Source organism: Paenibacillus sp. XP01, assembly GCF_057364885.1.
Genome location: NZ_CP139481.1, coordinates 4,945,425 through 5,003,095 on the forward strand (window position 1 = coordinate 4,945,425; position 57,671 = coordinate 5,003,095).

45 protein-coding genes and 1 other annotated feature (1 of these 46 only partly in view) are annotated in these 57,671 nt (G+C 52.4%); of the genes, 8 read left to right on the forward strand and 37 right to left on the reverse strand.

From position 1 onward, the window contains the following. Positions 1–126: 126 nt before the first annotated feature. The 5 genes from SNR34_RS22310 to SNR34_RS22330 form a co-directional block, all read right to left on the reverse strand. Positions 127–3,543 carry an SbcC/MukB-like Walker B domain-containing protein gene (locus tag SNR34_RS22310; RefSeq protein WP_486180186.1) on the reverse strand — a complete coding sequence of 1,139 codons (3,417 nt, stop codon included), beginning with the start codon at positions 3,541–3,543 and terminating at the stop codon, positions 127–129. Next, complete coding sequence (locus SNR34_RS22315; protein ID WP_343261733.1) at positions 3,540–4,724, reverse strand: exonuclease SbcCD subunit D; 1,185 nt, start codon at positions 4,722–4,724, stop codon at positions 3,540–3,542. The genes SNR34_RS22310 and SNR34_RS22315 overlap by 4 nt, the downstream gene beginning before the upstream one ends. A 224-nt stretch (positions 4,725–4,948) precedes the next feature. Then, positions 4,949–9,451 (reverse strand): helicase-exonuclease AddAB subunit AddA, encoded by a 4,503-nt coding sequence (gene addA / locus SNR34_RS22320; protein ID WP_486180187.1) that lies wholly within the window; start codon positions 9,449–9,451, stop codon positions 4,949–4,951. Then, positions 9,448–12,951: a helicase-exonuclease AddAB subunit AddB gene (gene addB / locus SNR34_RS22325; RefSeq protein ID WP_486180188.1), complete on the reverse strand. Its 3,504-nt coding sequence runs from the start codon at positions 12,949–12,951 to the stop codon at positions 9,448–9,450. The genes addA and addB overlap by 4 nt, the downstream gene beginning before the upstream one ends. 205 nt (positions 12,952–13,156) lie before the next feature. Continuing rightward, positions 13,157–14,536 carry a class I SAM-dependent rRNA methyltransferase gene (locus SNR34_RS22330; protein WP_486180189.1) on the reverse strand — a complete coding sequence of 460 codons (1,380 nt, stop codon included), beginning with the start codon at positions 14,534–14,536 and terminating at the stop codon, positions 13,157–13,159. A gap of 179 nt (positions 14,537–14,715) precedes the next feature. Between SNR34_RS22330 and SNR34_RS22335 the strand changes: the two genes are divergently transcribed. Next, entirely contained in the window at positions 14,716–15,717 is a 1,002-nt protein-coding gene (locus tag SNR34_RS22335; protein WP_236416702.1) for a Na/Pi cotransporter family protein, read from the forward strand. Positions 15,718–15,774: 57 nt separating this feature from the next. Here SNR34_RS22335 and SNR34_RS22340 read toward each other — a convergent pair whose 3' ends face one another. The 18 genes from SNR34_RS22340 to gpr form a co-directional block, all read right to left on the reverse strand. Then, positions 15,775–16,209, reverse strand: coding sequence for an NUDIX hydrolase (locus SNR34_RS22340; protein WP_236416703.1), 435 nt, complete (start codon positions 16,207–16,209; stop codon positions 15,775–15,777). 116 nt (positions 16,210–16,325) lie between these two features. After that, complete coding sequence (mtaB, locus tag SNR34_RS22345) at positions 16,326–17,672, reverse strand: tRNA (N(6)-L-threonylcarbamoyladenosine(37)-C(2))-methylthiotransferase MtaB (RefSeq protein ID WP_236416704.1); 1,347 nt, start codon at positions 17,670–17,672, stop codon at positions 16,326–16,328. 2 nt (positions 17,673–17,674) lie between these two features. After that, positions 17,675–18,439, reverse strand: a complete 765-nt coding sequence (locus tag SNR34_RS22350; RefSeq protein ID WP_486180190.1) for a 16S rRNA (uracil(1498)-N(3))-methyltransferase — start codon at positions 18,437–18,439, stop codon at positions 17,675–17,677. Positions 18,440–18,584: 145 nt separating this feature from the next. Further along, positions 18,585–19,262 carry a site-2 protease family protein gene (locus SNR34_RS22355; RefSeq protein WP_236416707.1) on the reverse strand — a complete coding sequence of 226 codons (678 nt, stop codon included), beginning with the start codon at positions 19,260–19,262 and terminating at the stop codon, positions 18,585–18,587. A 3-nt stretch (positions 19,263–19,265) separates the two neighbouring features. Then, a complete protein-coding gene (gene prmA / locus SNR34_RS22360; protein WP_339273872.1) occupies positions 19,266–20,231 on the reverse strand; it encodes a 50S ribosomal protein L11 methyltransferase in 966 nt (321 codons plus the stop codon). Between the two features lie 174 nt (positions 20,232–20,405). Beyond that, positions 20,406–20,798, reverse strand: a complete 393-nt coding sequence (locus tag SNR34_RS22365; protein ID WP_236416710.1) for a hypothetical protein — start codon at positions 20,796–20,798, stop codon at positions 20,406–20,408. Then, entirely contained in the window at positions 20,791–20,970 is a 180-nt protein-coding gene (locus SNR34_RS22370; protein WP_236416712.1) for a YfhD family protein, read from the reverse strand. The genes SNR34_RS22365 and SNR34_RS22370 overlap by 8 nt, the downstream gene beginning before the upstream one ends. A 41-nt stretch (positions 20,971–21,011) precedes the next feature. Next, on the reverse strand, positions 21,012–21,380 hold the full coding sequence (locus SNR34_RS22375; protein WP_236416714.1) for a hypothetical protein: 369 nt from the start codon (positions 21,378–21,380) through the stop codon (positions 21,012–21,014). Positions 21,381–21,569: 189 nt separating this feature from the next. Next, the gene (gene dnaJ / locus SNR34_RS22380; protein ID WP_236416716.1) at positions 21,570–22,685 is read right to left on the reverse strand and encodes a molecular chaperone DnaJ; all 1,116 of its coding nucleotides are present in this window, start codon (positions 22,683–22,685) and stop codon (positions 21,570–21,572) included. Between the two features lie 139 nt (positions 22,686–22,824). Next, entirely contained in the window at positions 22,825–24,663 is a 1,839-nt protein-coding gene (gene dnaK / locus SNR34_RS22385) for a molecular chaperone DnaK (RefSeq protein WP_486180191.1), read from the reverse strand. Between the two features lie 152 nt (positions 24,664–24,815). Continuing rightward, the gene (gene grpE / locus SNR34_RS22390; RefSeq protein WP_236416720.1) at positions 24,816–25,394 is read right to left on the reverse strand and encodes a nucleotide exchange factor GrpE; all 579 of its coding nucleotides are present in this window, start codon (positions 25,392–25,394) and stop codon (positions 24,816–24,818) included. A gap of 51 nt (positions 25,395–25,445) precedes the next feature. Further along, on the reverse strand, positions 25,446–26,477 hold the full coding sequence (hrcA, locus tag SNR34_RS22395; RefSeq protein WP_236416722.1) for a heat-inducible transcriptional repressor HrcA: 1,032 nt from the start codon (positions 26,475–26,477) through the stop codon (positions 25,446–25,448). 629 nt (positions 26,478–27,106) lie between these two features. Further along, a complete protein-coding gene (locus tag SNR34_RS22400) occupies positions 27,107–27,580 on the reverse strand; it encodes an N-acetyltransferase (protein ID WP_236416724.1) in 474 nt (157 codons plus the stop codon). Between the two features lie 124 nt (positions 27,581–27,704). Further along, a complete protein-coding gene (gene hemW, locus SNR34_RS22405; protein WP_236416726.1) occupies positions 27,705–28,889 on the reverse strand; it encodes a radical SAM family heme chaperone HemW in 1,185 nt (394 codons plus the stop codon). A gap of 266 nt (positions 28,890–29,155) precedes the next feature. Then, on the reverse strand, positions 29,156–30,970 hold the full coding sequence (gene lepA / locus SNR34_RS22410) for a translation elongation factor 4 (protein ID WP_236416727.1): 1,815 nt from the start codon (positions 30,968–30,970) through the stop codon (positions 29,156–29,158). Positions 30,971–31,122: 152 nt separating this feature from the next. Beyond that, complete coding sequence (locus SNR34_RS22415) at positions 31,123–31,494, reverse strand: hypothetical protein (RefSeq protein WP_486180192.1); 372 nt, start codon at positions 31,492–31,494, stop codon at positions 31,123–31,125. 34 nt (positions 31,495–31,528) lie between these two features. Continuing rightward, positions 31,529–32,836 (reverse strand): stage II sporulation protein P, encoded by a 1,308-nt coding sequence (locus tag SNR34_RS22420; protein WP_236416730.1) that lies wholly within the window; start codon positions 32,834–32,836, stop codon positions 31,529–31,531. A 226-nt stretch (positions 32,837–33,062) separates the two neighbouring features. Next, a complete protein-coding gene (gene gpr / locus SNR34_RS22425) occupies positions 33,063–34,067 on the reverse strand; it encodes a GPR endopeptidase (RefSeq protein ID WP_236416731.1) in 1,005 nt (334 codons plus the stop codon). A 176-nt stretch (positions 34,068–34,243) separates the two neighbouring features. On the opposite strand from gpr, the gene rpsT reads away from it, so the two are divergent. Then, positions 34,244–34,516, forward strand: a complete 273-nt coding sequence (gene rpsT / locus SNR34_RS22430; protein WP_236416732.1) for a 30S ribosomal protein S20 — start codon at positions 34,244–34,246, stop codon at positions 34,514–34,516. An 88-nt stretch (positions 34,517–34,604) separates the two neighbouring features. On the opposite strand, the gene holA is transcribed toward rpsT, so the two are convergent. The 3 genes from holA to SNR34_RS22445 all read right to left on the reverse strand — a co-directional run bounded on the left by holA (position 34,605) and on the right by SNR34_RS22445 (position 37,704). Continuing rightward, a complete protein-coding gene (gene holA, locus SNR34_RS22435; protein ID WP_339273877.1) occupies positions 34,605–35,621 on the reverse strand; it encodes a DNA polymerase III subunit delta in 1,017 nt (338 codons plus the stop codon). 263 nt (positions 35,622–35,884) lie between these two features. Then, on the reverse strand, positions 35,885–37,159 hold the full coding sequence (locus tag SNR34_RS22440; protein ID WP_486180193.1) for an anti-sigma factor family protein: 1,275 nt from the start codon (positions 37,157–37,159) through the stop codon (positions 35,885–35,887). Then, a complete protein-coding gene (locus SNR34_RS22445) occupies positions 37,156–37,704 on the reverse strand; it encodes an RNA polymerase sigma factor (RefSeq protein WP_236421296.1) in 549 nt (182 codons plus the stop codon). Before SNR34_RS22445 ends, SNR34_RS22440 begins: the two co-directional genes overlap by 4 nt. Before the next feature lie 471 nt (positions 37,705–38,175). Between SNR34_RS22445 and SNR34_RS22450 the strand changes: the two genes are divergently transcribed. After that, entirely contained in the window at positions 38,176–38,478 is a 303-nt protein-coding gene (locus SNR34_RS22450; protein ID WP_236421295.1) for a hypothetical protein, read from the forward strand. A gap of 113 nt (positions 38,479–38,591) precedes the next feature. Here SNR34_RS22450 and SNR34_RS22455 read toward each other — a convergent pair whose 3' ends face one another. Both SNR34_RS22455 and SNR34_RS22460 read right to left on the reverse strand, forming a co-directional pair. Further along, a complete protein-coding gene (locus tag SNR34_RS22455; protein WP_486180194.1) occupies positions 38,592–40,562 on the reverse strand; it encodes a stalk domain-containing protein in 1,971 nt (656 codons plus the stop codon). A gap of 157 nt (positions 40,563–40,719) precedes the next feature. Further along, positions 40,720–41,334: a stalk domain-containing protein gene (locus tag SNR34_RS22460; protein ID WP_486180195.1), complete on the reverse strand. Its 615-nt coding sequence runs from the start codon at positions 41,332–41,334 to the stop codon at positions 40,720–40,722. Between the two features lie 331 nt (positions 41,335–41,665). Between SNR34_RS22460 and SNR34_RS22465 the strand changes: the two genes are divergently transcribed. Beyond that, positions 41,666–42,454 carry a DeoR/GlpR family DNA-binding transcription regulator gene (locus SNR34_RS22465; RefSeq protein ID WP_339273881.1) on the forward strand — a complete coding sequence of 263 codons (789 nt, stop codon included), beginning with the start codon at positions 41,666–41,668 and terminating at the stop codon, positions 42,452–42,454. 200 nt (positions 42,455–42,654) lie between these two features. Here the strand turns inward: SNR34_RS22465 and SNR34_RS22470 are convergent, their stop codons facing one another. Both SNR34_RS22470 and SNR34_RS22475 read right to left on the reverse strand, forming a co-directional pair. After that, the gene (locus SNR34_RS22470; RefSeq protein WP_486180196.1) at positions 42,655–43,032 is read right to left on the reverse strand and encodes a VOC family protein; all 378 of its coding nucleotides are present in this window, start codon (positions 43,030–43,032) and stop codon (positions 42,655–42,657) included. Between the two features lie 64 nt (positions 43,033–43,096). Further along, complete coding sequence (locus tag SNR34_RS22475) at positions 43,097–43,939, reverse strand: DUF6597 domain-containing transcriptional factor (RefSeq protein ID WP_486180197.1); 843 nt, start codon at positions 43,937–43,939, stop codon at positions 43,097–43,099. Positions 43,940–44,414: 475 nt separating this feature from the next. Here SNR34_RS22475 and SNR34_RS22480 point away from each other — a divergent pair, with 475 nt between their 5' ends. Further along, positions 44,415–44,777, forward strand: a complete 363-nt coding sequence (locus SNR34_RS22480) for a DUF3221 domain-containing protein (RefSeq protein WP_339273884.1) — start codon at positions 44,415–44,417, stop codon at positions 44,775–44,777. Positions 44,778–44,977: 200 nt separating this feature from the next. On the opposite strand, the gene SNR34_RS22485 is transcribed toward SNR34_RS22480, so the two are convergent. The 3 genes from SNR34_RS22485 to SNR34_RS22495 form a co-directional block, all read right to left on the reverse strand. Next, on the reverse strand, positions 44,978–47,902 hold the full coding sequence (locus tag SNR34_RS22485) for a ComEC/Rec2 family competence protein (protein WP_486180198.1): 2,925 nt from the start codon (positions 47,900–47,902) through the stop codon (positions 44,978–44,980). Positions 47,903–48,027: 125 nt separating this feature from the next. Beyond that, on the reverse strand, positions 48,028–48,549 hold the full coding sequence (locus tag SNR34_RS22490; RefSeq protein WP_236421287.1) for a deoxycytidylate deaminase: 522 nt from the start codon (positions 48,547–48,549) through the stop codon (positions 48,028–48,030). A 41-nt stretch (positions 48,550–48,590) separates the two neighbouring features. Further along, the gene (locus SNR34_RS22495) at positions 48,591–49,178 is read right to left on the reverse strand and encodes a ComEA family DNA-binding protein (protein WP_486180199.1); all 588 of its coding nucleotides are present in this window, start codon (positions 49,176–49,178) and stop codon (positions 48,591–48,593) included. Positions 49,179–49,359: 181 nt separating this feature from the next. Here SNR34_RS22495 and comER point away from each other — a divergent pair, with 181 nt between their 5' ends. Next, positions 49,360–50,205, forward strand: coding sequence for a late competence protein ComER (gene comER, locus SNR34_RS22500; protein WP_486180200.1), 846 nt, complete (start codon positions 49,360–49,362; stop codon positions 50,203–50,205). On the opposite strand, the gene leuS is transcribed toward comER, so the two are convergent. The 4 genes from leuS to SNR34_RS22520 all read right to left on the reverse strand — a co-directional run bounded on the left by leuS (position 50,186) and on the right by SNR34_RS22520 (position 56,266). After that, positions 50,186–52,630 carry a leucine--tRNA ligase gene (leuS, locus tag SNR34_RS22505; protein ID WP_339273888.1) on the reverse strand — a complete coding sequence of 815 codons (2,445 nt, stop codon included), beginning with the start codon at positions 52,628–52,630 and terminating at the stop codon, positions 50,186–50,188. The two genes, comER and leuS, sit on opposite strands and share 20 nt — an antisense overlap. Before the next feature lie 70 nt (positions 52,631–52,700). Then, positions 52,701–52,967 (reverse strand) — a binding site (T-box leader). Positions 52,968–53,083: 116 nt separating this feature from the next. Continuing rightward, positions 53,084–54,040, reverse strand: coding sequence for a phosphotransferase family protein (locus tag SNR34_RS22510; RefSeq protein ID WP_486180201.1), 957 nt, complete (start codon positions 54,038–54,040; stop codon positions 53,084–53,086). Between the two features lie 100 nt (positions 54,041–54,140). Further along, positions 54,141–55,451 (reverse strand): HAMP domain-containing sensor histidine kinase, encoded by a 1,311-nt coding sequence (locus SNR34_RS22515; RefSeq protein ID WP_486180202.1) that lies wholly within the window; start codon positions 55,449–55,451, stop codon positions 54,141–54,143. A gap of 122 nt (positions 55,452–55,573) precedes the next feature. Next, positions 55,574–56,266 (reverse strand): response regulator transcription factor, encoded by a 693-nt coding sequence (locus SNR34_RS22520; protein WP_486180203.1) that lies wholly within the window; start codon positions 56,264–56,266, stop codon positions 55,574–55,576. Positions 56,267–56,471: 205 nt separating this feature from the next. On the opposite strand from SNR34_RS22520, the gene SNR34_RS22525 reads away from it, so the two are divergent. After that, positions 56,472–57,221 carry an ABC transporter ATP-binding protein gene (locus SNR34_RS22525; protein WP_236421280.1) on the forward strand — a complete coding sequence of 250 codons (750 nt, stop codon included), beginning with the start codon at positions 56,472–56,474 and terminating at the stop codon, positions 57,219–57,221. Between the two features lie 68 nt (positions 57,222–57,289). Then, positions 57,290–57,671 carry the 5' portion of an ABC transporter permease gene (locus SNR34_RS22530; RefSeq protein WP_486180204.1) on the forward strand. It continues 2,099 nt past the right edge of the window, so only the first 382 of its 2,481 coding nucleotides appear in the window; it begins with the start codon at positions 57,290–57,292; the stop codon falls past the right edge of the window.

Consider the following 57,671-nt stretch of genomic DNA (forward strand, 5'->3'; position numbering starts at 1 on the left):
TCAAACGTCTGCCAGGGTACTTGTAAATAAGAATTGTCGGCTTGACTGTAGTATAACAGCAGGCTGAACCTGTATCTGTGAGAAAGCTCACGTTCATCGGCAGCCTGCTTTCCTCGTAATCCGGGGTTATAGCGTTTCCAGCATAACTCTGGAACCGCCACCCGCCTCGTTCGCCGGGACGACGATCAATTTGCGGGCAAGACGAGCCCGCAGTTCCGGCACATGGCTGATCACGCCGACGGCCAATCTGTCGTCATGCAGTTTTTCCAGGGAAGTGATCACCGTATCGAGCAGATCGGGATCGAGCGTGCCAAAGCCTTCGTCCAGGAAAAAGAATTGCAGCGGATATTGCCCCCGCAGCTGAATCTGCGCCGACAACGCCAGCGCCAGAGACAAGGAGGTCAGGAAGGTTTCTCCGCCAGACAGGGTGGATACCGGCCGTTTGACACCGCCGTTGGCATCGTCGCAGATGACAAAGCCGCCACCGGAATCAACCTCCAGGGAGTAACGCTGCTTGGTCAGGAAACGCAAGCGCTGCGAGGCTGCCTGGCTCACCTGCATTAACTGCTCTTCCGCAATGTATTCCACGAAGGCATTGCCCCGGAACGCCGCTTGCAGCTTGCTCAGCAGCTCTCCCTCTTCGCTGACCTCAAGCCGTTTGTTTTCCAGCTCGGTCCAGCGTACATGCCGCTGCTGCACATCCTCCAAATCCCGCTCTGCTCTGGCTTTCGCTGCAAGTGCAGCTTCATCCTCCGCCCGTCTGGTTTGAAGGAGAGTCATGCAATGCTGCCACTGTTCCTCGGTTACTTCCGCACCGTTCAACTTCTGCTCCAGCTCGCGCAGCAGGGATGCCAGCTCGCGTTCCCGTTCGCGGTGAAGACGGATTTTTTCCGTCAGCCGCAGAACCTCGGTTTCTTCCACCTTGGCGAGTTCCACTTCATGATCGGTTTCAAACGGGGAATGCGCCAGCGATTGCCGCCAATGCTCCATGGCCTGCTCCAGCTGCTGGGCCGCGGACTCGGCAGCTTGACGAGCCAAGGCGTCGTTTTTGACAGACTCTTGCTTCAAGGCATCCGCTTCCTTATAACGCCGGGAAGCCTCTTCGGCAGCCTGTCGCAGCTCGCTTAGCCGCGCCTGGGCCGCCGCGATCAGTTCCTCGACGCGCTGCTCACCGACCCATTTGCGCAAACGTTCTTCTTTCTCGGCGAGCTGTTTGGTGTTGCCTTGCCATTCCGTCCGCCACTGGATCAACCGTTTGTCCAGCTCGACCAGCTGCTGATGGAGCGTCTGGATCAGCCGCTCCTTCTCTTCAAGGAACGTGACGCTTTTGCTAAGTCGTTCCTTGATGTCTTCGGAGCGTGCATCGCGCTCCTGCATCGCCTGCACCATGGCTTCAGCCTGCTCCGGGGCGATGCCCGGCAGTTCCGAGGCCCAGCGGGCTTGCAGCGCAGCCGCAGCGGCCTCGCTTTCGGCCAGCCGGCGCTCCGCCTGCGAGAGCGCGGCACGGCCGGCCTCTTGCGCAGCAGCGGCCTCCGCGCGCCGCTGCTGCGCCTCTGCCGCCGCCTGCGCAAGCGCGGCGGCTTCGCCCTGCAGCGGCGCTGCGGCGTCAGCCAGCGCCTGCGCGGCCTGGCGCAGCGCGGCGGCACGCGCCGCGAGCTCCGCCGGAGAGCCTGCGTGCGCGGGCTCCCCGGCGGGCTCTTGCGCCGCTGCCGCAGGCGCGGCTTCGGCGGCGGCTGGGCCGGCCGCCGCGCCGAGCTGCGTCAGCAGGCTGCGACGCTCGTGCAGCTGCTGGCGCAGCCCAAAGCGCAGCTCCTGCAGCTCCGCCTGCAGGCTGCGCAGCAGTTCGAGGTCCGCATCGCCTGCGTGCGGACCTTCTTCCGGCGGCGGCGCCGGGAGCGGGTGGTGCGCGGACCCGCACACCGGGCAAGGCTCGCCGTCGCGCAGCTCTGCCCGCAGGGCAGCGGAAAGGCGGTGCAGCTCCTGCTCACGCAACGCGCCCTGCAATTGTTCCTCCGCCCGGGCCAGCAAGCGCTGCTCAAGGTCGATATCCTGCTCGCAGGCGGCCAAGGCTTCTACGTTTGCAATGGTTTGTGCAACCAGCAGCTCTTTTTGCCTAGCCTGGCGTTCTTCCTGCAAGCTCACCGTTTTCTGCTTGGCATCCGCTTGCTCCAAGGCAAGCTTGCCCGCATCCGCCTCGGCTTGATGGCTACGACGCTGTTCGTTGATCGCCTCCAGGCGATGGCGCAGCTCCAGCGCAATCTGCAGCTGCCTGCGTTCGTCAGCTTTCACCTCGCTGACCTTCAAGTCCTCCTGCAGCTCTTCCCGCCGCTTGCGCCCGCGCTGCTGCAGTTCCCGTTCCTTGTCCAACTGCTGGGAAAGGGCAGATTGTTCCGCTTCCCCTTGCTCCAAAAGCCGGGACAAGCGCTGCGTGTCGCTTTGCAAGCCGTCCCGCTCTTTTTGCAGTTCTTTGGCCTGTTCCAATTGTTCCAGACGCAATACGAGCCGCGGTTCTTCCTCAGCCAGTAGGGCACGGGTCTGATCCGCACGGCTCGCCGCCTGCGCGGACAACTGCTCATGCATCGCCGCCTGTTTGCTCGCCGTCTCGGCCGCCTGCTGCCGCAGCTTGCTTGCGCTGTCGGCATCCCGCATCGCCTGCAATGCAGGCAGGATGGCCTCTGCTGCAGTCGCCAGTTTCAGCCGTTGTTCCTCCGCCTCGATCAACGGTTCCTGTGCCTTCAAGTTTTGCTGCTCTGCCTGACGTGCCTGGCGTTCAAGGCCAAGTTCACGCACTTTGCCAAGCCGCTCCGCGGCCTGCATCGATTCTTCCAACGCTTTGCGGGAAGCCTCCGCTTGCTTCGTCGCGGCCTGAACGGCTTGCCCGGCTTCCTCCAACGTCTCGCGGCTTGCATTCCCCAGCCCCTGCTGCTCAGCGGCAATGGCTCGATGCTGCACGTCGTTGTCCTTCACTCTGCGGCTAAGCTTGATGGCAAGCTGATCCCCGTATTTCTCCAGATGGAACAGCCGCTGCAGCATTTGGCGCCGCTCGCTGCCTTTCAGGGACAGAAATTCGGCGAATTTGCCCTGCGGCAGCACGACGGCGCGAGTGAAATCATCCATCTTCAGCCCGATGACATCCTCTACGCAACGATTTACGTCGGACACCTTGTCGGCAATCACGTCCGGCTCGGCATCTTCGAGCACTTCTATAAAACGGCTCTTCGTATTGCTCACGGTGACTTCGCCCGTCCGTTTAAACGTACGGTCCACGCGGAACCTGCGCGGTCCGTGGGCCGCAGCCAGCTCGAACTCGAACGAAACCGACAACGAATCTTCCGCATGGTTCATAATGCCCTGGGTGCCGCCTACGGCGCGTTCCACCTTGCCGTACATGGCCAGAGTAATCGCATCCAGCAAGGAGGACTTGCCGCTTCCGGTCGGTCCGAATATGCCGAACAGTCCCGTCTCCGTCAGCACCGTGAAATCGATCTCCTGCGGCTCTCGGTAGCTCTGCAGACCCGCCACTTTCAACCAAATCGGTTTCATCTTGCTTCGACCTCCTCACGAACGCCGGGCTCGTCCTCGTCCACGAGCTCCAAAAACAGCTGGACCAGCCGGTCCTCAGGCTGCGCCCCTCCGGTCTGCCGCTGGTAAAACTTGCGGAACAGCTCATGCACAGGCAATTCCGCGCGCTGCTCCAGCAAGCCCGCCGCCTCCATCTCCGGATATACCGGACGAATGTGAATGATGCCGTCATGCGCCCGCCGCAGCGTCTGGATCTCTTTGAGCGACATCGCGTCGTCCAGCCATACTTCCAGATCCACGAAAGCCTGCGCATCCCTGCCCTCGTCCAGCCAGCGCTGAATTTCGGCCAACCCGCCGCGCGCTTTCCAGCGCACCAGCGGCCGTCCGCAGGACAGCAGCACTTCTTCAACTTGAGCAGGTTGTCCTGGTACGACGTCCACCATAGTGACCGACTTGCTCTGTCCCGCCTCCGAAAAGCTATATGCAAGCGGTGATCCGCTATAACGAATGATCCCGTCACCTTTCACTGCCTGGGCCCGGTGAAGATGGCCCAGCGCTGTATATTGCGCGCCAACAGCCAATGCGGACGGGTCTACGGTGTATGCACCCCCCACCTGAATCGGACGCTCCGAATCTGTCTCCACGCCGCCGAGCACGTAAATATGGCTCATCGCCAGATTGACCGTATCCGGGCGGAAAGAAGCTGCAAGCCGCTGCATCAGCATGCCGACGCGGCGGCTGTATGCCTGGCGAAGCACGCGTTCATCGCTATCCGCGCTGAGCAATTCATTCAGTCGTGATTCGGAAGGATAAGGCAGCGCCGCAATATGCGCCGTCTCTCCGGTCCGCTTGGCATGGATGGTTACCGTCTCGGCGGTCGGCGTTCCGATCAACGTAATCCCATGCCTGTTCACCAGCGGCGTGACCGACGATACCCGCTCAGGCTGATCGTGATTGCCTGCAATGACGACCAGCGGCCTGCCCTTTTCCGTCAGTCTGGCCGCAGCCTCATAGAACAGCTGTTCCGCAGCCGCCGGCGGATTGACGGAGTCGTACACGTCCCCTGCCATCAGCACCGCATCGGCCTGTTGTTCGTCGGCCAACCTGACGAGCTCGTCCACAAAATCCTCCTGCTCCCGAAGTCGGCTCCGACCCTCCAGCGTTTTTCCGAAATGCCAATCTCCCGTGTGCAACATACGCATCGCCCGTTCATCCCCTCTCCATGGAAACCCTCGCGGCCGCGAGGAGAAAAATGCTCCGTACAAACCTGCTTTCCCCCGTACGCTTACCCTCGTCCCGTCCACCCGGGTTTCCTTTGTGTTTCTGCATTCATCTATTGCTGAGCCCTCGTGATCAAGGCACTCATACAGGCAGCCCTGCCTCTTTTATCTTTCGTGGACCGCCTCCCGCACTCGGCCGTGGTGGCCTATAAGCGAACGGCATGCCCGCCATCAAAGAAATACAACCATTTCCGCGAAACCTTCCGGCCCAATATATCTTCGATGGCCTGAGCATACAGGTTCAGTTGGAAGCTGTAATTCGCTACCAGCGCATCGATGCCGCCCCGATGTTCAAGCACGCGGTCCGTCTTGTAATCGAGCAGAACCAACTCTCCGTCCACCTCATAGAGACAGTCGATGATCCCCTGAACCAGCACCGTTTCTTGTTCCAGAACCGCACTCTGTTTCGCGTCAAAGTCCACCGTTCCCTCTCCGGCGTTTGCAGTACGATCGTTCACCCACCGCGCGGGCGTAAGATTCGCCGGAAGCCCGTAAACAAACGGAATCTCCCGTTGAACACGATCGGCACGCAGCAGCTCGGAGCCGGGCTCCGTCTCGAAGAACGCCATAAGCTCCGCAGCTTCAACGACGTCCGCCTGCTGCTGGGTCAGCAATTGCCGCTGAACGAGATTGGCGACCGTTCGTTCCAGGACGGCAACGTCAATCACGGTACCATCAAACGGTACATGCTGCATCACCGTATGATACACCGTCCCTCGCTCAGCCCCTGTCAATTGCTTCTCTTCCATGAATTTCGGACGACGAAGATGAAGCTTGAACGAGGCATCTGCGGCATGGCCGCCTCCGTTATCGGCATTCCGGACCGGAACATTTCTGCGGATGTCATCGCTTTTCCTGCCATCGCGCAAATCCGGCGCCTGACCGGCGCCTTGTCGGGCGTGAACCGGTTTTCCGTCGCTGGCTTCTGCCGTCTCGTCACCCGATCCCGGGTTTTCCGTGTCCACTTGCCCTGCTTCTCCGTCAGGCTTGTATCGATTCCGCACAAACAGCTCCTCCATCACCTGCAGGGATTCGTCCCCAAGGGAGAAAAAACGGCTTTTCAGTTCGGATACGGATGTGCTCGCAGCAACTCGCGTGGCTGCCTCATGAGCATAAGACCATGACAGCCGCCGATCCACTTCCTGCATCAGATTGCTGTTTGCCTGGTCGTCGATCTGCACTAATCCGTCTCGATCATCAGTTCGCTGCTCCGGCAGTTCCAACGCTTCCTCCGTTTCGATCCGGTCATCCATGCGCAGTCCGGGCCGCAAAGATACCGGTTGTTTCGCCGCCAAGGCAGACATCCGTTCCTCACGGATCAGCGACAACCCTTCCTGGTTCTCTTGCGCCGAACCAACCATGACCTCCTTGGATATGCGGTCAGCGTTTACTACCGCAATGTTCCAGCGTGATTCATCTTCGGTCAGGCATGCAGCGTAAGCATCGCTTCCACCCGCAAGCTGCCGCAGCAGGGTCGCATCCGGATGACGGACCAGCGAAGGTCCGATCCAGTCGAGATAACTTCTGCCGGCGGCGAGCAGGTAATCCGGGAGATTCAGTTCGGGACTGTCCTTGACCTGTGCCCAGGCAGCCGCTTTTTTGGCCGCGTCTTTCACCGTGCCGACCAAAATCATTTTTTCCTTCGGCCGTGTCAGTGCCACATACAGCACGCGCATCTCCTCCGCGAGGAGTTCGAAACGGGCGCGGCGGCGTATGGCCAGATTGGCCAGCGTCGGATAGGTTACCCGATTGTCGCGATCCACGAACCGCGGGCCGAATCCAAGCTCCTTGTGCATCAGAAACGGTGCGTTCAGATCCTGCTGGTTGAACATTTTGGATATGCCTGCCACGAACACGACCGGAAATTCCAACCCTTTACTTCGATGAATGGTCATGATGCGCACCGCGTTATCCTGCTCCCCGGACGCGCTCATCGCCCCCAAATCCCCGCCATTTTCCCGAAGTCTGGACACGTATGTCAGGAAACGGAACAATCCGCGGTTCGCGGTCGCTTCTTCATATTGCCGTGCACGATCGTACAATGCCTTAAGATTGCTCTGTCTCTGCATGCCTCCGGGAAGGCCGCGCACCCAATCCAAATATCCCGTTTCGCGGTATATACGCCAGATCAATTCGCTCAAGCTTCCTTGACGCGCTTCCCGTCTCCACTGCTGCAGCTGGCGCAAAAAACGCGCCAGTTTTTGCCGCAACAAATCCGCTTCATCACTTTCATGCTGAACGAAATGCTCCTGATGTCCGTTGGATAGACCGGCATAGAACTGACCATCTGCATGACCCTCTGCTCCAACGAAGCTTTGATCGGGATCGTCGTTTTCCAAAACCGGTTCAGGCAGTTCAAGCTCCGCCGTCGCCGCGGTTTCCCCCAGCGCCTGTTCCAGCTCGCTCCATGCCTCGGACCATTCCACCTGAGTGGCGTCGTCTTTCCCTTTCCCCATCGAATCTGCCAAACAAATCGAAGGTTCCTCAAGACTACCAGCAGCCATTATCACTGCATCATAGAAGGATTGTCTCTGATCGCCAAGGCGTATGAGCGCAAGTTCCTCTTCATCCAGTCCCACGATCGGGGAACGAAGCACCGAAGCAAGCGGGATGTCCTGACGCGGATTGTCCACGATCTGCAGCAAGGATAACATCACTTCGACCTCGGTCGCCTGAAAATAACCCTTGCTCTGTTCCCCGCCAGCCGGAATGCCCTGCTGCCTGAATTCCTCGATCATGAGCGGAGCCCACATCGCCGCGGAACGAAGCAGAATGACGATATCGCCGTAACGCGCCGGGCGCATTGTTTTGAGCGCTTTGTCGTATACCTGCAGCGCAGGTTTGTCCCCGTCACCCAAAAGCTCGCGAATCCGTCCTGCGATCGCCCGTGCTTCCAATTGGGCCGTCTCCAGCTCTGCGCTCTCCAATTCCGCGAGCGGTTGGCCTTCTCCCGTCTCGCTTTCGGCATCCGCCCAATCCGCGCCGTCGCCCTGGCGGTCGATCAGCAGCAGTTCAGGCGTGTAGGACGCCGTGCCCAGCGATTCTTCCGGAAAAGTCGCGCCATAGGCAAGCTGTGCTCGCTCGTCATACGCGATTTCGGCAACACTTTCGTTCATGATTTGGCGAAACAGCATGTTCACGGCATGCACGACTTCGGAACGGCTGCGGAAATTGCGCGCAAGGTCGATCCGTTTCCCTGCCCGAAGCGGCAGCGCTTGATCTTCCCTGTCGCCCGCGTCCGTCCGATACTGTCGGTATTTGCTCAAGAACAATCCAGGCTCCGCAAGACGGAAACGATAGATGCTTTGCTTCACGTCCCCGACCATGAAGCGGTTCCCCGGGGCTTCCCTCGAAATCAACCGCACGATGTCTTCCTGCACCGTATTGGTATCCTGGTATTCGTCCAGCAGCACTTCATCAAAGCGCTCCCGGTATTCCATCGCAGCATCGGAAGGCAACGCCTGGTCCGGCGTGGAATCCTCATGCCGCAAAATCTGCAAGCAGTAATGCTCCAAGTCGTTAAAATCAACCTGTCCGCGCTCCTGCTTTGCGCTGCGGTACAGCTCGGCGAACTCGCTGACCAGACGGGACAGCTCTTGCATGAGCGGAGCAGCCTGCTGCAGCTCCTGCCAAAAGGAAAATGCGCTTCTGCCGAACAGCGAAGCTTTCAGATCCGAGACCGCTTTTTTCGCAGCCTCGCGCAATTCCTTGACCTGCTCCTGCAAATCGGGATCGGTCTGGTCCTTCTTGCACGGTTTCAGCTTGCCGAAAGCCACCGTTTGAAAAGCCTCCGGCTGGCGCTCCCATGGCACGACCTGCACCGCGGACAACAACTCTTCGACCATGGCAAGGTCTGCTTTCAATGTATCGGCGTATGGGGCCGGTCCTCCGGGCTGCAGCGCAATCGCGATCCCCTGGCGCAGCAATCCGGCTGCCCCGCTCAATGTCAGTGCCGCATCTTGCAAAATGCTTCGCACCCAAGGCGATTGTCCCAAAGCTTCCACGCTTTCGACCTGAAATGCGTCTGCCATCTGGGCAAGCCAATGCTCCGGCCAGGAATGGCTGCGCGAAAAATCGTACAGCCGCTGGACCAGCCTGTGCATCGCATCATCGCTGCGTTCGCCGCTGAACCAGTCGACCAGTTCGCGGAACGTGCTGCCTTCCCCCTCTTGGCCATACTTTTCTTCGAACAGCTGCTCGAGCAGCTCCTGACGCATCAGTTCCGCTTCGTTTTCGTTCAGGATGCGGAACGCTGGATTCAGCGGAATAAGCTGATAATAACGGCGAATGACTTCCATGCAGAAGGAATGCAGCGTCGTGATCGACGCCCGCCCGAGCAGCGAAAGCTGCGTGCGCAGATGCTCTTCCTCCGGATTCTGTTCCAGCGCCTGTTCCAGCGCTTCCCGAATCCGCTGCTTCATTTCGGAAGCTGCCGCCTTCGTAAACGTGGCCACGAGCAGGCGATCCACGCTGAACCCCAGGGAAGGATCGGCAATTTTGCGAATGATGCGTTCCACCAGCACCGCCGTTTTCCCGGACCCGGCCGCAGCCGCCACCAGAATGTCTTCCCCGCTTTGCGAGATGGCGCTCCACTGATCGTCGCTCCAGAAACTTCCCTCCGGTTTGGGTATGCTATGCAACCTCGTCATGTCGTCTCCCCTCCCTTGTGATGGGATAACAGGTCCCACATTTGCTGTTTGCCTGGTTTGGGCAGCAGCTTGTATTCGTTGCCTTCGATATTTTCGTCAAACTGGCAGACCGGCTTGTACGGGCAAAACGTGCAGGCCACCTCCTGCTGGATGCGGTAAGGCTCGATGGCCACATCGCCCTCGGTAATGCGCGTTCCAATCTCGCGAATGTTATGGCGCACGGATGACAGCAGCGTATCCCATTGCTCCGGCGTCGCCACAGCCGCACTGCTGTAGAAGCTTCCATCCGCCTTGAGCGCAACCGGAATTATGGCCGAATGACCCTTATCGAGGGTGTGGTCCATCTGAGCAATCGCATCCCGATCCGCAAGCAGCAGCCCTTTCATCTTGAATTTCTTCAACAGCTCCTGCCCCGCCTGCTCGGGAGTCATGCCGTTGGAGGATTGCAACAACGGGTTATGCACGTGGAAATACAATGTTCCGCCAGGCAATGCAGGTTCTCCAAGCCACTCTTCGGCAGCGCTCAGCAGTACTTCAAGGTAAGTGAGCATCTGCAAAGAAAGGCCATAATACACTTCATGCAGCTTGAGATCCGTCTGGCTTGATTTGTAGTCGATGACGCGCAGCAGCAATCCGTTCTCGCCTTCTGCAACGTCAACGCGGTCGATCCGGCCCACGATTTCCAGCACGCAGCCGTTCTCCAGCTCGAAACGCAGCGGCGGCAGCGGTTTGTCGGGGCCAAAGTCCAGCTCCAGCCCGATCGGCTCGAAGCTCCCCCGCCGCGATTGCTCGCCGAGAATGACCGAGGCACGGCCGACGACTTCTTTCAACTTGCGGAAAATGTATCCGTACCGCTTCGTGCTGAGCAAAATTTCGCCCTGAAGCTGCGGAGCGATCTGCTCTACCGTATGCTCGGCTTCCTGCCTGCACTCGTCGGGCGAAAGGCTTCCCCAGCTTCGGTTTTGCTCGCGCAGCCGAATCGCAAGCTGGCTGAGCGCAGCGTGGAACAATTGTCCGATGTCAGGCGCCTGCAAGCGATACGTCTGACGTTCTTTCAGGCGCAGCCCATGGGAGGCAAAATGCGAGAAAGGACATGCCACAAAGCGTTCCATGCGCGAGACGCTGGTCCTGACTTGCGTTCCGTACAATTTGCGGCTTGTCGACGTACGCAGGGGCAGTGCGCGATTCTGATAAAACACCGACCCGAGCAGGCGTTCCAGCGGAAGCCTTGTCTCCATGCGGGACAGGTGCCAATTGTATACCGCCCACCACAGTTCAGGTATTTCTTCTCCCCGCCGCCATCTGCGCAGCTGCGCGATCAGGCTGGACAGGCTTTGTCCGGAATGAAGCACATGGGCCCAATGGCTCTGCTCGTCGTCCACGTTTTGCGGCTCCGCGAGCAGCGGCGAAATTTCAAGACCGAACATTTTGCGCACATGCCTTACGATTTCCGAGGGCAGCAGCGTTTTGCCTTCTTCATCAGCAACCGGATAACTGAGCCATAACCGGTGACTCGCCGAGGTGAGCGCAGTATAGATCAGGAAGCGTTCATCCAACATTTTTCGGGTGGCATTCGGTCCGAGGGAGAGACCGCGATCCGTCAGCCAGAGCCGCTCCTGCTCCGTCAATACGCCGTCGTCCTGAGGAACGGCAGGCAGTTCTCCATCCACGGCGCCCAGCACGAACACGTAACGGATATCCCTTAGACGGGTCCGGTCCATGGAGCCGAAGAGGACTTGATCCAGCGCCGGGGGAATCAGGCCGAGCTGCAGCTCGGCCAGTCCGGTCTCGACCATGCCTGCAAACAGGTCGAGCTCCAACCGTTCGCTGCCGAGCATGTCCACCGTCTGGTCCAGCAAATCCAGCACGGCGCCCCAGATCTGGCGATGCTCGCGCGATCGTTCCGGATCGCCTTCAGCCTCCGCACGGGCCGACATGGCATCCAGCTTCCACGGAACTTCCGCGTCCTCCAATAGCTGGTACAGAGCAACGCAGCGTTCCTTGGCGGTCTTGGCTTTGTTCATTCGTTTCTCGAATGCGCCCAGCGGGCCTGTAATCGTCGACCTGCACGTCTCCATCAGGGCCAACATCTGCTCACGCCCCAGGTTGCGGCGCTCCTGGCCCGGATCTTCCAGCGACAGGCTTGGCGCAGCCCGCCATGGCTTGCCGTCCGTCCAACGATATCCGTGAATGCCGCTGGCAAGCACGTAATTTTCAAGCTGATCCATGTCTTCGCGCGTAACGGAGCCGTCCCGGGGAAGCAGCAAATCCGTTTTGACGCAGCGAAATACGTCCTCGTACCTCCACCGACGGCGAACGATGTCCAAGGCGGAACGAACGAATTCCGCAAGCGGGTGATGCAATTCGTTTCTTCTTCGGTCAAGGAACACAGGCACGTCGTAATCCCGGAAAAGCGGTTCGGCCATATCGGCATAGGCATCGAGATTGCGGACGAGCACGGCCATGTCCCGATAGCGCACGCCTTCTTCCTGTGCCAGGCGGCGCATTTCCCGGAGCGCGCCTTCCAATTCGGTACGGCGGTTCTCCGCCGCGTACAGCCGAATGCCCGGATCTCGGCCATCGCTTCTCCAGCGGACGCGCCGATCGAATCCCGCTTCCAGATGAGCCAGCCCCGGACTGTTCACGAAGCGAGGCAAGACGTCCGCATGAAGCACCTGCGTTTCGGTTGCCACGCCTCTCTCGTCGGCCATGCCTTTTAACTTGGCATACGCTCCCGCCGTAGGGAAGAACAGATCCAGTTCCCCAGGCAGTGCGCCTTGATCGTAAGGACGGTCAAGCGTCAGTCCGATGGTGACGGACTCCGCCCGAGACATCAATCCTCCGATCACGCCAAGCTCCAGCGGTGTAAAACTTTGAAAACCGTCGATCCAGACCTGCGCGCCATTCAGCAGCTCGCTCTCCGGCATGCGTTCCGAAAGCTCGGACAGCGTGTCTTCATCGTCAATGTACAAACCGCTCAATTCCTGTTCGAAATCGCGGTATACGAGAAGCAGGTCATGCAGCTTGTCGCCCAGAATCGGAGCCGACGAAGAAGCATCCCATGCGGCTATGCCCTCCTCCAACGAAGCCGGAGCCAGCTCATGGCGCTTGAACTCGCCGTACAGGTCATTCAAGTGGCCGATGAATCCCAACTGGCTGCCTGACGCGCCGAACAGCTTCAACTCTTCATGCCGACGCTGCAGCACTTTGTAGAGCAGCATTTTTTTGCCTTCGCTGCCGATGGGCGTGCGCGCGGAACCGCCGACTTCCTGCATGACCCGGTGGGCCAAACGACGGAAGCCGTACACTTCTGCGCGCATCGCGCCTTTGACGGCCCCGTACGCAAACAACGCCTGTCCGGCACGGAACGAGCTTTGTTCGGGAACCAGCATGATCAGCGGCTTGCCTTGCGGGTCCTGCTGAAGCAGGGAAACCATCTCCCGGGTGAACAGCGTACTTTTGCCGCTGCCTGCCCGGCCTATCACAAAACGTACGGACATGTTCCTTCCTCCAAACATCACGATCAAGATTTTAATTTCCAGTATACCATACCGGGAGTGCTTCGGAACATACGTTTGCCACAATCCGGCAAAGTGCCGCTTCCATATCCATACATGGCAAAAAGCCCGCAGCTTTCCCAGCATTGGGCTTTTTGCAAATACGTTTCGTTATATCCATCATCACCCGGCGATTCACAATTCCGAATTACTTCGTTTTGCTGCGCACCTCAAAGATCGCAAATTTCAAATAGTGCCCTTCATCCACGCCAAGAATTTGCGGGTGGTCCTTGCCTGCCGCCTTCCACTCGATCAAACGCAGCACTTTGCCTGCATCTTTGGCGGCATCGGCAATCGTTTCGAGGAACAGGTCGGGACGCATGTGGTACGAACAGCTTGCCGTTACGAGGTACCCTCCCTCGTTCACCAGCTTCATGCCGTGCAGGTTGATGTCCTTGTAGCCGCGGCAGGCCCCTTTGACGGCCGACTTTGTTTTGGCGAACGCCGGAGGGTCCAAAATGACGACGTCAAATGTTTTTCCGCCTCCGGCGGCCAGTGCCTTGGACGTATCCACTTTTTCTTCCCCGGCACGGGAGCGGGCCGCGCGTTCATCCAATCCTTTGACCTGCTCGCGCAAATATTGGAAAGCATCTGCAACGACAAACTCCACCCGGTCCGTGAAACCGTTCAGTTCCACATTGGTGCGCGCGCTTTCGATCGCATGCTCGGAAATGTCCAGGCAAGTTACCTTTTTCGCGCCGTATTTGCATGCATTCAGCGTAAAGCTGCCGGTGTGGGAGAAGCATTCGAGCACGGTTGCTCCGTCCCAATACGGGAATGTGACCACCTTGCCGCTTTTGTTGACCGGAAGCATTTGCTTCTCGCCATCCTGATCAACCTCTTCCAGCCTAATGCCGCTTTTGTAACCCCAGCCCTTCATAAGCGGCGCAATGGCGGCACGATTCTCGCGCTGATCGAAGAAATAACCGGTTTTCTGCCCTTCCACGATGTCCACTTTGATCAACAGACCGTTCTCGGTCACCGTCACATGTCTTGGACAATCGCCGTAAAGCGGCCCTTTGGTTTGCTCCAGGCCTTCGAGCTCTCGAATCGGCACGTCGCTGCGTTCGTAGATGCCCTCAGGCTGCAGCACTTCGATCAATGCCTGCACGATCGCCTCGCGGCAGCGGTCCATGCCGAGCGTCAGCAACTGCACCACCAGGATGCTGCCGAAGCGGTCCACGATCAGTCCGGGCAGGAAATCGGCTTCACCGTAGACGAGTCGGTACGCCTCGCCATCCTGGATGAACCGCTCCCGATGACGCAAACAGTCACGGAACCGGTCTGCGAAAAAGGCGATATCCATTTGGTTGTATTCCAGTGGTTCGTAAGATACGACCCTTACCGTAATTTGCGAAGCCGGGTTATAATACCCGGTCGCCAAATACCGGCCTTGATGATTCAGCACCTGAACCAGGTCGCCTGGCTCGGGATTGCCGTCCACCGAAGCAATTTCATTGTTGTAAATCCACGGGTGGGATTGTTCGAGCCGCTTTTTGCGGCTGCGTTCCAGTGTAACCGATGGCAAGTCAATGCACTTCCTTTTTTGGTATTTTATATTTCGCTTGTCCATACAAACATGCTGTGCCCCGTTCCGTTCCTGTCGCCACGACGTTTTTCATGCTCTATCTCTTGTGCTTGTCATGGTTGTCCGCCGTCGTTCATAAGATGAATGAAGGAAAGGTACGGAAGGAATGATGCAGAACGATGTTTAGGGATGTTCTATTTCCGCTCCTGTATGGATTGCTTATTTTTTTGGCCGGCATGAAATGGATGGAGACGGCATTGCAGCGCATGGCCGGTCCATCGCTCGCCACTTGGCTGGGGCGAGCCACGTCTGCTCCCTGGAAAGGCATGGCTTTTAGTGCAGGAGCAACGGCATTGCTCCAAAGCAGCACTGCCGTCACCGTCCTCACGATCGGCCTTGCCAATGCGCGCCTAATCACATACGGGCGTACCCTTGGCATTATTTTGGGAACCAATATCGGGACCTGCCTGACCACCGAGCTGGTCGGATTGCAGCTTGGCCGCTTCGGCCTGCCTTTGCTTATGCTGTCATTGCTCGGCTGGGCCCTCTTCGTTGTTCTAAGCGAGCTCAATCCATTCGCACCGACGCGTACGCGAAACATATTGCTGGGTGCACAATACGGCTTTCTTGCCGTCGCCGGTTTCGCACTGATCATGATCGGCATCCAGGTCATGCAATCGATTGCCGTTCCACTGCGCAGCATGGGGGTATTCCAGTGGTTTCTGGACCGGGCGGCGGACAGCCTCTGGTGGGGGTTCCTCGCCGGCGCTTGTCTGACGGCGCTCATTCACAGCAGCGCCGCCGTGATCAGCATGGCGATCACGCTTGCGGCCACGGGGGTTCTGCCCGTGGAAATCGGCATCGCCATCGTGATCGGGTCCAACGTAGGGACCTGCATCACCGCCGTGATTGCAGCCGCGGGCGGAGCATCGGCCGGCAAGTTCGTCGCCGCCTCGCACGTTGTGCTCAACGTGGCAGGCGCGCTGCTGTTCATGCCGCTGATCAGCCTGCTTCAGGCCGCCTCGGCCTGGATATCAGCGGACCTCGGGGCACAGATTGCACATGCCCAGACCCTTTTTAACGTGATCAGTTCCCTGCTTGCCCTGCCCTTCTGTTATTTGCCCATCTGGCACAAAAGGCCACCGGCGTCCCGCCCATCGGCGAAATCACCTGCGGCCTGATATGATGTCTGCACACGGCTTTGCTGGTACATCATCCCGGGCTGACACCAATTACGGTTAAACGTCAATGCCAAGCTTGTTCAGTGCCGTACGCAAAATGCTGTCATTGTTGTCGTATCCGCTCTGCTGCTGTCTCGTCCAGGCTTCCTCCGGGGTGTACCAATCCACCCCTTTGATTTCCTCGATCTGGGGTTGCAGATCACCGCTTTCGGCTTCGACCAAATAATAATGTACCTCTTTGTCCACCGGACCAAACTCTGCATGCTGGTACGTATACGCAATAATGTCCACAGGCTCGACGATGCGGCCCACCATGCCGGTTTCCTCCAAAATTTCGCGCAGCGCGGTTTGTTCCACCGTTTCGCCCGGCTCCATTTTGCCTTTGGCCAACGTTGTTTTTCCATAGCGGTCCACGATCAGCTGAATTTGCAATTGACCGCCCTCTCCCGTGCGATAAACAACACCGCCTGCCGAAATTTCCTTTTTGTTCATCCCGATTTCCCCCAGTTCACGATAATGATCTCGCCTGTATTAGCAAAAGAAGGATTTCAATTTCCCCGGACACGGATGTGCCCAGGGTCTTGAAATCCTTGATCCCTGCCGCCCGATTACATCGCTGCGGATTTCAGATTTTCTTCCAGCACGCGGACAAGCGTCCCTTGGCTCTCGTTTACGCCGGCTTCCGTCAATTTGACGCGGCATACTTTGCCGATCATGTCCGGCGTTCCGTCAAAGACAAGCTGAATGTAGTTGTCGCTGTAGCCATGCAGCTTGCCGCTGCCTTCGCGGCCTTTCGCTTCGCCTTCAGGAATGACTTCCAGCACTTGTCCCACGAATTTTTGCGCGTACTCCAGCTGCATTTTTTCGGACAAATCGATCAGCTCGTGCACGCGGGCATTTTTCACGTCCTCGTCCACCTGGTCTTCCATGCGCGCAGCCGGCGTTCCGGTCCGTTTGGAATAAGGGAACACATGCATTTCGGAGAAGCCGATTTTTTGCATCAGCTCATAGCCGTTGCGGAACATTTCGTCCGTTTCGCCCGGGAAACCAACAATGACGTCGGTCGTAATGGCCACGTCCGGCATCGCCTCGCGAATGCGGAGCATTTTGTTGTAGAATTCTTCGGTCGTGTACTTGCGGCGCATCCGTTTGAGCACCGTGTCGTCACCGGCCTGAAGCGGAATGTGGAAATGGCGCACGAGTTTGTCCGAGCGTTTGATCACGTCCAGCATGCGGTCGTCAATCTGGCTTGCTTCGATGGAACTGATGCGGATCCGTTCCAGTCCTTCCACTTTGTCCAGATCCCACAGCAGGTCGGTCAGGTCGTAATTCTCCATGTCGTCGCCGTATCCGCCGGTATGGATGCCCGTCAGGACGATTTCCTTGTACCCGGCATGCACCAGCTGTTTCGCCTGCTGGATGATGCTGCTTGCTTCCCGGCTGCGGGACAATCCGCGCGACCACGGAATGATGCAGAACGTGCAGAAGTTGTTGCAGCCATCCTGGATTTTCAGGAAAGCGCGGGTACGGTCCGCGAAATCCGGCACGTCCATTTCTTCGAACACACGTGTTTTCATAATGTTGCGCACCGCGTTCACCGGCTGACGGGATTCCTGGATTTCCTTGACGTAAGGCAGGATTTTATCCCGGTCCTGCGTACCGATGACGAGATCGACGCCCGGAATGTCCATGATTTCGGCCGGGGATGTCTGTGCATAACATCCGGTTACTGCCACGATCGCGTCCGGGTTGCGGCGGATGGCACGGCGAATGATCTGGCGGCTTTTTTTGTCGCCCGTATTCGTCACTGTACATGTATTGATCAAATAAACGTCTGCGGTCTGTTCATCGAAGTCGACCTGGTCGTAGCCTTCGTTTTTGAACAGCTGCCAGATCGCCTCTGTATCGTAAAAGTTCACTTTACATCCCAAGGTGTAAAACGCCACGGATGGCATAATTACATTCCTCCCATTTCTCCGGATTCATATAAAATGCAGGTCAGCGCCGCCATGCCAGCGGTCTCGGCACGCAAAATGCGTTTGCCCAGACCAACGGATACGGCTCCCGCCTGCTCGGCCTCCAGCGCCTCCTTTTCGGAGAAGCCGCCTTCCGGCCCAACGACTACCAACACGTCCGCAGCCGCATCAGGGGCAAGCTGCTCCACAAACGGCTTGACTGCATCCCTTAGCTGCAAGCCGTCTTCTTTCTCATAACAATAGCATACCAGACCATAGCCCTCAAAAGAAGACAGCAGCCCTTTCCAGGAAAGCGGCTGCTCGATGGATGGAATGCGGTTGCGGTGGCTCTGCTCGGCGGCTTCCTTGGCGATTTTGCGCCACCGTTCAAGACGTTTGCCCTCTTTTTTGCCGTCGTACTGCACGATCGTGCGCTCTGACTCGAAAGGGACAAATGCCACCGCCCCGATCTCGGTGCATTTCTGAATGACTGTTTCCATCTTGTCGCCCTTCGGCAAGCTTTGGGCCACCGTTACGCGTATACGCGCCTCGTGATCCATGGCCAGGGATTCCACGATATGTGCCGTCACCTGACCGGCCTCTATGCTTTCAATTTCCACCAGAGCTTCCCTTGCTTGTCCGTCACTGACGATCACCTGATCTCCAGGCTTGCCTCGCATCACTTTGCCGATATGGCGGGCATCGTCACCCTGAATCACGACAGAATGCTCGGTAAATTGTTCCGTGGATACGAAATATCGCTGCATGGGTCCATCCACCATTCTTTCCTGTTATGATCGGCATTCATCCCGCCTGCCGGCAGGCATGAACCCAATCGCCACAGATGATCATACAACTTTTATGTCCTTCTGACCAGTATTTCAATCCAAAAAACGTGCAGTGGTATGCATTCTAGAAAAAGGACAGGATCAATTTGGCCAGATCAACGTACATGTTTTGCGCCAGCTCATAGAGCGGTTGGATCGTGACGTTCCTAAGTGCTGGAATGACCAGAATCAAAAGGAAAATAAAAATGGACCATTGCTCCACGCCCCGCAGCTTGCTGCTTACGGAAGGCGGCAGTACATCTTCCAAAATACGATACCCGTCCAATGGCGGCAGAGGAATCAAGTTAAACAGGAACAAGAAAAAGTTCGTTAGGTTAAACATAACGAAGAACATTTGCACCGCCGTCAATAACCGTTCGTTTTCGATCCCACCCAACGTTCCTGAACCGACCAGGACCGCGTATATGATCGTGCCTACGATCGCAAGCAGCAGGTTGCTGAGCGGTCCGGCAAGAGATACAATGGCGCCCATCAGCCTTGGCTTGGCGAAGTTGGCGCGATTGACAGGCACGGGACGAGCCCAGCCGAAGCCTGCAATGAGCAGCAGAAGCACGCCGAGAAAATCGAAGTGCACGACCGGATTCAACGTCACCCGGCCAAGCAGTTTGGCCGTGGGGTCGCCGAATTTGTTCGCGAAATAGGCGTGGGCAAATTCATGCACCGTGAACGCGATGATGATCGTCAGCAGAAAAAAAGGCAGCTGATCGAGCGGATAACGAAAAAACGAATTCAGAAAGTCCATGCGTTACCTCTTTCTGGCCACATACGCCAGCCAGTCCTCGTCGCGGTGCACCGCTTCAATTTCAAAACCGGCCGCCAGGAGTGCATCATGCACGACCTGCTCCTTGTTTTTCCAGATGCCCGATGCGATATATACACCATCGGCTTCTAGAGCGTTGTAGACATCATCAATGAACAGCAAAATGATCTCCGCCAAAATGTTGGCCACGATCACTTTGACCGGCAGGGCTACTCCGAGAGCCGGATCCTTGCTGCCGAGCACGGACAACAGATCGCTTTCTTTCACGGTAATGCGCTGCTCCAATCCGTTCAAACGCACGTTCTCGGTTGCACTCGATACGGCTACCGGATCGAGGTCGAGGGCCAGCACATGCTTCGCGCCGAGCCGAACGGCACCGATGGCGAGAATGCCGGACCCTGTACCCACGTCAATCACTTCCTCGCCGCCTTGAATGACGGTTTCCAGCGTGCGCAGGCAAAGTGAGGTCGTCGGGTGCGTGCCCGTGCCAAACGCCATGCCCGGATCGAGTTCAATAATTTTTTCATCTGAACTTTCCGGCGTATACTCTTCCCATGTCGGCTTGATCGTCAAACGTTCCGAAACGCGCACCGGCTTGAAGTATTGCTTCCATGCATTCGCCCAGTCATCTTCGTCGACCGTGCGCACCTCATATCGAAGCTCTCCTGCTTCGATGTCAAACTCGGAGAGCTGTTCGATTCTTGGAGCGATTTCCGATTGCAAGGCTTCCATATCCGTACCTTCCGAGAAGTATCCCTTGATCACGGCCTGGCCTTCGGGAATGTCGTTAAGCGGCAGTTCGTACCATTGGCCGTAAGAGGTGTCACGCTCTTTATTCAATGTGCCGGACTCTTCGATGGAAACCCCGCCGGCGCCCGCCTCATGCAAAAAGTTCGAAATCATCTCCACAGCTTCCTCTGTGGTATGTATCGTCAATTCATGCCATAACATACTTGATTTATCCTCCTCATATTCACACATCCCAACTATTGTACTACACATGCCGTCCCAAGCACAAAGGCAGAGGTATGAAAACAACGGCAAAAAGCAGGATACCCACGCCCTGCGTGTAAATATCCCGCTTCTTCCTGTACACCTTTTCTCGCCTTGGGTTCATACGTCTGTTCAACGTATCGTTCCGCCGTTGCGAATGATCATTTCTTCCGCTTGAGCGAGTGAAGGCTCGGATACGGAAACGGACAGCAGTACACCTTGGCGTTGCCCGGAAGTTGCGGGAACGGCAGGCGCATCGAACACTTCTCCTCCGGAGAGCATTTCCGGCTCATCGCTGATCAAGGAGAGCACGTTCAATTCACCGCTGAATCCGCCAAACCAAACCGTCGGCGCATTGCCGTTGCGATCCGCTGCCATCGATTGCGACAACGCTGTTCCTTCACTCAGGCTCTCAAGCCGGCATTGTCCGGGATTCAACAGCTCCAAAGACCTTCGGGCCGATTCGGCAGCCGTCCAGCTGCCAAATACCGCTTCAACGGTGACCGCCGAACGATCCTCAGTCATTCAGCTCGCGTCCCTGACGGCGGTCTGCCGCTTCGCTTCGGCGCAATGCCTCCACATCGTCATGATCGGCAAGCTCTGCACTGAATTCCACGTCTTCATTTTTGGCCGACTGGAGCTGTTTCATTTTTTCGGTCTTGGTTAAAACGTCGCTGGAATGTCTGTGATTTGCCATGGTTTAAATGCCTCCTTGATGTACGGATTAGAATTGGTGCGTCAAATCATTCCGCCCGCTTGTTCAATAATGGACATTGCACGGTGATGCAAATTTTCGTCCACAACGACAGTAAGCAGGATATCCCTGCCCGTCGGACCGCCCTGACCGCCATCGCTCATGCCGCTGGCCGATGGGTCGGCCGCGGCCAGAATGCCGGATGAGGAATTGGTCCCCATCGTGTCCGGCACCCAGGATGAAAAACTGCCAGTGACGCCAGGGGTATATGAAGCCCCACTGGGTCCATCGCCGGCGTAACGACTGAAGCGATCGATGGACATATCTTCCACGCGCAGCGCTTGCAGCTTTTTGGCCGCGCCTTCCGCTTGTTCGGGGCTGTGAAAATACGCCAAAATGTTTTTCTCGGTCATCCGTTTCACCTGCTTCCTGAAATCTCTACGCGAGGGATACCCCACGTCAAACTTGTCTCGTCTGCTATCCTTCCGCAACCCTCCCGTAAATATGCAGAACTTTGGCCATAAAAAAAGCACCGCGCCGATTGGGACGCGATGCCTTCTGTTGTATATCATATGTTGACGATTCAGAAACGTTCATGCAGCTCAATCGCCGCGGAACGCCCGTTTCACCCGGTCGAAGAACGATTGCTCATGCTCATGCGTCTGTTCTCCGCTCAAAGCGCCGAATTGGCGCAGCAGGTCTTTCTGTTCCTCGCTCAGCTTGCTAGGCGTAACGACGACCACCTTCACATGCTGGTCGCCCTGTCCCATGCCGCGAAGGCGCGGAACCCCTTTTCCTTTCAAGCGGAAATAGGTGCCCGTTTGTGTACCTGCGGGTATTTTGAGCTTCACTTTTTCCGTGAGCGTAGGGATTTCGATCTCGTCTCCCAGTGCTGCCTGGGCAAAAGTAAGCGGAACTTCGCAGTAAATATCATCACCTTCGCGCTCGAAGAAGTCATGCGATTTCACGCGAATGACGATATACAAGTCCCCTGCAGGACCCCCGCGTAACCCGCCTTCGCCTTCGCCTGTCATGCGCAGCTGGGCACCGTCATCCACACCCGCCGGAATGCGCACATGGATTTGGCGCTGCTTGCGGACTTTGCCGCTGCCGCTGCATGTCGAGCATTTTTCCTTGATGATTTGCCCGGTACCGCTGCAGTTGGAGCAGGCACGGCGGTTGACCATGCGCCCAAACGGCGTATTCTGCACGACTTCCTGCTGGCCGCTGCCGTGGCAGACGGAACACGTTTCCGGTCTTGTTCCAGGTTTCGCTCCGGAACCATGACAGGTATCGCAGCTTTCGGTGCGCGGAATGGTAATGTCGGTTTCCTTGCCGAACACCGCTTCCTTGAATTCGATCGTCATTGTGTATTGCAGGTCGTTCCCCCGCTGCGGCGCATTCGGATCGCGTCTGCCGCCACCGCCAAAGAACATATCAAAGATGTCACCGAAACCGCCGCCGCCGAAATCGGCTCCGCCAAATCCGCCTTGATTCGGGTCTATATGGCCAAATTGGTCATATTGGGCACGCTTCTGACTATCGCTGATGACATCGTAAGCTTCCTTGACTTCCTTGAATTTGGCTTCCGCATCCGGCGCTTTGTTTACGTCAGGGTGATACTGACGCGCCAGCTTGCGATACGCCTTTTTGATCTCGTCGTCGTTTGCGTTTTTGCTGACGCCGAGCACCTCATAATAATCACGCTTTTCAGCCACTCTTCCACCCCCATGTCATACACCATACCGTACATCGTGACAAAAGGAAAGCCAAAGCACGGGAGCCCCGGCTATGACTTTCCCTTTGATCCGAACGTCACCGATGTTTCAATGTCCAATCCTTATTCGTGAATTGGTGTTATTTTTTGTCTTCGTCCACAACTTCGTAATCGGCATCCACGACGTTGTCGCGTTTAGCGGAACCCGCTTGCTCCGCGCCGCCTTGCTCTGCCTGAGCTTGAGCTTGCGCCTGCTCATACAGTTTTACGGACAGTTGCTGCACGATTTGGGTCAATTCCTCGGTAGCCGCTTTGATATCTTCCAGGTTGTCGGAAGCAAGCACGCCCTGCAGTTTTTCTTTCGCGGCATTTGCTTTTTCGACTTCGCCTGCATCTGCTTTTTCGCCGAGATCTTTGATCGTTTTGTCCACAGAGTAGATCAGCTGATCCGCGTTGTTTTTCGCCTCAACCAGCTCTTTGCGTTTTCTGTCCTCTTCGGCATGCAGCTCGGCATCCTTCATCATTTGTTCCACTTCGGCATCGCTCAGGCCGCTGGAAGAAGTGATGGTGATTTTTTGCGTTTTGTTCGTTCCTTTGTCTGTTGCAGACACGTTGACGATCCCGTTCGCATCGATGTCAAAAGTAACTTCGATTTGCGGTACGCCGCGCGGTGCTGGAGGAATGTCTCCGAGCATGAAACGTCCCAGCGTTTTGTTGCCTGCAGCCATTTCGCGCTCACCTTGCAGGACGTGAATCTCAACGCTAGGCTGATTGTCTGCATATGTGGAGAACACTTGGGATTTGCTTGTAGGGATCGTTGTGTTGCGCTCGATCATTTTTGTGAATACGCCGCCTGCGGTCTCGATACCGAGGGACAGTGGAGTCACGTCAAGCAATACCACGTCTTTTACGTCGCCAGTCAATACGCCGGCTTGAACGGCAGCACCCAGCGCTACAACCTCATCCGGGTTAACGCCTTTGTGCGGCTCTTTGCCTGTCAGCTTTTTGATCGCTTCCTGAACGGCAGGAATACGCGTGGAACCACCAACGAGTACGATTTTGTCGATATCGTTAGCTGTCATGCCTGCATCGCTCAATGCTTGGCGAGTTGGTCCAAGCGTGCGCTCTACCAAACCTGCGGACAATTCTTCGAATTTCGCGCGGGACAGGTTGAGCTCCAAGTGCTGAGGAACGCCGTCAGCAACAGTGATGAATGGCAGGGAAATGGTTGTAGTCAATACGCCGGAAAGCTCTTTTTTCGCTTTCTCCGCAGCGTCTTTCAGACGTTGCACGGCTGCTTTATCTTTGCTCAGGTCAATACCTTGATCTTTTTTGAACTCGCTCACGAGATAGTCGATGATCACTTGGTCGAAGTCGTCGCCACCCAGTTGGTTGTCGCCGCTCGTCGCTTTAACTTCGAAGAATCCGTCGCCCAGTTCAAGGATGGATACGTCGAATGTACCGCCGCCAAGGTCATAAACGAGGATCGTTTGATCTTCGGCTTTTTCCAAGCCGTATGCCAATGCAGCAGCCGTCGGCTCGTTGACGATCCGCAGCACTTCAAGGCCGGCGATTTTACCTGCGTCTTTGGTTGCTTGACGTTGGCTGTCGTTGAAGTAAGCCGGTACGGTAATTACCGCTTGGGATACGCTTTGGCCGAGATATGCTTCTGCATCAGCTTTCAGCTTTTGCAGGATGATTGCCGAAATTTCTTGCGGCGAGTAGTCTTTGCCGTCAATGTTTTCCTTGTGGGAAGTACCCATATGACGTTTAATGGAAATGATCGTGCGGTCCGGGTTGGTGATCGCTTGGCGTTTTGCCGTTTCACCGACAACGCGCTCCCCGTCTTTTTTGAAGCCGACAACGGATGGTGTCGTGCGCGCGCCTTCCGGGTTAGGGATAACGACGGCTTCGCCGCCTTCCATTACCGCTACGCAAGAGTTGGTTGTTCCTAAGTCGATACCGATTACTTTGCTCATCGGAAAATTTCCTCCCTCAACATTGGTTATGGACTTGCCATTTGTATGGCACAATCCGGTTCGTGCCGCTGCTCTATGTGTATTATGTCATTCTATATGAAGCTTCGCCAGAGTACCTGCTCTTTCATCAGCCTGCTCGGTTCCTTCCGGAATTATGAGCTGACTTTGACCATGGCCGGACGAAGAACCTTATCTTTCAACATGTACCCTTTTTGGACTTCCTCGACAACGATTCCTTCTTCGTGCTCGTCGCTCTCCACCTGCATGATCGCTTGGTGGAATTCGGGATTGAACGGTTGTCCAACCGTTTCCATCGCAGTCAGACCTTCATTGCCCAGAACGGTTTCGAGCTGGCGGAAGATCATTTGAATGCCTTTGGCAAAAGATTCGGTTTCCGGGCCTTCAGGCACGGTCGCCATGGCACGCTCGAAGTTATCGATAACCGGTATCAGTTCCGTAACCAGCTTCATCGAAGCGTATTTGCCCAGCTCCTCTTTCTCCTTTTGCGTACGGCGACGGAAGTTGTCAAAATCAGCCTGTGCACGCAGCAAGCGTGTCTGGCTTTCTTCGGCTTCCGCTTTCAAACGGGCAAGCTCACCTTGCTCCTGTTCTGCCATCTCGTCTGCCTGCGCTTCAGCAGCGCCTGCTTCATTGACGAGCTCCTGCTCTTCTTCAACCGTTGCTGTTTGTTCCTGCTGCTCTTCTGCTGCGAATGATTGTTCCTCTTTCAAGATGTTCACCTCCTTAAAATAATGAACGCAGCCATCGCTGCCGCATCAGCCTTATTTAAACCGATGCGTCAGCATAGCCGTCAAATCCGTAGATAATGCATGCAATATATGAATGACGCGTGCATAATCCATTCGCGTCGGCCCTAATATGCCTATGGAACCCAATGCTTCTCCGTCCAAGGAATAACTTGCCGTAATCAAACTGCAATTCGCGAATGCCTCATGATCGTTTTCGGTGCCGATCCGGACCTGAATTCCCGATCCGCCCGGCACTGGCATCATCAACTTCATGAGTGTCGGCGTTTCATCAAGCAGATCAAGAATATCCTTCACTTTCTCGACATCCTTGAACTCAGGCTGAGTCAGCATATTGGTCGCTCCGCTAAGGAACAACCGATTGTCATGTTCGTTGTCGAACGCACTGTTCAGTACCTGCATCACTTCTTCGTATCTTGAAATGTGCCGTTCCAATTCCTGCCCCAGCTCCGAATACAGTCGGGATTTCAACTTGTAGATCGGTACGCCGACCAGCTTGCTGTTGAGCAGATTCACCACTTTCTCCATTTCGGACACCGAAATTTCAGGCGGGATCTGAACGGTTTTGTTCTCTACCTGTCCGGTGTTTGTCACGATAATGGCTACGGCCGTGCTGTCAGTCAGCGGCAGCAGCTGAAAATGGCGCAGCGAAGTATGGAACACCTCGGGACCGAGCATGATCGACGTATAATTCGTCATGTGAGACAAAATGACCGAAGCATGCTGGATGACCTGTTCCATGGCGTTCAGCTTTTCCGCGAAAAACGATTTGAGATCATCCAGTTCCCCCGGATTCACCTGATTCCATGGCACAAGATGATCGACGTAATATCGATAGCCTTTATGTGAAGGAATGCGGCCTGCCGATGTATGCGGCTGCTCCAAAAATCCCATTTCTTCAAGGTCTGCCATCTCATTGCGGATGGTCGCCGGACTATATCCGACGTCGCCTCTTTTGGAAATGCTGCGGGACCCTACGGGTTCAGCAGAGCGGATATAATCATCCACTATGGCGTTCAGTATCATTCGTTGACGCTCGGTTAACATGGTGAGTATTCCCTCCTTCTGACTGTACTGTCCCATGTCGTTAGCACTCCGGTTAGACGAGTGCTAAGCGGTACTACAAAAATACCAAACAGGCGTTAGCATTGTCAAGTCGGTTTATATGTCCATCCCTTATATATAGTGTAGACGATTATTGCCGAAAGATAACCATCTCGAACATGATCTCTACAAGATATGCATTTCAAACTCTGACGGCTGCAAAGGATTTCGAAATAATGCGTTCATCCTTAATATCGGCATATCCTCGTCGGAAATTCATGAAAAATGGCCTCATTTATTTCTTATGCATGTTTATACAGGCGTGCTGCCATCATTCCTTAATACAAGCTCTTCATCCAGTTCCATTCGCTCAGTGCTAAGAAAGCCCCGCCCCCCATACATAGAAACTCACTGCACCAGGTCCTATTCCCTTAATAAAGTCTCCCTTGGCAATAAGCGTTTGCCGAGAGCTGAAAGCTGCGCACATTAATGATTTACGATCATCACCGACGCAGCGCCGCAAGACGTTGCAACAAAAAGAACCGCACAGATCCGGAATGCACCGTTTCCCGCCATGCGGTTCTTTTCATTGTTGTTTAAGGCAATGTTCTTAAAAAACATAATCTTTCTATTTATGCGGACATGAAATCCAGTTCTTTCACTACCGCAATCTCGTCGCAGCAGTCCTGTTTGCTGCAATGAATGCAGTCCGTCCACACCTTTTCGGGAAAAATCTCTTTATCCACGATAACAAACCCATTCTTCTCGAAAAACGACACTTCGTACGTCAATGCCATGACTTTCGGAATGCGTTGTCTGCGAGCCTCTTCGACCAGTCTGTCCAGCAGCAGGGAACCGATCCCCATCCCTTTATGGCCTTCGGATATACCAAGCGACCTGACCTCTACCAAATCTTCGCCCAATTTGCAAAGGGAACCACAACCAACAACCTCGCCATGCACTTCGGCAACGACGAAATGTTCCAGTTGTCTATGCAGCACTTCGCGCGAGCGCGGCAGCATAATGCCGCGCTCGGCATATCCCTTTATCATTTGATATAATGGCTCAACGTCTTCCGGTACGGCCTTTCTGCACACTGCCGACATCCTGCTCTCTCCTCCTATTGCAGCCTTCCGAATGAAAGCTAACTCCGTAGTTGTCAATGACGAAAATTACACGCCCTGTAAAATCAATATGAATAAATATACAACAGAGCGTATACAATTTCAACTACGAATTCAGAGAAATCGAGCCTATAAATTCGGCAAAAACATCGTTGCCGAACAAAATTCCCTGCTCGCTCAGACGGAAGCCGTCTTCCGTCCGTTCAAGCAGCCCGGCATTCAGCAATTTGGTTAACTGTTTGGCAAACACTTCTTCCATTGGTATGCCGAATTGCTCTTGAAAACGTGATGCAGACGCCCCTTCCAGCATTCTCAGCCCCACCATCAGGAAATCCTCCATCGCTTCCTCGCGGCTGATCTCTGCATGATCCAGACGGGGCAAGCCTGTTTTGGCAGCCTCCACATACGGGTTGATGCCTTTGATATTCATATGACGCTGACGGCCAACGTAACCATGCGCCCCCGCTCCGAGGCCATAATAATCTTCGTTGCGCCAGTATGTTTTGTTATGCCGGCTTTCGAAGCCGGGTTTCGCAAAGTTGCTGATTTCGTATTGCACGTAGCCGGCTTCCTTCATCCGTTTCATCAACAACAGATACATTTGCAATTCATCATCTTCATGCGGCAGCGGCAGCTGGTTTTTTTGATACAGCGTGTGGAACAACGTATTCTCTTCCACTTTCAGGCTGTAGATCGAGTAGTGCGGCAAATGGAGTTCCAGCGCCCGGTCAATGCTCTCGTTCAGCATTTCCACCGTCTGGTTCGGGAGACCGAACATCAGGTCGATGGACAGATTGTGCAGCCCTGCGGCGCGCGCGTTTTCGAGACTGCGGTACACGTCATCCGTGTTGTGAATCCGGCCGATGCCTGTCAACAAATCGTTCTGGAACGCTTGAACGCCAAAGCTGACGCGATTCACGCCGCCTTCTTTCATCACGGCCAGCTTCTCGGCATCCGTTGTTCCCGGGTTGGCCTCCATGGAAAATTCGATGTCCTCCGCCCAATTCGGGAAATACGTTTTGACAGACTTCAGGAAAAAGGCCATTTCGTCCGGCTTGAGCACGGTTGGCGTCCCCCCGCCTACAAAGATCGTTTTGATCTCTCCGGGCGGCGTGGCTTTGACAGTATATTCCATCTCCCGCTCGAGTGCATGCAAATAATCCATGACGGGCTGGTCCTTCAGGACGTAGGAATTGAAATCACAGTAAAAACATTTGTTGGTGCAAAACGGAATATGCAGGTATACCGCTTGAGGCGCGCCTGCGTTCCGTGTATGTGCTGCCAAGGTCATGGCGAGTCCTCCTCTATTTGAAAAAGGAAAGCCTTTCGGCTTCCCCTTCAGCTCAGTCATATTCATACTGAATGTTGGTCGTACGGATACACACAGCCGTGTTGTACCCTGAATTCTTTAATTCAATTTGGATACACACAGCCGTGTTGTACCCAAAATTGAATTGTTACTAATCTAATTCGGATACGCCATCAGGGTTGTACCCCGAATTAAAGTGTTACTCTAACTCGGATACGCACACCCGTGCTGTACCCCGAATTAGAGTGTTACTCATCGATTTTCAGCACCGCCATAAACGCTTCCTGCGGCACCTCCACGTTACCCACCTGCTTCATCCGCTTCTTACCTTCCTTCTGCTTCTCAAGCAGTTTCCGTTTCCGCGAGATGTCGCCGCCGTAACATTTGGCAAGCACGTTTTTGCGCATCGCCTTCACCGTTTCGCGGGCAACGACCTTCGTTCCGACCGATGCCTGGATCGGCACCTCGAACATCTGGCGCGGAATCAGCTCGCGCAGCTTCTCGCATATAATGCGTCCGCGGTTGTATGCACGATCGCGGTGAACGATGAAGGACAATGCATCGACTTGCTCTCCGTTGAGCAGAATGTCCATTTTGACCAGGTTGGACTGGCGGTAGCCGGACAGCTCATAATCGAAGGATGCATATCCTTTGGTGCTGGATTTCAATTGATCAAAGAAATCGTATACGATTTCGGACAACGGAATGTCATACGTAATCGTTACGCGGTTGCTGTCAAGGTATTCCATGTTAATGTACTCGCCGCGTTTGTTTTGACACAGTTCCATAATTGTACCTACATAATCGTTGGGCACAATAATGGATGCTTTCACGTAAGGCTCCTCAACATAATCGATTCTTCCCACCTCTGGATAGTTGGACGGGTTATCGATTTTGAGAACTTCGCCATTCGTTAGTGTCACGTGATAGATAACGCTTGGCGCGGTTGTGATCAAAGGAATGTTGAATTCCCGTTCAATCCGCTCCTGAATAACGTCCATATGCAGCAATCCAAGGAATCCGCAACGGAACCCGAATCCAAGCGCGCTTGAAGTTTCCGGTTCGAAGCTGAGCGAAGCATCGTTCAGCTGCAATTTTTCCAGCGCTTCGCGCAGATCGGTGTAATCCGACGTTTCGATCGGGTACAGACCGCAGTATACCATCGGATTAATTTTGCGGTAACCCGGCAGCGGTTCGGCCGTAGGATTTTTGGCATCCGTCACCGTGTCACCGACGCGTGTATCGCCGACATGGCGAATACCTGCCACGATGAAGCCAACGTCGCCCACGTTCAGCTCGTCGACGATCGTCATGCGTGGTTTGAAGGCTCCAACCTCGATGACCTCAAAGGATTTGCCCGTAGCCATCATTTTGATTTTGGAACCGGATTTGATTTTGCCGTCGATGACGCGCACATATACGATAACGCCTTTGTACGGATCATAGTGAGAGTCGAAAATCAATGCTTTCAAAGGCTCGTCCGGATCGCCTGACGGCGCGGGAACCTTCTGCACGACCTGTTCCAGAATCTCTTTGATGCCGATGCCCGCTTTGGCCGAGGCCAGTACGGCTTCGCTCGCATCAAGGCCGATCACGTCCTCGACTTCCTGCTTCACCCGGTCGGGATCGGCGCTCGGAAGGTCGATTTTGTTGATCACCGGCAAAATCTCCAGATTGTTGTCGAGGGCCAAGTACACGTTGGCCAGCGTCTGCGCTTCAATCCCCTGAGCAGCGTCCACCACGAGCAATGCGCCTTCGCATGCCGCAAGGCTTCGAGAAACCTCATACGTGAAATCGACGTGTCCCGGTGTATCGATCAAGTTGAGCAGGTATTCTTCGCCGTCGTCTGCCTTGTAAGACAGCGCGACTGCCTGCAATTTAATCGTAATTCCGCGTTCACGTTCGAGATCCATCTGGTCGAGCACCTGCTCCTGCATTTCCCGCGAGGTGAGAGCACCCGTGTACTCCAAGATCCGGTCCGCCAATGTCGATTTCCCGTGATCTATATGTGCAATAATTGAAAAGTTGCGAATTTTACGTTGTCTTTCCCGAATGTCAGTCATTCCTTACCCCCAGAAACAGCCTAGTGTCAATCGCTTCATTATACCAGTAGATGAAGGGAGCATCAATCCCGCTTTGCCTCAACTTTGACATTCAGGAGATGATTAGGAGGCTCCCCCGGTTCCTTCCTAGTGTCCCATGAGGGTAAGGGTTTCTATTCGGCTACACCGCTGAACAAGGAAACGACCCACTTGATTCCGCTATGAGACAAGTTCTGCAGCAATCCCGCCGTTTTCTCGGCGAGCACGTCCACCGTAGCTTTGTCCTGTTCTGCACCCAGAACCTGACTTGGCGTCTGGACAGGCACGAACGGCCGCTCGTTCACCTCCTGTTGTTCGGGCTGGGCGGGCTGTTCAGGCTCCAGTCGAGTCGCCGGTACCGCCGGCTCTGTGCCGGCGACCGTTGATGTGTTCTGCGATGGAGTCGTATTGATCTGCAACCCTCCCCCGGCTAACTGCATGCCGAGAAGAATGCCGATCAGCATAAGCACAACGATGGACAGCAACCTTTTTCCGAATCTGGACACACCCTACGCCCCCTTATTTTAAAGACTTGCGTCATCAACTTCCTTTAGATTTGGTTCCGGCACTCGCTTTATCCACCTGTTGGTCTTCCCAATAGACCTCGGCGATCATGTCCGCGAGCACCTTGGACGTGCTCTCCAGTTCTTTGGCCGTATTGTCGATCCCGCCGATCTCGATCAGGATGCTGTGGGGAGACAGCGTCTGGTTGTATTCGCCGTTATTGGCACCGCCGCCATCCTTGCCCCATACGCCGCGGGAAACGCCGGGATACTTCGCCTCCAGTTTTTTATGGATTCTGGCCGCAAAGGCTTCGTTCTTGCGCCAATTTGGATTTTCGTGCCCGATAATGAAATACACCTTGGCATAACCGACTCCATCAATCGTCGTCGTCGTTTTGCTGTGGCGCTGCGAGTCCCGGTGGATGTCGATCAGATATGTCAAGTCATCGTTTTGGGCCAGCGCAGCTTTTACGGTCTGCCGTGAATATTTATAAGAATAATTCCAGTTGTAGTCCTTTACGACAGAAGGGTAGTCATCCTTAGCATGCTCCACGCCGACGCCCAGCTTCTCCAGACTGTCAGCCAAATAGGTTCCCACTTGAAAAACATTTCCCGTCGGCTTCGCCGAAGAAGGATTGTCGCTTTTGGTGCCAAGCAACGGATTGTAGCCCTCCCGAGGGTGAGAGTGATAAACGAGAATGGATTTTTTCTCCGGTTTCGATGCTTGGCCTCCCTGTTTGCCTCCATCATGTTTCCCTCCATCGCTGACAGGCGGGTCGTTCCCAGCCTCCCCCTTGCCCGGATCTTCCTGTGAAGGAGAAGTATTGTCCTGTTCCGGCGGCTCGTGCAAACCGGCATCGGGTTCCTCGCCATCTGCCGAAGCCGAATCGGTAACGCCCGGATCGGGTTGATAATCCTCCGGCGCCTCCGCACGTTCGTTTCCCGATCCGTGCCTCAGCAGTACAGGCTGATTGGCGCCCATGCCAGGCATTTCCCTGGCGATCAAGCTTTTAGGGTCCTGCGGATTTACGTTCGTCAACATTTGAAACACAAAGTTCGTCAAATTTTCGCCTGAAAACGCGGACTGCTGGTCATCCCCCTTTAAATGGGGCATCTCCATGCCTAACATATCAAGAAAAAAATGACTGGAAACGGCACTTGCGAACCCTTTCATCGAAGCCACCGGAGAATTATTCAATCGTTTTTCGGCCATGCCCCCAAGTCCAAGAATGACGAAGAATAACGCCGAAATGATCATCAGCAGCAGCAATGTCCGACCCATGGCCAGCACATGCAGGCATCTTTTTTTCCATTTTCCGATATTCCACGATATGATTTTGTTCATCGCTTCTGTCTCCTTCCCTGCTGGACAACTCTTATATTTCAACTCTATGAGCCTGTCCGGTTTGCTAGAACAAAAAGAAGAAGATTTCCCCCAGAATTTCTGTGAGATAAGCCGAACGGACCAAAACCTCCACGCAGCTAAAAAAAGAAAAGCCAAAAAAGAGAGACCCGATAGATTCGGATGCTCTCTTTGCGAAATTCCATATTTTTGATATGACCAATTAAGCTTAATGTGTATATGCTGCTACATTTTCGGCCTTTACCGCTTCATGAAGCGCAGCATTCAAGCCCGTCGCGACAATGTTCGCGATGTCCTCGATAAATTCATCGATTTCCTTCGGCGTCACGATCAAATCATGGCCCAGGGGCTCCAGCACCTCTTTTACCAAGCTAAGGCGATCATTCTCGCTGATTTCGTCAAGCATTCCCATGATTTGTTTCGTCTGCTCCGTTTCCTGGCGAAAATGGGAGCGCATCATCTCGATGGCGTTGTTCACGATGGTGGAGGCATAACAAACCGTGGGAACGCCGATTGCAATACACGGCACGCCCAAAATTTCACGCGTCAACCCGCGCCGTTTGTTGCCGATGCCCGAACCGGGGTGAATCCCGATATCCGCCACTTGAATCGTTGTGTTGACGCGTTCAAGGGAACGGGAAGCGAGCGAATCGATCGCGATGATGGCATCCGGCTTTGTGCGTTCCACGATACCCTGTACGATGTCGCTCGACTCGATGCCTGTTGTGCCCAGCACGCCGGGAGCGATTGCGCTAACCTCGCGATAGCCGGGAGCAACCTGATCCGGCATAAGTTCGAAATATTGGCGGGTCACCATCAGGTTCTCTACCACCAGCGGACCGAGCGCATCGGGCGTTACGTTCAGGTTGCCGAGCCCTACCACCAACACCTTGGACGTTTTGTTGATCCCGGCCTTGGTCAAGAAATCCTCCATTTCACGCGTGAATGCCGCTGCCACACGTTCCTGCAATTCGGTGTCGCCATTGCGCAGCGACGGTACCTCAAGCGTGACGTAATGCCCTTTGACCCGCCCGATTTTCTGCGATGCCGCTTCGTTCAGAACATCGATCCGCGTAATCGTGATGCCGTCCTTTTCCTCCACGTCTTCTTGCAAACCGGGAATACCCGTGTTTGGCTCGGCATGTTGAACCATCTCCCTCGATTCGATCGCAAGGTCGGTACGAACCGCGTACTTTCGCAAATCCAATGTCATGTATTCCTGCCTCCCTTACCGCATTTGAACATATTGTGTGGGAAAAAGAAGGGCTTTATGCAATGCCACGGAACGAAAAAGGAATATTTGTTGCAATTTACATGTTAGCATGCTAGAATATTTTAAGTTGTGAAACGTTTGTATTCATGCGATATGCCTTACAGGAGGTGAATGTAATGCCAAACATCAAATCCGCTGTTAAACGCGTAAAAACTAGCGACAAGCGCCGTGCACTCAACGCTTCCCAAAAGTCCGCACTCCGTACAGCTGTTAAAGCTGCCGATGCTGCTCTGGTAAGCACAGAAGTTGAAACTGCAAAAGCTGCGATTCAAGCTGCTTCCAAAAAGCTGGATAAGGCTGTAACTAAAGGTCTGATTCATAAAAATGCAGCTGCTCGCAAAAAGTCCCGCTTGGCTAAAAAACTGAACGCTCTTTCCGCACAAGCGTAATAAGCGTTACTTATACGATGCATTGGAAAATCCTGAACAGCTTATGCTTTCAGGATTTTTTAGCATTCAACCGAAAAAAGGGGCGCATCTACGCCCCAAGTCTCAGCAAAAACATTTCAAGCCCCAGCACTTTGTCAATCGCGCCCGTCTTCATCTGATAATCCAGTTCCCCGAGGTGGCTCAATATAAGCCGCAAACGCTCGGTCTGGAATTTCCGCGCCTGCTCCCCGGCAATTTTGACAGCATATGGATGCAAGCCGAGCTGGCTCGCAATCTGCTGTTGAGAGTAGCTTTGCTGCCCAAGCTCCTTGACTTGGATCATGATCCGAAATTGGCGGGCAATCAGCGCGGCGATTTTGATCGGCTCTTCCCGCTGCTTCAGCAGCTCGTAGAATAGCGCCAGCGCCTTTTCCAAACGCAGGTTGGCAAGCTCCTCTACCAAGGCAAACACGTTTTGTTCCGTGCTGCGGGCCACCAAACGTTCAATGTCTGCGCGCGTGATCGTCCCGCCTTTGCCTGCAAAAAGACAAAGCTTGTCTACTTCGGCGGATAAGGTCTGCAGGCTTGTGCCGGCATAACTTACAAGCGTATCTGCCGCTCCCTGCTCGAAAGCTACCTCGTTCTGCTTGGCCAGCTTCACAATCCAGTTCAGCAGCTCATCTCCGCTAAGCGGGGCAAAAGCAAGCACGACCGCCTGTTTTTTCGCCGCTTTCACCAGCTTTTTCCGCTCATCCAACTTGTCTGCCTGAACAAGAAACACGATGGTGCTATATTCGGCAGGATTGTCCATGTATGCCAGCAAACGATCGACGTGGTGTTCGATTTTGGAATCCTTGCCGGCCGCAAGCAAATGCGCATCCCGTACAAAAATCAATTTTCGAGGCACGAGAAAAGGTACCGTCTCCGCTTCTTCCACCACCACTTCAATCGGCGTTTCGGAAAGGTCATAGGGAACGACCGCAAAATCGCGATGCTCTTCTTCAATGATCGTTTCTTTTAGCAAATCCGCAAATTGCTGTATTTGATATTTCTCCGACCCATACAGCACGTATACAGGGGCGGTATCCCCATTGCGTATGGCTTTCGCCGCACTCTTTACATCCATTCTCACGGTGCCTCCTTATCATCCCCTTTATCCTACCAGAAAATCGACCGAACAACAAAGGGACCTCCATCCGCGCGCGAATGAAGGTCCCTGGTCCTACATCTATATAAACGCTGACGACGACCGTCCTAGAAACGGTCAGCGAAGCGGTCATACGACGTCAGTTATGTCAACTGAATTAGGACGTTATGTTACTTTCAGTATACTGCAGGCAGACTCAAAACGTTCAGCCATTTTGCTAGAAAAGGCTTGTCACCTTCCATTCATTTCGCGGAAGTTTCTCCCGATGCGGGGGATACGGCGAAATATTTCTTGACGGTCGTCCCGTTCTGTTCTGTCGAGTAATTAAATGTTGTTCCATCCGACGTCCAGCCCGCCGATGTCAGCGTGCCTTCCAACTCCCGTTGCTCCACCAGGTTCAATGCGGCCGGATCATCCGCCGACCGGGCATACAGGCTCAATTGATTGTCAGTCTGCATAACCGTGTATGCTCCATCCGGGGAACTCCATTCTTTGGGAACAGATGTGGAAGCAATCCCTTGATTCGGTCCAACCAGTCCCATCGCTCCGTCGGACGCTTTGGTTCCGTCCTGAACCTCGGGAGCCGTGATCCCTTTTTGGACGTCTCCTTCTTTCATCTCAGGCGTCTCGCTATCGGTCGCAAAGTTCTCGGGATCCACACTGTTCGCAGCCGATTCCGTTTCATCCGGAGTCGCCGGCGGCAAAGCCGAATCGGAACTTTCCGTTTTCTGCTCTACGCCGGGAGAGGCTTCGCCGACCGAGCTTTGGGGTGAATCAGCCTGGTTCGTGCTTGACGGCGCATCCTTCGAAGTTTGATCCTGGCTTGTCGTTGGTTCAGATGTCGACTCCGTTGGTCCTTCGGTCGAATCCGGTTCCGAAACAGGCAGTTTCTCCTGCTCCCCGGCACTGTCCTGGGCTTCCGGGTTTTCCGACGTTTCAGGGGCCAGCCGTGTCTCGCCGGAATTTACAGCATCGCTTTCATGCCGCTTGGCTGCAGACGTATCATTACCGTTGACGTCGGTGCTGAGCGCATTTGGATCCGAGGCCTGGCTTTCCGCTGATCCACCGCTGCTCATCATCATTACATCGGCATTTTCAAGCTTTTCAGGCTGATATCCCCAGATGGCAAAGCCCAAAACGATAACAGCCGCCGCGGCTCCCACGGACATGCGCCCTACCATGGTATTTAACCATTGCTGCTTCGGCTTGCGTTCGCCGGACCGTTGCAGACTTTCGGTTGCAGCAGGGACAGGACTCATTTCCTGTATCGTGCTGCTTTGTTCTTTCCTTGCTTCATCAATGGCATCCAGCTGTGGCATAATGGCATCCACCAAGCTGAATTTCGGGGTCACTTGCGGCAAATCCTCCAGTTCTCTGGATAGAGCTCTGAGCAAACTAAAATTTTCGGCGCAATCCGGACATGTGGCTACATGCTGCAGCAATTGCTCGGTTTCCGCCTCTCCCAGATCATGATCCAGATACCGGTGCATCCATTCCACCACCTCATCGCATTTCATCCTGTCACACCACCCTTCTGATACTCCTGTAATAGATTCTGCAATTGCTGCCTTGCACGGAACAAATAGGATTTGACCGTATTGAGCGGAAGGTCGAGGCAATCCGCAATTTCGTTATATGACAAGTCCTGCAAATATCTTAGAACGATCACGGTGCGATGATGCTCGGGAAGCTTGTTGATCGCATCCTGAATATCCTTGGCCACATAGGTCGACATGACTTCCGATTCCACGTTCTGATTGTCCTGGAACACCATCTCATGTTCCTCGATGGACACCGACGGCTTGGCCCTCCGGAACTTGTCGATGCAAATATTCGTAACGATGCGTTGTACCCATGTTTTGAATTGTGCCTTTTCCTCGTATGAGTTAATTTTGGTATAAATTCGGATTAATGCCTCCTGTGCGGCATCCATCGCATCCTGTTCATTATTTAGAATGTAGTATGCGGTTCGGTATACATGCTGTTCAATATTCCGCAATAGGGTAATTAGAGCGTCGCGATCGCCCGATTGAGCGGCTCTGATGAGTTCCGGCTCTACCACAAAGGATCCCCCTCTCCCTGCAACCTTACAGACGTGACCATCAATAAAATTGTTGCAAAGTTAAGATTTTTTTTATTTTGCAAACCGCACGCTGCATGATTCGATCCCGAATGGATACGGGTACAAGATGACGAGATGGATCTCGCGCCTTTCTACCCCAGCCGGGAGCAGCCGTTTCGTATGCATGCAGACATGCTTCCACAACAAAATAACGGCGTATGTATCGTAAAGCCGCAGAAACTTATCTTAGAATAACAGAAATTGCATAATGCGTCACCAAGCGCTTTCAAAAGTCATATCCAGTACTTACACGACTTAATTCGAATGCAATAACATAAATTATAATTGCGATGCTTTCCGTGCTCAAAAAAAATAAAAGTCAAAAATTGTACAAATTTTCAGCCGTTTTTAATGTAATTTTCATGAAAATAGTGTATTGTAAATTTACATTCATAACGCGAGGTGATGAGCATGCCTGCTCAAGCAAAAATCCAATTATTAAAAGAACAGCTCCCTAAGGAGTATCAAAGCATCACCCATTTTGTGGAACATGCGATGCAATCCTTGGACACATTGGTCGAAGAACATCGTAAATATACGGCTGCACAGGCATTATACGGCGAAAAAATCGTCGGGTCGGAAGAACGCCTGTATCATGACACCGTGATCGATGTCCGGGAACAGCTGCTGAAGACGCTGGAAAAAACCGTGGAAGACATTCTCCACAAAGGTGATAAACATTGGACCAAACATTTCAAGGACGGCGTTGAATAATGATTTGGTTCCCCTTTGATTGCTAAAAAAAACCGCTTGAGGAGCTTCCTTACGGAAAAGCCATCAGGCGGTTCTTTTATGTTCAACTATTTTAGATGATTTAGTGGATGGTATTAATAGTAAGTAAAGAGCTTGCCTCCAACAAACGTAAGGGCTCGGATATTCTCAAGCGAGTCGATGTACATCCAAACTTCGATCTTGCCTTGTTTACTCATCTCTTGCGAGATGCTTCGCGGCTCTCCCCAAGCCAGGCGGGCTTGCGTTGTATTCATGCCGATTGCAACTTTACCAGCAATTATGTTGTTCCACATGGCTTGGGACCATTTGTATTTTTGATATGGATCATAAGACAAGAAAAGATCCTCTTCGTTCAGCCAATCCGTTACATCTGAGCTTTTGTTCCCCCCATACACGGATAACATTTTGCCTTTAGCATTTTTAAAGATGATTGTGTAATTCTTGATCCCCGAGGGATCCGTCTCCATCCGAATATCCGAAATCGTTACTTTACTGAATCGTTGGCCAAGTTCTGGATAGTAATTAATCCAATATGATTTACCAAGCAAACGGGCAAGACCGCCCAGCTCTTTTTGTTTGACCAATTTGGCTGTCTCCGCAGAATCCACGCTAATCACGGAGGCTCCCACGATCAACTTGGCACGCTTGAATTCTGTTTCCCATTGAACCTTCACACCGGAAATCTGAGAAAGGAGCGCTGCAGGAAAGACCGTTTGTCCATTTATGGTTTGCAGTTTCCCTTTTAGTTTGAGGGTCTTGCCGTTCCATTTTGCATCCTGGCTTCCTTTTTGAAGCAACAGTTCATCATCACCCCATTGAATCATGAAGTTTGTTCCCTTTACTTGCACCGTTGCGCCAAGTGCCTTGAACACGGACTGAACCGGTAGATAGATACTTCCATTGACCATGGTAGAGCCTATCAAGTTTTGTTGAATGCCCGCATTCAATTGAACGCTGGAGTCCAGCTCACCTTTTTTAAATGTAATCCGGGTACTTCCAGCCCCCTTGACTTGCAACTGTCCTTCACCTTTGTAGACAGCGACTTGCGGTTTTTCTACCGTAATCTCCCCGCTATTGGGTTGACGCTTCGTTTTGTACCCGTTTGAATATAATTCCTCCACCGAAAGGGCAAGGATATCCCCAACGCTCGCCTCTTTGGCCGAAGCTGCCAACGTCACTTTTTTCAGTGTCGGTCCGTTCAAGGGCTGCAGTGTTCCGTCTTTATAAATCCCCCATGAACCGTCAGTATGCTGTACATAAAGTTCTTCCAGATCAACGGAATACTCCAGTTTCTCGACCCCACTCAATCCCTGGAGCTGTTTACCCTCGTAAGTAACAGGTCGACGATGCCCCCGCTCATAGCTCCATACGCTTCCGTCGTCTTTGACTGCCAAAAACATACCGGAATTCAACCAGATCACAGATTTCACATGATCCGTCACTTCAATCGGCTGTTCCTGGACCATCATGTCGACCACAACGACCGAATTATCTTCCCTAAGTACGGCCGCATATGCACTACTTGTCGCAATCTGCTTTCCTCCGGGTACATTCCCCATCTTTCTGGAGATATTCCGTTGGTCAGCAATGTAATACACATCACCATTGGATGTTAAAGCGCCGTAAGAATGGTAGCTGGATCCCAGATATGTACCTACATCAATGACGGATTCCAGCCCTTTAATGGTCTCCCCCTTATAATCGCGAAGTGTCCCATCCTTCAACAAAGCCACACCATTGCCGTATACCTTAACTAGTCCGTTATACTGAGTGATTACCGGTTTTTCATCCCTGTTTCCTTCCCAATAATAAACGCGTCCGTCTGTCGTCCATCCGAAAAGACTGCCTTGCGCAGCAGACACACCTGCCACATCCGTCGTTTGGGTCCATATGCCTTCCGTTGAATCCTTGGACCACACCGTCCCGTCATTCATGAGATAGGTATTCCGGTCAACAAGAGAGACAATAGAATTCGTTCCGTTTCCCGAAGCCGCATCTACTTTCATGGGTACTACGACGATGCTTGCCATCAGAATAACCATGAACCATAACGGAAGATATCGCATTATTTCTCCAATCTTGAACCCATTGGGCCCTTCCCATCTCCTACTCTCTTTGTCTTGAACGTTATCCATTGTTCGTATCCCCTCTGCTTCTGTGTGATGAAAGACATGCTGGTTATAAACCTTCTAAACATTCGGCAAATATCTAATTCTATTAAATTTATATTTCAATATTTAATGTGTTTTTACTCGAATTTAATTCAAGGGTTGTTCCTAATCCTTTAATGGATTGTACTGGAATGTACGTAATTCCGTTTATCACTTTTGGAGCTGCACTTAATGAAGCAGATTTGCCGTTATAAAATACGGTTTTGCTCCCAAGAGTGAGTGTTACCTTAAATTTATCTTTGGTTAGACCTATCGTTGCACGATCCGGATCGTATGTAAACGCTGCATCCAATGCTTCTGCAATGTCTCGTAATGGAAGCAAATTACTTCCTTGATATTCTACCGGCTTATTGGCGAAATTAATTTTTTGATCATTAACATATACTACTAAAGAAGATTGCGTATACTGAGGTTTAGTTTCTTTCGGTTTTGTTGGTGTAGTTTTTTTTGTAGATGAAGAAGAACTGCTGGATGATTTAGTACTTGAAGAAGAACTACCACCATTATGATAATGATATTCCCCGTACTCCAATCCCCATTTGGCACAATTTGTCCAACACGTATGACCTCCATTGGAATCTGTTCGCCCGGGATGAGCTAATGCACTTGTTGCACTGGATAAAAGGAATAGAGACAATACGGAAGTAACGAGTACCCTTTTGTTCATTTTAAACACTCTCCTACTGGTTCTATTTTCCTATGAATCATAACATACAAATATATGATGAAGAAATATATTCCTTCCATTAAGAAATGTCCGAGATAGCGCGAAGCGATGGCATACATTTTATTGAAATGAGCTTCAGGAAACTCTATGTTTTCAGCAGCCAATAGCCCCCTATATGCTTTAAATGTCTGACAAAAAAGAAAGTAATGAAATGCGCAAGAAACATGAACAAAGCGGAAGAAACACGAATACAAATGTTTGACAAAACAGCACAAACATGAATATAATCGAACCATCACTTGGTGATAATTTCCATAAGGAGGCGATTTTATTGTTCTCTGATGAACGTCGGGACAAAATTCTGGAGCTGCTTCAAAAAAACGGGCGTGTTCTTGCCAAGGAATTGGCTGATATGTTTGAATTATCCATCGATTCAATTAGAAGAGACCTTACAATTATGGAGGAGAAGGGTCTTCTAAAACGTACACATGGCGGAGCAATTCCAAGTTCTAAAGTTCGCAGCACTCCTCTCCCACCTGAATTACGTTACCAGGATGGAGCGCCACATCAAAATGCAATTTCTAAATTGGCCGCATCCTTCATTCAGGAGAAAGATACCGTCTTTATAGGCAGTGCTGGGATCCACTATGGCATGCTCAAGTATCTTCCTGAAATCCCTTTTACCGTTGTAACCAATTCAATTAAGGTCGCAGATACATTGAAAGATCGTAAAACAACAGATGTTTACCTTATCGGCGGTAAAGTAAAAAGTTCCGGCAGCATAACGGATGCCTTAGCAAACGAATTTTTGAGACAATTCACTTTAGATATTTGTTTTGTTACTGGAGGTGGAATTTCTAAAAATGGCGTAAGTACAGCCACTCCTGAAGTAGCAATGTTGGGTAGAGCAGCTGTTGAAATATCCAGGAGAAAGATTTGTCTGGCACCTCACGAAAAATTGGGAATTGATTTCTTTGCAAAAGAAGGTCCAATTACTGACATTGACCTTCTGATAACGGATGAAGAAGCTAGCATTGAAGCCATCGCAGAAATTGAAAATAAAGGTGTCAAGGTTTGTATTGCAAGAGTGACCGAGGAATCCCTATTAAAAAAGGAATAGATCATATCCATTGGCCCGGATGATCTATCCCCTTCTTCTAAGGAGTTGCTGCTTAGCAGCTCCTTTTTCATTATAACGGATTATAATCGCTATGAAATCTTTCATTCTCCTCATCCCAGCTGGTTATTGAACAAAACTACCCGTTAACTGAGAAAACGGCAGCCAACCGTTGTGTGCGGCTGCCGTAATTTTAAACAGAATCAAGCGACCAAACTGATCAAATTGCCGTCAGGGTCCTTTATGATCGCATAACGCTCGCCCCAAGGGGTATCGTTCGGTTCAAAATGCCCTTCATATCCTTGTACTGTCAATCGGCTATACGATTCATCCAGCGCTTCCTTACTGTCAAACTGAAAAGCGAGCTCCATTCGATAACCGGCCGGCTTCGGCTGGTCGCCTAGAATCGTCTGCGCCGATTCCCAAGTATCAAAGGAAAGAATAATATCGTTGTATGGTACTTCGAAATGATGTTCTTCATTTGCCTTTTCCGGTATTTCCAAGCCCAATGCCCGATAAAAATCCAGGGACTTCTTCATCTCTTTGACGTAAATCGATAATCTTTTTAACTTCACTGCCATGCTTCACAACTCCTATCCATTGGTATGATAAAGCTCACCTCCATTGTATTGATCTTATAGACTGTCAAATAGGAAAAATCGGACTCCTTCGTTTCTTACTTATCAAGCTTCTAAGAGACAAGCCATAATATTGCTTAAATGTGTTGGCAAAATGGGACTCATCGTAATAGCCGTATTTGAGCGCAAGATCCGCTAAACTGGAATAACCCCCCCGAAAAAAATCCTGCAGTGTGCTTTGAAATCGGATTATCCCAAGCATCTCCTTCGGACCTAAGCCCAGCTCCTGATTAAATACCCTTCTAAGATGTCGTTCACTAAAGTGGACTTGATTGGCCAAATTCGTTACGGATACATTCCCTTTTCGGCCATAAATAATCTGCAAGCTTTCATACACAAGTGGGTTCATTGCTATATCGCTATCCGCCAGCATTCGGACCAAATGATACTCGGCAACCGCAACAATTTCGGCGATCGTAGTGGCTGATAGTATCTCTTCTACCCAGTACATTTCTTTGAAACCCAAAACATCTTCCAAGTAGATACGCTGTCCCGTAAACGCCGAAAGAGGTATCTTTAGAATAGAACGAGCTGATTCTGAATATATCCGAATGCCAAATAATGATCGAGCTTCAGAGAACTGCAGCACTTCTGATCGAGTTGTAAGACCTACAATATAGGCAGCCTTTCGGCTGGATGGAGAAAGAAGATCCACGACAATATCGATACAGCCATCCGGTATAACTCGATGCGAAGGTTTGCCTGGAACAGGACGAAAATCCATGGTCCAAAAAGAAGCCACATGTGATTCCAAGCGAGGATTAGATGGATATTCCCGGAAATTATACCATGGCTGCTGCAGCTCCGGTTGCAATTTGGGAGAATGAACGGGATGGAATGAATGAGTCATCTCAATCCCTCCTTAATCAAGTTTAACTATATAAACCGCAATAATAAATCCCACTAGTGCACTGCGAGCACAGTACCATAGATGTTTTTTTGCAGTTTATATAGTTCCAATTGTTAGCTTAATGGGAATGAAAGCCGAACTTCTGGACGACTGTGGACGTAATATTTTTGAAATATCGTTACCCGTGAGAAATCCTGTAAACCGAATATAACTGGGGGTTTGAATAAATAATGAGGCCTCGAGACGATGGGGTTACACATAAGGTCATTACGTCAAAAAGCCCACCCAGAAGGTTGCTTTATGTAGTTTAAAGCTCAGGACAAGCAAAATCAACGTATTGAAAATATCTCTCCATCTCACCTTGTTATTGCGTAGATATCGCTCAGGAAACATACGTCGCTCGCGCAGTAGTTTCCGTGGCCTTCCGTTGGGATCGCCGCTGAGTTTGCCAGTTTCACAACATAGGAGGTTCATTATGAAAAAAGTAATGCTGTTCATCTTAATCAGTATGATTATACTTCCTGGCTGTTTTAACAAGGATGAGAAAGAGCATTATCCAGTTTACGAGGGAACTGTAGTATTTAAAACAGATGAAGATGACAAGTACAAATTTCTTGTTCTTCAAAATATAAGTAAGAAAGATTTAGAGAAAGGTAATCTTGAACTTTTTATAGAACTAGCACAAGACCAACCGGAAGCCTCGTATTATTTTGTCGATAAAGAGGCTTATGAATCAATTGATGTAGGGCAAAGAGTAAATATCACTGCTGACTTTAACCAACAAGAATCCTTGCCACCCATTAGGACGGTTGTGAATATTGAAAAAATCAATGAATAAGCTAAGCCGATGTTCATTTTCATGATGAGAACACATTCTATACTCACATAAACGAAATGTTGCTTGTTTAAATTAAAAGCAGCCCGTCGGGCTGCTTCACATACACCATAATACTTGGTTTTATTCCCTTCCAATGATAGATTAAAATGCAGTTTTAATTGATCTAACCTATCAGTTAACCGAATTAGGCACCGAGAGCCTTAATCTGATTCAAGTTTATGCCTGATTTCGATGTGTCCAGCTTTGATCCTCATTTGCACTTCCCCCATTTGATCCGTCCGATAAATGGCCGATCCCGACTGCTCAAGCCGCTCCACCACCCCCGCATTGGGATGCCCGTACAAATTGTTGACCCCGGCGGAAATAACGGCTGAACTGGCGTTCCAGTAGTGAAGCCAACCTTCGGCGGAAGAGGTTTTGCTTCCGTGATGCGCGACTTTCAAGACATCCACCCGGTGATTCATCATACTCATCGTCATGTTGTCGACGGCATCGTCCACTCCGGGATTCTGGGTTGCCTGTTCAGACCGAAGAAATAGCGGAAGCTGTGCTTGGAGAACTGCACTCGGTTTCTCATTTCCCCGCAGTGCCTCTTGGGCAAACGCCTCCGCAAGCGAGCCGTCTTGAATACGAAACAACACATCCTGTTCCGCCGCCTCGTCCATGTCCCCCGTAAAGAGCAAAGAAGCCCCTGCCATCTCCAGCAAAAAGACGACCGAATGATGATTTTGCTCCTCGTCCACAGGCATGCCGCCCAAACGATCGGTAGAGAGACTCAGATCCGGCGAAAGAAAATACAATTTCGTTTGGTCATCAGCCTTATATGTCATGCCCTGCCTGACGGCATACAGCGGGATTTGCCTGTCCGCAGCAGTCTGGAGCAGTTTGTCAAAATTGTCCTTGCCGCTGGTCGTACCGTTAAAAATCAGACGTTTTACCGGGATTTGCTCCAGTACAGCCTGCAGCCCGCCGGCATGATCCTGATCGGCATGAGTAACAATAATGGCATCCAGCTCATGAATCCCCCGTTTTTTCAGGAGGGGAACAACGACCTTTGCACCAACCTCGTAGGGATCTCTGCGAACCCTCCAGCCCTCGTCCGGCTTGGCGAAACTGACCGTTCCCCCTCCATCCACCAAAATGTGCTTGCCGCCGGGCGTTGATATCAACGCGCTATCTCCTTGCCCCACATCCAGAAATTGTACCACTCCCGTGCCGGAAGGATACGGTGACTGATATCCCCACCATAAGCCAGCGATAAGCGAAATCGCAATCAAACCACATATCCAGCCGTGATAAGGAGACCTTTTCTCGCCATCATAAAATCCGGCACCGCGCGAAGTGAAAGCTCCCGAATATTCAGGCCATGCAATACTCGCAGAAAGCAAAGCTACGGACTGCCCCGACACATCGGAAACGCAAGGGACTTGATCCGAATACCCAGGCTGCGGCGTGCGGCCCACATCATACGAAGTCCTGTCCGCACTTGATGGAATAACGCCAGGGCGTCGTGAGAGCGGGGCCGTATCGTCCTGCAGCTGCGGGAACGGCAACGCTTTTTTCCCTAAGTTTCCCTTCTGCAAGAGCCTCAGCAAACTATAAAGTCCAATATAGTAGGCCGCAATCCACCAGATGGGCGGCGTTGGCCAAATCAATACAAAACCGGGGAAACGGTTCATCCATTCCACGGTCGCAAAAGTCAAATCATTCAGCACAATCGTGATCCAAGCCAATAGTTTGGCTGCGGGAAACCACACAAATCCGATGATCAGCGCAACCGTTCCAAGCGGAAGCACAATCACGCTGATGAAGGAAACCAGCAAAAAGTTGGCGACGAACGACAGGATCGAAAACTGGTTGAAATACAGAATGGTTACCGGAAAAGAAATCAGCTGAGCCGTCACCGTCACCGAAGCCGTGGCCGCAAGCGCTTTGGGCCAGCGGTCAAACAGACGATGAATCAGCGGCATATAAATCATCAGCCCGGCCGTAACCAGAAAAGATAGTTGGAAACTTACGTTTACCATGAAGTAGGGATTCCACCACATCATGAGCAAAGCCGCGGCGCTGATGATATGCAGACCATCCCTCGGCAATCCTTTCCTTGCCATCGTTAAACCGATCATGGACATGATTCCCGCCCTGACGACGGATGGGGAGCCCCCGGATAACATGACATAGAAGGGCACCAGCAGCAGAACGATCGTCAATGACGTTTCCCGTGTCAATCGCAGCAAGGACATCAGCAGCAGCAAGGAAGACACATAAACAGCAACATGCGTACCCGATATGGCCAAAATATGCGTCAGACCCAGCTGCGAAAACCCGCCGTACGTATCCGGATCAATATCTTTGGCCATGCCGATGATTAACCCTTTCATATATCCGCCGTGCGGTTCCGGAAACAGCCGATCGACAGCCGACCCCAGCTTGCTCCTTGCCTGGTCGTTTAGGCGAAATAGGTTGAAAGCCTTCCAACCCTCGGCCGGAACGGTTTCTACCGCGATGGCCCCCTTCACTTTGAACAGCCAGTGTATTTCAAGCGTCCGGAGGTACGCCCTGTAATCAAAGCCACCATAGTTCCGTGCTTCACCAGGCAGGGCCAGCGTGCCTTCGAGCGTAACGGTATCGCCCCTCTGCCAAGCCGCCGCCGTCTGCAGCTCTTCCTCTTTGGCCAGCCTGACCTGCACCATGAACTTCTCTTTCCGGTGATCCAGAGTCAGAGGTTGGAAGCCACCGCTGGCCGAAGCACCAGGATCAATTTGAACGGAACTAACCTGCAGCTCAAAATCGGCCCGGTCCCCGTCAATGCGTACTTCGGAGTCCAACCTGCCTTGAACCGTGGCCTCCACTCCGTCAAGTTCGTCGCTTGCCATACCCGTCAGTTCGGCCAGATGGCTGACATTCCTCGTATCGTTCCATTCCCAATGAACGGCCCCGGAGGCAAAAGCTGCTCCAAACAAAATAACGATCCACCCGCGCAGGCCCAGCCATCGCAGCCATAGCGGGGCACAAGCAAGAACCCCAACCATTCCCCATAACAAATTCCAGCCGCTTAACGCAACCGCCATTCCGCTGCCGCATAGCCAACAAACGGTAAAACCAAGCAGTGGCCTGCCCTTCATCCTTCCCCCTCCTAATCCCGTAGCCAGAACGCAAAAAAACCTCTGGCAGCCGTTACGGCAACCAGAGGTTTTTCCTCATGGATCGTTCTTTCTGTATGAATCTTTGTACATGCAGCATGCAAAATTCAATCACTCACGGTCATTATTGTCTCGCGCGGCGGTTGATACTGCTCCAACTTGCGAAACGTAATCCCCTGCTGCTCCATCATTCGTCTGACTTTGCCCGTATCTTTCGGATATGGGCGATGGAACACGATTTCGGTAATCCCGCTGTTGGCGAGCATGTTGGCACAGGTCCAACACGGCTCATCCGTGACATATACGGAAGAGCCTTCCCGGTCGATCCGATCCGTAAACAAAAGCAAATTCTGCTCCGCATGGATCGTACGGATGCAGCGCTGTTTTTTGACCATCTCTTCCCGGCCGTCGGTAATGACCAACTCATATTCTTCCGAGATCATGCAACCTGCTTCAGAACAATCGGGAACCCCCATCGGTGCTCCGTTATATGCCGTTCCCAGCAATTTTTTGCCTTGAACAAGCACTGCACCCACATGGCGCCTAGGACAACGCGAACGAGTGGATACCATGTAAGCAATATCCATAAAGTATGTGTCCCAGTCTTTGCGTGCATCTGTTGCGCTCATGCCGTTTCCCCTTCCGTTGTCATATTATCGAAAATAGTGCATTAGCGGATCTGCACATAAGGTGCCATCTTCTCCAACATTTTCATACCTATGCCTTTGACTTTCGTCAAATCGCTGACTTTGCCAAACGGACCATGGTTATTCCGATAATCGATGATGGCTTGAGCTTTCTTCTCCCCGATGCCCGGCAGCTCCATAAGCTTGGCCAGCGGCGCAGTATTGACGTCGATTTTCCCGTTGTCCGGCTCCTGCGTTGCCGCAAGATGATCCTGCAGCTCTTCAGCATGGCCAACGTTAGCGGGATCTGGCTGGGCAGAATGGATGAACGCCTGCTGTTCCGTTGTCGTTCCGGCAATGTCATGTCCGCTCTCCACCTTAGCTTCATCCTGATTTCCAGCCATTGCCGCACCCTGCCTGGTTTCCGGAACGGAAGCCGGCACTTGATTCGCATCGGCTGGACCCGAAACAGCCGACGGAACGGCAGCAGTTTCCTGAGCCGTCGTCGGCATTTCAGTACCGGGCTGAACGGCAGTCCATCCCGAAGGCGGCTGCTCGCTTTTGCCCGACCACAATATCAGTATGCTCCCCATCACTGCCGCAGCAATAATCAATCCTTGTTTCCACTTCATTCTTTCACACACTCCCGTCTCCCATTGGATTAATGAACACGGGCGGTGCTTCCGAACCGTAAAGCGGACGTTGCGTCCAAAATGATTGATTTTCATGTCATGCCGGCAAGGGCATGACGCATAGACTAGAAGGAACATACTGCGCGCCAGTACCGTAAAGCATGAAAGGAGGCCTGAAACAATGAAGGTTGGATTTATCGGAACCGGCAGCATGGGCAGCCTGCTGATCTATGCCATGATCCAATCCGGAGCATTGGAGCCCAGGCAGATCGCCGCGAGCAATCGGACCCCTTCCAAAGTACGTCAGTTAACCCTCCGTTATCCCGGCCTGCATGAGTCCCAGAGCAATCGAGAAACGGTCATTCGAAGCAAGATCGTATTTCTGTGCGTCAAACCGCTTGAATTCAAGCATGTCATCGATGAAATTTTGCCTGTTCTGCAACCCGAGCAGATTATCGTCTCCATCACGAGCCCGGTGCAAATACGCCATCTGGAAGCATCGCTTCCTTGCAAGGTGTCCAAAGTGATTCCCAGCGTGACCCACCAGGTCGGCAGCGGTGCCTCCCTCTGCATTCATGGCGAACGAATGACAGAGGAGGACCGTGCCGTGCTGGAAGGCTTGCTCGGCCATTTCAGCAGACCCTACCAGGTCGACGAGCAATGCACCCGAATCACTTCCGATTTTACCAGCTGCGGACCTGCCTTCATCTCGTTTTTCCTGGAGCAGTGGATCGACAGCGCAGTCAAGCTTACAGGGATCAAACGCGCGGATGCCTGCGCCCTTGCCGGCGAGATGCTCCTAGGAACAGGCAAGCTGCTCACCGAAGGAGGTTACACGCCGCAGGAGCTTCAGGCACGCGTTGCCGTGCCCGGCGGTATTACCGCACAGGCACTTGCGCTATTGAAAGCCAATCTGGATGGTGTTTTCGACAGCCTCATTCAAACCACCCACGACAAATACGAGGAAGATTTGATCAAGCTGGATGAACTGTTCAGAGCCAATGAGATTAACCGGCAACAATATTGACCAGCTTGCCTGGAACGGCAATGACCTTGCGAACGGTCTTGCCTTCCAGCGCCTGTTTGACAGCGTCCATTTCCAAGGTCAGGTCCTGCAGTCCCTGTGCGTCAAGATCTTTCGCAACCGTTGCGCGAGTTACGATTTTGCCGTTGATCTGAACGACGATTTCAACCTCGGCATCGACCGTCATCGCTTCGTCATATACAGGCCAAGCTACATAACTAATTCCGCCTTCATGTCCGAGACGGCTCCACAGTTCCTCTGCCATATGCGGTGCGAGCGGTGACAACAGCTGCACGAAGTTCTCCATCGAAGCCAGCGGCAGGCTCTCGGCTTTGTAAGCATCGTTGATAAAGATCATCAGCTGGCTGATCGCCGTGTTGAAACGCAGGTTCTCCAGATCGTCCGTCACTTTCTTGATCGTTTTATGCGTTGTGCGCTTGAACTCTTCCGTTCCGCCGTCAACCGTAATTTTATCGTTGATGGCACCGGTGTCCTCGTTGATGAACAAACGCCATACACGGGACAGGAAGCGGTGCATTCCCTCAACGCCGCTTGTGTTCCATGGTTTGGTTGCTTCCAAAGGCCCCATGAACATTTCGTACAGGCGCAACGTATCCGCACCGAACTCGCCCACGATTTCATCCGGGTTAATGACATTGCCGCGGGATTTACTCATTTTTTCGTTGTTCGTCCCGAGAATCATGCCTTGGTTCACCAGCTTGTGGAACGGTTCCTTCGTGCTGACCACGCCCAGGTCGTAAAGAACCTTGTGCCAGAAACGCGCATACAGCAAGTGAAGGACCGCATGCTCGGCGCCGCCGATGTACAAGTCAACCGGCAGCCACTGTTGTTGTTTTTCTTGCGAAATCAGTTCCTTGTCGTTGTGCGGATCGATGAAACGCAGGTAGTACCAGCAGCTTCCCGCCCATTGAGGCATCGTGTTGGTCTCGCGACGCGCTTTCATCCCAGTTTCCGGATCTACCGTGTTGACCCATTCCGTCACATTGGCCAGAGGAGACTCGCCCGTGCCCGATGGTTTGATCTGGTCGATATCCGGCAGCAGCAGCGGCAGCTCTTCTTCCGGCACGGTTTTCATCGTTCCGTCCTCCAGATGGAGAATCGGAATCGGCTCACCCCAATAGCGTTGACGGCTGAACAACCAGTCGCGCAGACGGTACGTCGTTTTGCCTTGCCCTTTGCCGTTCTCTTCCAACCAGGCGATCATTTTGGCGATCGCTTCTTCGTTGTTCAGGCCATTCAGGAATTCGGAGTTCACATGGGCTCCATCTCCGCTGTACGCCTCTTCCTCCACGTTTCCGCCCTCAACAACTTCAATGATATTCAGGCCGAATTGTTTGGCAAATTCCCAGTCGCGGGCATCGTGCCCCGGCACGGCCATAATGGCTCCCGTTCCATAACCGGCAAGCACATAATCGGCAATCCACACAGGCACTTTCGCGCCGTTTACCGGATTGATGGCATAAGCACCCGTGAATACGCCCGTTTTGTCTTTCGCCAAATCCGTGCGCTCCAGGTCGCTCTTGCGAGCTGCCTGTTCCTGGTAGGCTGCGACCGCTTCGCGTTGGTCGGCCGTTGTGATGGCATCCACCAATTCATGCTCCGGTGCCAGCACCGCATAACTCGCGCCAAACAGCGTATCCGGACGAGTCGTGAACACTTTGATGACTTCCTCGCGTCCTTCGATGGCAAAAGTCACTTCCGCGCCCGTCGATTTGCCGATCCAGTTGCGCTGCATATCCTTGATGCTCTCGGACCAATCCAGCTCCTCCAGATCCTCAAGCAAACGCTCGGCGTATTCCGTGATCTTCAGTACCCACTGGCGCATCGGTTTGCGCACGACCGGATGCCCGCCGCGCTCGCTCTTGCCGTCGATGACCTCTTCGTTGGCAAGCACCGTGCCCAATGCTTCACACCAGTTAACCGGCACTTCGTCTACATATGCCAGTCCTTTTTTGTACAACTGGATGAAGATCCATTGCGTCCATTTGTAATATTCAGGGTCTGTCGTGCTTATCTCGCGGTCCCAGTCATAGGAAAAACCGAGCGACTTGATCTGGCGGCGGAAATTGTCGATGTTGCGGAACGTGATGTCCCGTGGATGTTCGCCCGTATCCAGCGCATGCTGCTCTGCCGGAAGGCCGAAAGCGTCCCATCCCATCGGATGCAATACGTTATAACCGCGCATGCGCTTGTAGCGGGAAACGATATCCGTTGCCGTATATCCTTCCGGATGGCCTACGTGAAGACCGGAACCGGATGGATACGGGAACATATCCAATGCATAAAATTTAGGCTTGGACGGGTCCTCCCCCGTCTTAAACGTTTTGTTTTCATCCCAGAACTGCTGCCACTTTTTCTCCATGGTTTGCGGCTGATAGCCATGCTTTGGCTGATGATGTTCACTCATCTGTCGTTCCTCCTCTAATCATTCCATCTATTGCAACAAAAAAACCTCAGCATCCCGTAGCGTTTGCAGCGCTAGGGACGAGAGGTTGATTTCCCGTGGTACCACCCTAGTTAGCGGACGAACGTGCTTCGTTGTCCACTCCCTTTGGACCTGTAACGGCGGTGAACCGATGCGGATTTTCCATTCCCCGAAGGGCAAGATCCTTACAGGCATCAAAATGGTGTAATCACCGCATTTCTCCAAGGCGAGTTCGCGATATACTGCCAATCGGCTTGCACCAACCGCCGACTCTCTGTCATGTGCAGGACTCGTTACTGATCCTTATCATCGAAATATGTATTCGCTTTTGATCGGAAACATTATATTAAAAATTGGCACCAAAGTCAATATTGCTGCCCTTCGCCTCTGCGTATGCAGTTCAACGAGCTTTGGCTGCCTTTGTGTGTCCACGAATCAGGATAACCGGAAGCGCTCGATGCCCTCCTCAAGATTGCGGGTCGCCCATACCACGTGTTCCTTGTTATCGAACTGCCGATACGCACATTCTATCCGGAGCACCAGATCAAAATACAGGTCGTAAAGGCTCCTTCTCTGCCGTTCGCTTGCCGTTGCAACCGCTCTTCCATAACCTTTGACAAATCCGGGCGTATTGTTAAAATGACTGAAATAGTGCTCCATCAAAGGATCTGCCCATAGCGAACGCTCAAAATCGATGATGGCCGTAATTTTGCCCTGTTCCACAAAAACATTGCCATCCCACAAATCCCAGTGGACAAGTACAGGTTCTTTTACATCAACCAGGACATCCGATTTCTCTTGAATTAAACGTTCGAGCTTCTCATAACCGATGGAAAATTCCACTCCAGCCTCTTTCCCATCTGCAATCATATCATCCATCAGGTTCAGAAAAGCTTCTTTCCAGGTAGCATAATGTGGTTTTTTCTCGGAAAAGTAGCCGAATTTTTCGCCCTTGATCTCATTGATTCTCCGATTGTAAGCGCCCAGCTGCTGTTCGATGGCTTCCTGCTCTTCCACACTGTATTGGTCTTTGACCTTGTTATAAGGCTTGCCTGGCATGTATTCCATAATAAAATACTCTGCAGGGACAAAGCTCCGCGAAAGATCATGGGCGAGCACACGGGGAACGGGAACATCCTGGAGATCCGCGGCGAGACGAAGTGCCTGCACCTCCGCAACCATCACATCCTGTTCACAGCGCATTCGTGTAATTCCGGAGGAAGGTGCAATTTTGAGTACAACTTTCTGTCCGTCATCCAACGTAATACAATAGGCATGGTTCGCCCATCCATCCGTCATCTCCTTGTATTCTCTGACACCTGTCCTGAAATGCTGTTGAGTAATCCGGTTCAACTGTTCTGAAGTCAGCCTCGTTTTATAATTACTTTCCACTTTGCACCTCATTTACCTTATTCGTTAAGGGGATGACAATGTAAAGAAATATTTCCATACCCATTATGTCCGGCCCTCTCTACGCTTGCAAGACCTTTGATCACCTTCTAACATTTAAAGGCAAACTCACCGTAAAAACGGAGCCTCCTTCTGGTCTGTTCCCGGCCTGGACCCTTCCTCCCAGAATCTCAGTAATTTTCCATACAATGGACAGACCCAGGCCAGCACCACCCGTTTTGCGATTTCTGGACTGTTCGCCTCTGTACAACGGCTTGAACAAATGCTGCAGGTCAGAACTGGCAATTCCAGGGCCTGTATCTTGAACAGCTATGGCCCATATGCCGTTATCACACGTTGCCTTCACTTCAATGCTTCCGCCTTCTGGAGTATAACGCAAGGCATTATCCAGAAGATTTCCGAACGCCCTTTGCAGCAAATATGGATCCGTCATGATCTCAGCTCCCTGCTCCGGCAATGACAGCGCAAGACGGATCTGTTTGCGATTCGCTTCTTCCTGATACCCCAGGATCAACTCGTTCAGTAATCCGTCCATTCGTGTGCTTGCAAGCGTTGGTTTGTCTTCAAACCAGTCGAGCTTGGTATATGTAAGCAGGTCGGTGACCAAGTGATTCAGAACATCTGCTTTAATACGGCAATTTCGGATATACCTTTGAGTTTTTTCGGGAGTGAAGGCAACGCCATTCTCCAGCCCTTCCAGATAACCACGGATGGCAAAAACGGGTGTTCTTATATCATGGACGATGGAAGCGATGAACAGCCGCCGCTCTTCTTCCATGGCCTGCTGCCGAATTAGGGAATGTTCCAGTTCGGCCCGCATTTTTTGGAAGCCTGCCGAAACCTCATGTACTTCTTTCACTCGGGAAGACGGAAGATCCACACAAAATTCACTTCTGGAAATCCCCTGTGCTGCCTGTCCCAGTTTCTTCAATGGTTTCAGCACCTGCTTGTTCAGGAACCAGGCACCTGTAAGCAAAATGATGGCAAGCAAACATCCCCAAATCACAAATCCGCCGTATTCCATAATCATTTTTTCAGCCAAGCTGCCATAGCTCCGCAATACCGGACCCTGATCCTGAATATAAACCATTCCGGTCAGCGTGTTCGTCGATGAATATACATAAAACTCATTTAATACGTTCCACTCCGAAAAGTCACCGACATTCTCCTTGGGCGTTATGTCTCCCCCTTCTTCAAGAATATATCCTCCTTCATCATATATGTTCGAGAAAATCTCCCGACGTTCTCTGTCCAGCAGCCGTATCCCAACATTCATTTTTTTGGAATCCTGCTCCAGCTTGATTTGCCACTCTTCGCTTTCCCACTGATCCCGCTGAGCCAAAATTCTCTGCTGCACCCATTCAATGCTGTATCCATCGTCGGTCGTTGCCATATTTGAATACCAATTCCCTGTTAATTTCACAACCGAAATTGGAACAAGCACTGTACACAAGATGATAATCAACAGCCACTGTTTTAATGATAACCGGCTTTTCATTAAAGATTGGAACCCCTTCATGACAACGGCTCTCCCGTAAATTTATATCCCGTTCCCCATACGGTCTGTATGTATTCGTTTCCCGTACTTCCCCTCTCAATCTTGTCCCTGATCCGAGCTATAAACACTCTTACCGAATGCTGATCTCCGTAGTGCTCTCCCCAGATTCGGTCGATGATCTGATCATGCGTAAACACCTGATTGCGATGTTTGGCCAGCAAAGCCAGCAAGTCAAATTCCTTGGTTGTGAGCGTAACCTTTTCGCCATTCACCTCGACCTCACGTGCGGAGTAATCAATGCTCAAACCTTTGAATAAGCCGATTGCCAACGAAGTGGATTCCTCCTTGCCAAACCGCCGCCTCACAGCTTTGATTCTTGCAATAATCTCTCCCGGTGTGGCGGACTTAACGATGTAGTCATCCCCTCCGACGCCCAATCCTCTGATTTTATCGGTAGATTCCTCCCTGGCACTCAGAAACAAGACGGGAACATCCGAATATTCCCGAATGGCACGGCAGATTGTAAAACCCGACTCGCCGGGCATCATCACATCGAGCAGCACACAATCCACCCGATTTTGATTCATGGTCCGCATGGCCGCTTCCCCGTTCTCCGCAGTAAGGACAGCATACCCCTCCATTTCGAGAAAATCACGCATAAGCTCTATAATTTCAATGTCATCATCCACAATCAAGATTACTTCCTGCATACTGTATCTCCCTTTCTCATCTGCTGTCCCATTATTATGGAGCATTCCTGTTGTTGATGGAACCTCCTAAACAGCGATTAGATAAAAGTACTATATTTTATTGATACATTATTGATCTTTTTCCCACAAAAAGGTGAGACATCTTCTGCATAATGATATCGATCAAAGCGATTCAGCAGATTTCCGTGAAAAGGAGAAAAGAGAAATGAGTAAACCCGTTTTACAAACCCACAATCTAAGCAAAGTCTACGGGGAAGGTAATCAAAGTGTTCCTGCCCTCGATGCTGTTGACCTGGCGATCCATCAAGGAGAGTTTGTTGCCATCATGGGACCCAGTGGTTCCGGCAAGTCCACATTGCTTCATCTGTTATCAGGTTTGGACAGGCCGACCCGTGGTAAAGTCATGCTGGACGGACAAGATTTATACGCCGGCACGGAATCCGCAATCACACTCACCCGCAGAGACAAGATCGGTTTTATTTTTCAGATGTTCAACCTGATTCAGGTACTAACGGCTCAGGAGAATGTAGCTTTGCCATTCCTGCTTGCTGGCAAGACTGACAGTAAAGTTAATAGCATGGCGTTGGATATGCTCAAAAAAGTAGGCATTGGGCATCTGGCAGCTTCATATCCATCCCAGATGTCAGGTGGACAGCAGCAACGGGTAGCCATCGCCAGAGCATTGATTACACAACCCCGCATCATGATGGCCGATGAACCTACGGGCAGTCTGGACTCCAAAACAGGGAAAGACATTCTGACGGTTTTGCGAAGCTTCTGTGATACAGGCAATCATTGCCTGGTTATGGTGACCCATGATGCAAGCGTCGCCTCTTATGCGCACAGAGTTCTTTTTATGAAAGATGGGAAATTGGTAGAAAACCTGAACCTGCAGCAGGACCCAAAAGTGAACCTGAGTCAGATCACATCCAGAATTGAGGGAATGCTGATATGAAGTGGATGTTAGCCCGTCTGGCTTGGCGTTTCTTGATTGCACGTAAAATAAGAGCCTTCTTTGCCATAATGGGAATAAGCCTAGGAGTTCTTCTTCTTGTATCGTCTCAGACGATGATGAGCACTTTGCAGCATTCCACTGAAGTTTCAGCGCGGGAGAGGTTCGGTGATTTTGATCTGATAGCAGGATATAACAAAGGGCAAAGGCTGCTTTCTTCCAAAGATATAACATGGATTAACAACCTCGAAGAGGTGCAGGAGACCACTCCGATCTTGCTGCCCTACACAGCAGGACACATGCCCGAAAATGTTGCTGTTCAACCCTTTTATTACAGCTTCAAAGCAGACCGTCTGGCCGCTGAGCATGAACTGCTTTCTCTGCAAACGGGATCATTTCCTGAAGATGCGCAAGTACTGATTTCCTCCAAATATGCCAAGGAGGCGGGGCTGG

Bases quoted from the DNA above. Each gene is read 5' to 3' on its own strand.
- SNR34_RS22310 (WP_486180186.1), bottom strand. From the start codon at position 3,543: ATGAAACCGATTTGGTTGAAAGTGGCGGGTCTGCAGAGCTACCGAGAG.
- SNR34_RS22315 (WP_343261733.1), bottom strand. From the start codon at position 4,724: ATGCGTATGTTGCACACGGGAGATTGGCATTTCGGAAAAACGCTGGAG.
- addA (WP_486180187.1), bottom strand. From the start codon at position 9,451: ATGACGAGGTTGCATAGCATACCCAAACCGGAGGGAAGTTTCTGGAGC.
- addB (WP_486180188.1), bottom strand. From the start codon at position 12,951: ATGTCCGTACGTTTTGTGATAGGCCGGGCAGGCAGCGGCAAAAGTACG.
- SNR34_RS22335 (WP_236416702.1), top strand. From the start codon at position 14,716: ATGTTTAGGGATGTTCTATTTCCGCTCCTGTATGGATTGCTTATTTTT.
- SNR34_RS22340 (WP_236416703.1), bottom strand. From the start codon at position 16,209: ATGAACAAAAAGGAAATTTCGGCAGGCGGTGTTGTTTATCGCACGGGA.
- mtaB (WP_236416704.1), bottom strand. From the start codon at position 17,672: ATGCCATCCGTGGCGTTTTACACCTTGGGATGTAAAGTGAACTTTTAC.
- SNR34_RS22350 (WP_486180190.1), bottom strand. From the start codon at position 18,439: ATGCAGCGATATTTCGTATCCACGGAACAATTTACCGAGCATTCTGTC.
- SNR34_RS22355 (WP_236416707.1), bottom strand. From the start codon at position 19,262: ATGGACTTTCTGAATTCGTTTTTTCGTTATCCGCTCGATCAGCTGCCT.
- prmA (WP_339273872.1), bottom strand. From the start codon at position 20,231: ATGTTATGGCATGAATTGACGATACATACCACAGAGGAAGCTGTGGAG.
- SNR34_RS22365 (WP_236416710.1), bottom strand. From the start codon at position 20,798: ATGACTGAGGATCGTTCGGCGGTCACCGTTGAAGCGGTATTTGGCAGC.
- SNR34_RS22370 (WP_236416712.1), bottom strand. From the start codon at position 20,970: ATGGCAAATCACAGACATTCCAGCGACGTTTTAACCAAGACCGAAAAA.
- SNR34_RS22375 (WP_236416714.1), bottom strand. From the start codon at position 21,380: ATGACCGAGAAAAACATTTTGGCGTATTTTCACAGCCCCGAACAAGCG.
- dnaK (WP_486180191.1), bottom strand. From the start codon at position 24,663: ATGAGCAAAGTAATCGGTATCGACTTAGGAACAACCAACTCTTGCGTA.
- hrcA (WP_236416722.1), bottom strand. From the start codon at position 26,477: ATGTTAACCGAGCGTCAACGAATGATACTGAACGCCATAGTGGATGAT.
- SNR34_RS22400 (WP_236416724.1), bottom strand. From the start codon at position 27,580: ATGTCGGCAGTGTGCAGAAAGGCCGTACCGGAAGACGTTGAGCCATTA.
- hemW (WP_236416726.1), bottom strand. From the start codon at position 28,889: ATGACCTTGGCAGCACATACACGGAACGCAGGCGCGCCTCAAGCGGTA.
- lepA (WP_236416727.1), bottom strand. From the start codon at position 30,970: ATGACTGACATTCGGGAAAGACAACGTAAAATTCGCAACTTTTCAATT.
- SNR34_RS22420 (WP_236416730.1), bottom strand. From the start codon at position 32,836: ATGAACAAAATCATATCGTGGAATATCGGAAAATGGAAAAAAAGATGC.
- gpr (WP_236416731.1), bottom strand. From the start codon at position 34,067: ATGACATTGGATTTGCGAAAGTACGCGGTTCGTACCGACCTTGCGATC.
- rpsT (WP_236416732.1), top strand. From the start codon at position 34,244: ATGCCAAACATCAAATCCGCTGTTAAACGCGTAAAAACTAGCGACAAG.
- holA (WP_339273877.1), bottom strand. From the start codon at position 35,621: ATGGATGTAAAGAGTGCGGCGAAAGCCATACGCAATGGGGATACCGCC.
- SNR34_RS22440 (WP_486180193.1), bottom strand. From the start codon at position 37,159: ATGAAATGCGATGAGGTGGTGGAATGGATGCACCGGTATCTGGATCAT.
- SNR34_RS22450 (WP_236421295.1), top strand. From the start codon at position 38,176: ATGCCTGCTCAAGCAAAAATCCAATTATTAAAAGAACAGCTCCCTAAG.
- SNR34_RS22455 (WP_486180194.1), bottom strand. From the start codon at position 40,562: ATGCGATATCTTCCGTTATGGTTCATGGTTATTCTGATGGCAAGCATC.
- SNR34_RS22460 (WP_486180195.1), bottom strand. From the start codon at position 41,334: ATGAACAAAAGGGTACTCGTTACTTCCGTATTGTCTCTATTCCTTTTA.
- SNR34_RS22470 (WP_486180196.1), bottom strand. From the start codon at position 43,032: ATGGCAGTGAAGTTAAAAAGATTATCGATTTACGTCAAAGAGATGAAG.
- SNR34_RS22475 (WP_486180197.1), bottom strand. From the start codon at position 43,939: ATGACTCATTCATTCCATCCCGTTCATTCTCCCAAATTGCAACCGGAG.
- SNR34_RS22480 (WP_339273884.1), top strand. From the start codon at position 44,415: ATGAAAAAAGTAATGCTGTTCATCTTAATCAGTATGATTATACTTCCT.
- SNR34_RS22485 (WP_486180198.1), bottom strand. From the start codon at position 47,902: ATGAAGGGCAGGCCACTGCTTGGTTTTACCGTTTGTTGGCTATGCGGC.
- SNR34_RS22490 (WP_236421287.1), bottom strand. From the start codon at position 48,549: ATGAGCGCAACAGATGCACGCAAAGACTGGGACACATACTTTATGGAT.
- SNR34_RS22495 (WP_486180199.1), bottom strand. From the start codon at position 49,178: ATGAAGTGGAAACAAGGATTGATTATTGCTGCGGCAGTGATGGGGAGC.
- comER (WP_486180200.1), top strand. From the start codon at position 49,360: ATGAAGGTTGGATTTATCGGAACCGGCAGCATGGGCAGCCTGCTGATC.
- leuS (WP_339273888.1), bottom strand. From the start codon at position 52,630: ATGAGTGAACATCATCAGCCAAAGCATGGCTATCAGCCGCAAACCATG.
- SNR34_RS22515 (WP_486180202.1), bottom strand. From the start codon at position 55,451: ATGGCAACGACCGACGATGGATACAGCATTGAATGGGTGCAGCAGAGA.
- SNR34_RS22520 (WP_486180203.1), bottom strand. From the start codon at position 56,266: ATGCAGGAAGTAATCTTGATTGTGGATGATGACATTGAAATTATAGAG.
- SNR34_RS22525 (WP_236421280.1), top strand. From the start codon at position 56,472: ATGAGTAAACCCGTTTTACAAACCCACAATCTAAGCAAAGTCTACGGG.